Source organism: Alicyclobacillus pomorum DSM 14955 (genome assembly GCF_000472905.1).
Lineage (GTDB): Bacteria > Bacillota > Bacilli > Alicyclobacillales > Alicyclobacillaceae > Alicyclobacillus_A > Alicyclobacillus_A pomorum.
On sequence record NZ_AXAR01000020.1, the window covers coordinates 1 to 49,135 of the forward strand.

Here is a 49,135-nt window from a genome sequence, read left to right on the forward strand (position 1 = left end):
CCGCAATTGGCAGGTGTTGCGCTCATGGAGCAGTTAGTAGAGACGCCTGTGTCTAGCCAGTTGCTCTCTGCTTCGTCTGATTTTCAAATACATGAAGTCGTACTTCGTAACCGCGTTTGGAGTGGTCGGAGGATTCGTGACATCACGCTTCCAGAGAGCATACTTATACTCTCGATTGTTCGAGACGGTGTTCAACTGGTTGCACATGGCGACACGGTCATGAAACGGGGAGATACGCTCGTTGTAGTCGGCCCTCCAAAGGACATTCTAGAATTTCATGACCAAGCTTCAAGCAATTCCTTGTAAAGAGAAACCATACGTAAGAGTTTAGAAATAAATTGGGATCGTGGGTCTCCGGTCGTATAAATGCAACTATGCTTTCGCTGGTTGACCTTTGTGAACTGGTTCGGTACAGTGACTATCGAATGCGAAGGGGGCGGCGAGGGTGAACATTACTGTCATTACAGACGGATGTCCTTTTGATCGGGAGATTGAACGGCTTTGTGGGTTGTTCTACGAAGAAGCAGACATTCGCGTGGTGGACGTGACGAACGCGGATACGGCGCCAGCGTCAGACTTACGTATTGAACTTCGGTTGAAACGTGAGGACAATCGGGTGCTATCGTACGGTGAACTGGTGGCTCAGGATCATCGAGAGACAGCGTCTCATGCGAAGGACGTCGCACCAGACGCAGATGCAGTGACGGTGCGCAAGCGGGGGAAACAAACGGTTCTGCACGTCCTCCACCAATTGCTGGAGGTTGTCACGAACGAGCACCAGCCGTGGGGCATCCTGACAGGCGTTCGCCCTCTCAAATTGGTGCACAGGATGGTTGAGCGCGGGTTAACGGAAACGGAGATCCGCAAGCGATTGTCAGAAGAATACCTGATCTCACCAGAGCGGGTGGACTTGTTATTGGAGATTGTTGGTGTTCAACAGCAGGTGGTTCCCGACTTGTACCACTTGGACCGCGCGGTGAGCATTTACGTGGGGATTCCCTTCTGTCCGACACATTGTGCGTACTGTACGTTTCCTGCCTACTCGATGACGGATAAAGCGACCTATGTGGACGATTTTCTGCACGCCATGGAGCGGGAGTTTGTCCACCTCGGGCATTTGTTACGGGAGTATCAGATCCCGGTCACGAGTCTGTACATCGGGGGAGGCACTCCGACCAGTCTCCGCGCGCACGAATTGCAACGACTGTTTGAAATCATCTATCGCGAAGTGCCGAATCCCGGTTCCTGGCGGGAATTTACGGTAGAGGCAGGGCGCCCGGATACGATTACCCCAGACCGAGTCCGGGTGATGAAACAGTATGGCGTGGGGCGCATCAGCGTGAATCCGCAAACTTTCAAGGCAAGCACGCTGAAGGAAATTGGTCGCGGACACACGCCGGATATGGTGGACCATCGGTTTCAATACGTCCGTGACGCCGGATTTGACAATATTAACATGGACATGATTCTGGGTCTTCCAGGAGAAACGTTGGACGACGTGCGATACACTATGGAACGCATTGAGCGCTTGAACCCTGACTCTGTCACCGTACACACCATGTCCTTTAAGCGATCCGCAGTGGTGAACCAGGAACGGGAGCGATTCCGCATCCCACATACAGCGCTGGTCCGCCAAATGATGCAGGAAGCCGCCGCTTGGGCGAGGGGGCTTGGCCACCACCCGTACTACGTGTATCGTCAAAAGGACATTCTCGGCAACTTGGAAAACGTAGGATACGCCAAACCAGGCAAGGAGAGTGTCTACAACATCTGCATCATGGAGGAACGACAGACGATTGTTGGCATCGGCGGTGGGGCTGTGACGAAACTGATTGCGGCGGACGGGGTGCATATGGGGAGATTCGCCAACCCACGCGAGCCGAAGGCGTTTATCGATACCATTGACCAGGTCATGGACAAGAAGGATCAGCGACTGCGCGCCGTGTTTGACACCATTGCCAATCGTCGCAACATGTCTTCTGCGATGTTGTAAACAAAGGTACACCGCGGGGGCACCTTGCAACTGCCCCCATTCCCTCGGGCATGGCATGCCTGACAATGCAGAAAGCGCCCCAACCCCATCTTATCCATACAGAGTAAATCCCTGCCCCACGACATGATTCGCGAAAAAATTCAGCCAATTCTCCATAACTTCTCCACAAGTTTATCAAACCATTTCCACCAATCTGGGCGCCATTGTTTATACAATGGCCACAGAATCGCCATAGGACAATCAGCGTAGCAGAACAGTAGATACCACAGTCCAGGTTCGGCGAAGGGATTCAGTCTCGACTCGAACCATCATCTTGATGTGGTTGAACGGAGGAGCAAGTATGGAAGCACAGACGTCGTCTCTGACGACCGAACTTCGCCTTCGCAAAGGCAGCCGGTGGTGGAAACAACCTTTCACGTGGGCCGGCATTGTTGTAGTGGTTGGAGGAGGCATTGCCTACTTTGCCCTCCAGAACAATACTGGCAGCGGGGCTGCTGGTGCTATGCAGGTTCGGTGGGTGACCGTGCAACGCGGCAACGTGGCACAGACCGTGAATTTGTCTGGTACGCTGACTCCAGCGAACGAAGTCACCCTTTCAAATAGTGGGAAGTTAGTGTCCGTTTCAGTAAAAGTTGGACAAAAGGTGAGCAAAGGCCAAGTGATTGCACAGATGGACACGTCCAGTTTGGAACTTCAACTTCAGCAGGCGGAGGCCCAGTTGGCGCAGGCCAAAGCGAAACTTGCTCAGTCCGAGGAACCCGTTACCAGCAGTGCTGGCAACCATGGGCAAGTGACCACGCAGAGTCCGGATCCAAACGTGGTTGCACAGGCGCAAGCGGCAGTGGATGAGGCGCAGGCTCAGGTCAACGCCATTCAACAGCAGATTGCGGCCTGCACCATGACCAGCCCCATTTCGGGCACAGTTTTACAAGTCGCGAACCCAAATTCCACGAACGCCTCGACCTCGGCTGGTACAACGAGTGCAAATGGATCCAACAATTCCGGTTACACGAGCAACGCAGGTAACAGCAGCGGCGGTTCATCCAACGGGAACACCATCGCCGTCATCGCGGATCTGAGTCCGTCTGCATTCGAAGTGAATGCCACCGTAGATCAGGCAGATGCTGCAAACATTAAGCCTGGTCAATCGGCTGAAATCTCGTTGTCAACCACGGGAGGCGGTACACTCACAGGTAAGGTTGAAAGTATTGGATACATTCCCCAAACACAAGGGGGCGTGACGGTGTACCCGGTGACCATTCAAGTCAATCCACCGTCACAGCAGAATGTCCAGCTATTGCCGGGGCAAAGTGTGTCGGTCACGGTGACGGAACAACAGGCAAGCAATGTGTTAGAACTACCTACAGCAGCGTTGACGCAACGCCACGGCACTACCGGGGTTTACGTTAAGGCTGGGCAAAGCTCAGATGCCACGGATTCGCAAGGAACGGACGCCGCAGCCGGTGCCAAAGTTCCAAGTGGTTTACAGTTTGAACCGGTATCTGTCGGACTGTACGGAGGAAATTGGGTCCAGATCAAGAGCGGGTTGTCCGAGGGAGAACAAGTCGCCGTCCTAATACCTGCCTCAACCCCCAACTCCAGCACCCGTGGTTCAGGGTCGAACACTGGTGGTGTATTAAATAGCTTTGGCGGGTTCGGCGGTTTGGGTGGCATGCAAGGCGGACTCGGTGGCCGCGGCGAATACGGGGGAGGTTACGGCGGTGGTGGCCGGTCCGGAGGCTACGGTGGAGCCAGTGGAGGTAGCCGTACAGGCGGCCTCGGCAGTGCCGGTGGAGGTGGGAACTAATGTCCCTCCTGAAGCTGGAAGGTGTCAGCAAGTGCTATGACATGGCTGGTGAAGTGTTCTATGCGGTGAAAGATGTGCATGTCAGTGTTGAACCTGGTGACTTTGTCGCCATCATGGGCCCGTCTGGTTCCGGTAAATCGACGATGATGCATCTGATGGGACTCCTGGATACCCCGACGACAGGTGAAGTCTGGATTGAGGACATCCCGACGTCCAAACTTCTGGAACGCGAACTGGCCATGCTTCGCAATCAAAAAATCGGATTTGTTTTTCAGAGTTTCAACCTTCTGCCGAGAACTTCGGCTCTCGAGAACGTGGCACTTCCATTGTGGTATGCCAAAGTGAGTGACGGAGAAGCCCTGTCCAGGGCGGCTGCCGCGTTGCGCCGTGTCGGTCTGGATCCCGAGGCGAAAGGAGCCAATCACCCGAATCAACTGTCTGGTGGGCAGCAGCAGCGGGTTGCCATTGCTCGAGCGCTGGTCACTGCACCGAGTTTGATTTTAGCTGACGAACCGACGGGAAATCTCGACAGCAAAGCGACCGACGATATTTTGGCTCTGTTCCAGTCGCTGAACGACGAGGGCACAACCATTGTGATGGTGACGCACGAAGAGTACGTGGGGAAGCACGCAAAACGGATCATCCGATTCCGGGATGGCCGGATTGAATCCGATGAGCAGGTTGAGAATCGATTGCGGCGAATGGAGGTGGCGCAGTGAACTTCACAAAAGTCTTACGCACGGCCGTCAAGAGCCTCGCGCTGAATCCACTTCGCACCTTTCTCACCTTACTTGGTATCATTATCGGCGTTGCCGCTGTGATTGCACTGATGAGCGTGGGCAGTGCAACCACCAGCAGTGTTACGTCCCGTATTCAGGGACTGGGCACCAACTTGCTCGTGATTTCTCCAGGACAGTCCGTGCAAAACGGAGTGAGCCAAGGATTGGGGACGGCGCAAAGCCTCACGGACAAAGATGTGGCGGCGCTACAAAAGTTGTCCGTGTTGTCCGCGGTGGCGCCGGACCAGACGAGTCGAGCGCAGGTTGTGTACGGATCTACGAATTACCAAACCGTTCTCGAAGGAAGTACGCCGGACTTGTTCAGTGTCCGGAACCTATCGTTGGCTGCTGGACGACCGTTTAACCTGGTAGAGGAACAGCATGCCGCGAACGTGGCTGTGATTGGATCGACCGTTGCGCAAAACATCTTCGGAAACCAGAGTCCCGTAGGTAAAACCATTTGGATAAACGGATTGGCGTTCCAGGTGATTGGCGAGTTAACGACCCAAGGCTCCAGTGGAGCGACCAACAACGACGATAGAATTATCATTCCATTGACGACGTTGCAAAACCACTTTACCGGATCCACCAATCCAAACGTCATTTACGCGTCGGCTGCGAGCGGTCAAGATATGACGCGAGCGCAGCAGGAGGTGGAGCTCACCCTGCGGCAGAGCCATGGACTGTCATACACGCAGTCGGACGACTTCGTGATTACAAATCAATCTACACTATTAGATACACTGCAAGGTGTCACACAAACGCTGCAAAGTTTTCTCGGTGGTATCGCAGGCATCTCGTTGTTGGTCGGGGGCATTGGCATTATGAACATCATGCTCGTGTCTGTCACCGAACGCACGCGGGAAATCGGGTTACGCAAAGCGTTGGGAGCGACGCGTAGTGCAGTGCTGAAACAATTTCTTGTGGAGAGTGCATTGGTGGGCCTGCTCGGCGGCGTCATTGGCATCGCCGTTGGCGCTGTGACCGCCAGCGTCCTCGGTCGAGTGATGAACACGGCCGTACAAGTGAATGTGTCGGCCGTTTGGATTGCGTTCGTGGTGTCCTTGGTCGTGGGCATTGGCTTTGGAATCTATCCAGCGTTTCGGGCAGCTCGCTTGTCGCCCATCAACGCGCTGCGTTATGAATAGATGTGTCTCGTGATGCCTTTGGCTTTCGTAGGGTAGACAGGGATGCGAAACAATACCAGCGATTTGCAGGACAGCGACGAACGACTCGAGAGAAATTGTGTACATCGTATATTTCATGAAAGGTGTGAGGTTCGCAATGGGGTTCTATCAGTCATCCGGTGAACGCAAGCGTCGAATTCCGGGGTGGATTGGCGTCTCTGTCGTGTCCGCGTTGGTAGGATGCGGCGCGACGCTGGCACTGTATCCTGTTCTTCAAAATCACCAGGTCGCCGGCACCTCAGCCACGACTACGACTGGTGTCACCAGCACGAACCTGTCCGCTCCGGTGACGAATGTGAATGTGAGTGTGAACGATGCAATCACCCAGGTGGTCAAACAGGCGGTACCGTCTGTCGTCGCGGTCGTGAATTACCAGTCCACCTCAGATTTCTTCAACCAACAGTCGCAATTGGAGCAATCCGGTGTCGGTACTGGCGTCCTGTTTGCGAAAGACAATAACTACGGGTACGTGGTCACAAACAATCACGTTGTAGAAGGAGCCCAGAAACTTGAACTTGTCTTGAGTTCTGGGAAGCATATCCAGGCAGATGTGGTGGGCACGGACCCCTATACGGACCTTGCGGTTCTACGTACGCCGGTAAACAATGTCGCGAACTTACCCACGGCTGTCTTTGGCAACTCTGACGATATTCAAGTGGGTGAACCCGTGGTTGCTATCGGAACGCCGATGGGGTTGGACTTCCAGGATTCAGTCACCTCTGGGATTATCAGCGCGAAGCAGCGGGTCATGCCAGTGGAAGAACCAGAGACTCAGCAAGTGCTTGACTACGAGACAGTCGTTCAGACGGATGCGGCGATTAACCCCGGCAATAGCGGGGGACCGTTGTTGAACATGAAAGGGCAGGTCATTGCGATTAACAGCAGCAAGATTGTCGATACCAGCGTCCAAGGCATGGGGTTTGGTATTCCATCCAACACGGTGCGTACGATTGTTCAGGAAATCATGCAGACTGGGCATGCAACGCACCCGAGTCTCGGTGTGGAAGGGTACTCTTTGTCGACCCTCCCGGATTACATGCGTCCGGACGTGCCGGTCACGGATGGGGTGTACGTGCAGTCTGTGACGTCGCCGAACGCACAAGCTGCAGGGCTCAAGCCGCAGGATGTGATTGTGGCGGTGAATGGAAAAACTGTCACCAGCATTGCAGATCTTCGCACCGATCTGTTTCAATTGTCAGTAGGACAGAAGGTGTCGTTGAGAGTGTATCGAGGACAACAAGAACTCACCTTAACAGAGACCATTGGGGCGATGAGTACGCAGACGAGTTCCGATGGACCGAGCGCGCAAGATCAGAGTTCCGATGGGCAGGATATCCAAGGACAGTAATCCGTACGGTAAGATGTCCTTTTTGAAAGGCTGGGATTGTCATCGAAGCTGTGATTTTGGTTGTGGACGATGAACCGAAGGTTATCGAAGTCATTAAACCTTTCCTTGAAGGGGAAGGGTTTAAGGTGTACACCGCGATGACTGGAAAAGCCGCGATTGAGATGGTGGAGGTACACCACCCTGACCTTGTTTTGCTGGACTGGATGCTTCCAGAAATGAGCGGGCTTGACGTCTGTCGGGAGTTGCGCCAGACCCGCGACGTGGCCATCATCATGCTGACCGCGAAGACGGATGAGTTTGACCGTGTCATGGGCTTGGAGATGGGGGCGGACGACTATATCACCAAGCCGTTCAGCCTGCGCGAACTGCTGGCCCGCATCAAATCCGTTCTTCGTCGCGTCCAGCCGCAAACAGAGAAGCGCGATGTGTTGCGGCGGGGGGAACTTGTCATCGACGAGGAAAAGTTTCGCGTGTGGAAGCAAGATCAGGAGATTGCTTTGACCCCTGCCGAATTTCAGTTGCTCGTGACGTTAGCTCGGCGGCCCGGTGTGGTCTACAGTCGTTTGCAATTGCTGCAGGCCACCATGGGTGACGCCTATCTCAACTATGAGCGGACCATCGACAGCCACATCAGCCATCTGCGCAAGAAAATCGAATCAGATCCTTCCAATCCGCAGTACATTCAAACCGTGCACGGGGTTGGTTATCGGTTTGGCGACCAACTATGAAAGTTCGATATAAGCTTTGGATTGCCATGACTGCGCTCATCCTGTTCATGGGCGGCGCGTTTTTTGCCATCTCTCACGGTTACTTGGAGAATTTGTTTCGGCAGTATGCCACGGCTGCGCAGGAACAGTCCGCGGACCAGTTAGCCAGGCAGGTTGCTTACTACTACCAAGTGAACGGCGGATCGTGGTTGGGCGTTGACCAGTACATTGCAGGGTACCTGGAAAGCCCGGACTACCACGCACAATTCATCAGTTTTATACTCAGGGACGCGAATGGCCACGTGCTCGTGGCAGCTGGACCGAAGCCGCGAAGCGAGGCCTCTGACACAACTACGGTTACGATACAATTGGGCGGTCGTACCATCGGATTTCTCACGGTGAGCAACCGTGTGCTTCAGGGTTCACCCGTGCAACAAAACATCCTGCAGTCGATGACAGCGGCGACGGTGTGGGGGACCATTCTCACGTCGTTGGTGGCTTTGGTTGTAGGCGTGTGGCTGATGCGGATTATGACCAATCCACTGCAAGCATTGATGAAAGCCATGCAGCGGCTGCAGAATGGGGACTTGAATGCTCGTGTTGAGATTTCGTCCAAGGATGAGTTTGGAGAAGTCGCGCGGACGTTTAACGAAATGTCGTCCAGGCTGTCACGCATGGAGGAGGCCCGTCGGCACTTGGTTGCCGACGTCGCGCACGAGTTGAGGACGCCGCTGACCATCATGCAAGGACAATTGGAACTGATCCAGCAGGGCGTGAAACCGGCCGAACCTGCGACCCTGCTACCAATCCAGGACGAGGTTGTTCGGTTGACCCGCCTCGTTCAGGACCTGCATCAACTATCCCTGGCCGAAGTGGGGAAACTGCCTTTGGAGAAGGTGTCCACAGATATTGTAAAACTACTGGAGCGCATGGTTTCCAACTTTGAGGTGGAAGCGGACGACAAAGGGATTCGGTTGGAGTTCGAGGCACCATCACAGGGACCGATTGTCACGCTGGCGGATCCGAACCGTATCACGCAAGTGTTTGTCAATTTGCTTGGCAATGCGTTTCGCTATACGCCGCAGGGAGGGACCGTGCGCGTCACCGTAGGGCGAGAAGCGAATGCGGTTCGCGTGTCGGTGTCGGATACAGGCCCAGGCATTCCCGAAGAGCATTTGCCACACGTGTTTGACCGCTTCTATCGTGCAGAAGAAGACAGGTCCCGTGGAAGCGGCGGGACAGGCCTCGGGCTCGCGATTGCAAAGGAATTCGTAGAAGCGCACGGCGGCCGCATCGAGGTCGAGAGCACGGTGGGCAAAGGGACCACCTTTACGGTGTACCTGCCGGGAAACTCGGCAGATACAAATCCCTTACCATTACGACATGAAAAGCGCTGAGACGACGAATCGCGCCCCGGTTTACTCTTCTCGGGGCGCTTTGTTTTTGACGTGTTTCAATACCACATAGGCCACGGTACAGCCGGCTGCGAGCAATATCAATTCCGTGTTTTTCAGCAACCTGCTATTGGGCATGGTCATGAGAACAAACAGTGCGCCAAACCCGCAGACAATGGCTGATCTCATGTTGCGCTGGACAACGTGCCATACGGCAAATCCAACGGCGATGGCAAGATACAAAAGTTTCGGGATGAATTCATATTTTGGAACAAGAAAGAACATTATGACAGATACGACGATGGTAAGATAGAGACAGGTCCACCACAATTTTTTATAGTCCATATTCGCTCCTTTTGCCATGTGACGTTGTTTTCTATTTTTATCCACACAGAGGCATTTTAATCATGGCCCCGACCGAAGGCTACATAACTAACATTATGTAACCTAACGCAGGAGCTCGGATGCCATTTTCCGTGTGGACATGATGGAGAGGTGCGTAGCGCGTGTCAACCGCAGTCAACTGGACATGGCACATCGTCGCGGCCATTGTTGGGGTCGTATTCAGCCTATCAATTGTGTACAAAAAGTTGGAGCAAAGGTTGTCAGTGCACCAACCTTTGAAATCGGGCGATGTGAAGGTGGTTGTGGACGAACACGGACACGTGTTGTCGGAGGACAAAGCAGAGCAGTTTCTGCGACACTTCAACGAGTGGACGTTTCTTGGCCGAAACACCAAATACGTGCCGGATTTTTCGGAAGCGGTGAAGGTGGAACTGGTAACGGGGGCGAAAGTGTACTGTGCAAGAGGCACGAAGTTCATCGAGGTCAAGCGTGTGAATCCGAAGGGCAGAACTGTATACTACTGGTTGCTCGATAGGCGTTCGGAAGGTTCCAGGTCGCCTGTAATGGGTGACGTTCAGTGAGCCAGGACAGCGATGCTTTTCTCTTCCCATGGCCATGGAGCACTGTTTTGTCAATGCTCACCGAGCCCGTTGGCATGCCCCGCCTCTCCACTGCGGTTTTGGGTGTGCGGGCGGGCGCGTCAGTTTGGAGTCCTTGGCTGCATGGTGTGAGGCCTCGCTCCCATTCGTCCAATTTGTGCTACCCACAGTGCGTTGAGCAACATCAGTGCACTGGTCGAGAAGAACACATAATGGATGCCGAAATAAGCAGCCATTTGACCGCCAAGAACAGCTCCGCCAATGTTGCCTAGATACTGTGCCGATTGATTGTAACCGAACACGCGCCCGGCAATCGAAGTGGGGGCGCTTCGCCGGACCAGCGCGTTAATGGAGGGCAACAGACCCGCTGTCGCAATCCCGAGAAAGAACCGGAGAATCATCAATTGCCATGGGTTCGTGACAAACGCCTGCGGTATGAACAGGACGCCAGCAGCGACGAGCGCGACCAACAGTACTTTTCGCGGACCCACTTTGTCAGACAACTGGCCGAGCCAAGGCGCCGAGAGTACGTTCGCAAATCCGGCGGAGGCCATCACAACGCCGGCAATCAGGGCGACATGTGCGGAATGAGGGGTCAATTGTTCCACGTACACTGTGACAATCGGTTGGATGGACATGTTGGCCAACTGCAGAATAAACGTGGTCACAAACATGGCAGCGACCACCTGCGGATTCGGGATCAGTTTCCATACCTCGCGAAACGAGAGCGACGTGGCCTCCTTAGCCGGTGTGAACTGTTCTCGAACAAAGAGAATGGAGGCTGCAAAGGCCACCAGCAACAGGCCTCCGGTCACAAAGAACACATTCCGGAGACCCAGCGCTTCTGCCAAATATCCGCCAATCAGCGGCCCGAGCAGCGTGCCTCCCACGGTACCTGTCGAAAGCGTTCCAAGCGCCCATCCAGAGTGCTCTTTCGGTGTTTGCGTCGCAACCAGTGTGATGGCAGCCGCGATGTATCCCGATACGGCACCCATCAGCAAACGCAGTCCCACCAGCTCATAGACGTTTTGCACGAACCCCATCACGGTGACAACAACGGCCATTCCCAGGCTGGCCCGAATCAGCATCAGTTTCCGGCCGCGCTTGTCCGCGAGACGCCCCCAAATGGGTGACACAATGGCGGACAGTAGAAACGTAGCTCCGAAGGCGATCCCAGACCACTGTTCCACGGCCCCAGTTTCATGTACGCCGAGCTGCTCAATGTAGAGCGGAAGAAACGGGGTGATGAGACTCATGCCAGCCGTCGTAGCAAAGGAACCAAACCAACACACCCATAAGTTGCGCTTCCACAGTTGCATGCCATGACCTTCGTTCATCTAATATTTCATCCCTCGAATTAGTGTACGCTTGTGCCTGCTAGGTTACAACCCCAGATGTGCGTTGGCCAAGCCGATTTCACGCAAGAAACTGGATCCGCTTTCTTCTTCCCTCGTGACACCCCATTCATTCGTTCATCCTGTGCGGAGTTGTAATGGAGCACGTCTTTCACGCGGTGGAGATGAATCGCTCCTCGTTTGCTCACATACATTCAGTCATGTATACTTGTCTATGATGTCAAGAATTTTTTGGATTTTTGATTGTAAGCGATTGCAAATTATCAGGAGTGAATGTCATGAACAGACGGTATCGCTACGTCATTATGTCGCTCATTGTCTTGATGACCATGATCAACTACGTTGACCGGGGCGCGATTTCCTACGCTTCGGAACCCATCATCAAATTGTTTCACCTGAACAAGGCCTCTTGGGGAGCCGTATTAGGATATTTTGGCTATGGGTATATGGCAGGGGCCATCATTGGAGGCATGCTGTCAGACAAGAAGGGACCTAAATTCGTTTGGTTGTTAGCGGGGAGTCTATGGTCTCTATTTGAAATTTCAATGGCGTTCGCAGGGAACATTGGAATGGCTTTGTTTGGCGGATCGGCGTTAGCCGGGTTTGCTGTGTTCCGAGTTTTGTTTGGCTTTTCTGAAGGGCCTCTGTTTTCGACGATGAACAAGACCGTAGCCAACTGGGCGTCGCCGAAAGAAAAGGGATTTATGCAATCGTTCGGGTTATTCGGAGTTCCGTTCGGTTCTTTAATCACGGCCCCTGTGGCCGTCGGTCTGTTGTCTATCACAAACTGGCAAACGACGTTTATCATACTAGGTATCCTAGGGCTGATTTGGGTTGCTGTATGGTCTCGGGTATTCACGAACAAGCCTGAAGATCATCCGAAAGTAAGCGCTGAAGAACTTGCGGTCATCCGTTCCACCGAAAGCGTGCTCGCGGATGAGAGTACGTTGACCGAGTCTGAGCAGAAGCGAATCCGTTGGTACCATTTCTTCAAGAATCCTACACTGGTTTGCAATGCGATAGGGTACTTTGCGTTTCAATACGTCAACTTTCTGATTCTCACCTGGACCCCGAAGTACCTTCAGGACAATTTCCACTACTCACTGAGTAAGCTCTGGTACATGGGCATGATTCCGTGGATTGGTGCCTGTGTCACTGTGGTGCTCGGTGGGACGATTTCCGATGCACTGCGCAAAAAGACTGGAAGTTTGCGCATCGCAAGAGCCGGGTTGGCGGTTGTGTCTTTGATTTTCACCGCAGCATGCTTCCTTTTGATTCCGACGGTTCACAGTGTGGGTGCGGTGCTCTTGTTAATGGCAGTTGGCAACGCGTTTAACTTCTTGCCGAACTCAGTGTACTGGACGGTTGTCATTGATACCGAACCCTCAAAAGCGGGGAGTTTTGGCGGGGTTACGCACTTCATCACCAACATTGCTACCGTGGTAGCTCCGACATTGACGGGATTCCTGGTTTCTTCTCACGGATATACAGCGATGTTCGTCGCCTCGGCTGTGGCCTCCATCATCGGCATGTTGGCCATGTTGTTTGTGAAGCCTGGCAAACGAACGGTTGCATATCGTACAGCCTCAGGCAAGGAGTACCCACGCTGACGTATCATCCGCCTTTTTGTGCTTGCACCGAATAGGATGGACGCCGTTGTCGCGTCCAACCCATTCAGCGCAAACAAAAGTCTAAACAGTCTTACGTTTCTATTAACAAGGGAGGGATTGACCTGAAAGGAAAGGTCGCAATCATCACTGGTGGAAGCAGTGGCATGGGAAAAGCCATGGCCAAGAAATTCGCTAAGGAAGGCGCCTTGGTAGCTATTACCGGCAGGAATCAAGAGCGACTGGAACAGGCGAAAGCAGAAATTGAACAGTTTGATGGACAGGTTCTCTGTGTTCCAATGGATGTACGAGAACCCCAACAAGTTCAACAGATGGTCGTCACAACGAAGAATACCTTTGGAACCATCGACTATCTTGTCAACAATGCGGCTGGAAACTTTATTTGCCCTGCAGAAGACTTGTCTATTAACGGTTGGAATGCCGTTGTCAACACGGTGCTCAACGGTACTTGGTATTGCACGCAAGCAGTCGGAAAGGAGTGGATTGCGAGTCATACCAAAGGGAGTATTCTAAATATTATTGCAACGTATGCTTGGACAGCGGGCGCCGGAGTCATTCACTCTGCCAGCGCGAAAGCAGGGGTGCTGGCGATGACGAGGACACTGGCCGTTGAGTGGGGATCGAAATATGGGATTCGAGTCAACGCGATTGCGCCTGGACCGATTGCGAATACTGGGGGCGCGGAGCGGTTGTTTGCGTCAGAAGAGGCGTACCAACGAACCATCGAGAGCGTACCCGCTGGACGGGTAGGTCAACCGGAAGAGGTTGCAAACCTGGCATATTTTCTTTTGTCTCCAGAGGCGGATTATATCAATGGAGATTGCATCACCATAGACGGCGGGCAATGGCTCAATCGCAAGTCGTTTCGCTGAGGAAAGGGCAATATATGATGTTCACAAAGTGCGCCAAGAGTTCTCTGAGGCCACGTACGGGAAGGGGATGGACTGGGAATGGACGTATTTGACCTATTTCGATTGAACGGAAAAGTTGCCCTCATTACCGGAGGAGGGCGCGGGCTGGGAGAACAGATTGCGCGCGCGTATGTAGAGGCGGGCGCGAAAGTTGTGCTCTGTTCTCGCCGGGTCGAAAACTGTGAAAAGGTCAAGGAAGAGCTGATAGCCATGGGGGGAGAAGCTGTGGCGCTCCCGCTCGACCTAACAAAGCCTGATTCTGTGAATGAAGTGGTTGAGAAGATACTGAATCACTTTGGGCAAATCGATATTCTTGTGAACAATAGCGGTGCCTCGTGGGGAGCGCCTGCTTTTGAAATGCCGTACGAAGCATGGATGAAAGTGATTCAAACCAATTTGACAGGTACGTTTTTGATGTCCCAGGCCGTGGGCCGCCACATGAAAGAACACGGTGGCGGAAAAATCATCAACATTGCGTCCGTTGCTGGTCTGCGCGGCACGCCGCCGGAGGTGTTGGACGCCGTTGGATACAACGCCAGCAAGGGTGGGGTAATCACCTTAACCAGGGATTTAGCGGTGAAGTGGGCCCGATACAACATCTACGTGAATGCGATTGCCCCAGGGTTTTTCCCGACGAAGATGACCAAAGACGTTCTCGCGAAAGGCGGAGATCAGATCACTTCGAACACGCCGCTCCGACGGGTTGGCGGCGACCGAGACTTGCAAGGCGCTGCGTTGTACTTCGCGTCGGCTGCTTCCGACTTTGTCACTGGACAGATTCTTGCGGTCGATGGTGGGTCCGTAGCGAAATAACGATTGCGTCGTGACTTTCATGCTGACCGCTTCGAGGCGCCTCAAGGGGATTGGAATGGGAGGGCAAACAGATGGATTTTGAGCATTCGGAGAAAGTGAAACGCCTGCAGAAACAGCTCACCGAGTTTATGAATGAAGTGGTGTATCCCAATGAACGAGTGTATGAGGAACAACTGAAGGAAGCGCCGAGTCGCTGGCTGGTTCCGCCGGTTATGGAAGACATGAAGAAACAAGCGAAAGCTGCCGGCCTATGGAATCTGTTTCTGCCAGAAAGCGAGTGGGGTGCAGGACTTACCAATATGGAGTACGCGCCCTTGTGCGAAATCATGGGACGTTCGCCGATTGGACCAGAAGTGTTCAATTGCAGTGCTCCGGATACCGGCAACATGGAGGTACTCGTACGCTATGGCACGAAGGAACAGCAAGATCAGTGGCTTGTTCCACTCCTCAATGGAGACATTCGCTCTTGCTTCTCCATGACTGAGCCCGACGTTGCGTCATCGGACGCTACCAATATCCAGGCAAGCATCGTGAGAGACGGCGACGAGTACGTCATCAATGGGCGCAAGTGGTGGTCTTCTGGCGCCGGTGATCCCCGGTGCAAAGTGGCGATTTTCATGGGCAAAACGAACCCTGACGCTCCAAGGCATGAACAACAATCCATGATTCTTGTCCCGCTGGATACCCCCGGCGTGAGAATTGAGCGAACTCTGTCGGTATTCGGATATGATCACGCGCCGCACGGACATGCTGAAATCACCTATGACAATGTTCGGGTTCCTGTCAGCAACATCTTGTGGGGCGAAGGGAAGGGGTTTGCGATTGCCCAAGGGCGCCTGGGGCCTGGTCGCATTCACCACTGTATGCGCTTAATTGGGCAAGCGGAACGTGCACTGGAACTCATGGTGAAGCGTGCCAAAGAGCGCGTTGCGTTTGGTAAGACGCTGGCGGAGCAAGGGGTCATTCAGGAGTGGATTGCCGACTCCCGCATCGAGATTGAGCAAGCAAGACTCCTCACGCTGAAGGCTGCGTACATGATGGATACGGTGGGAAACAAAGTGGCCCAGAAGGAAATCGCCATGATTAAGGTGGTGGCTCCAAACATGGCCCTTCGGGTCATAGACCGCGCCATTCAGCTACATGGAGCAGCTGGTGTCAGCAGTGATTTCCCGCTCGCTGAGATGTGGGCCAACACCCGGACGTTGCGGCTCGCCGACGGTCCCGACGAGGTGCACCGTCGTCACATTGCAAGACTTGAATTGCGGTAACTCCAGTGTGATTGTCGAATCTGCGGTGACTCGGCTGTCAAGCCGAACCGTTCCGCAGACGGTAGGGAGATGGCGCAGCCTTGAAGAAGATACGGGTCTGGGCGACAAAAGAGGAAATTGATGCTGCCGTCTTGACCGAGGCAACGGTTGTTGTGATGGATGTCCTGTTAGCAACGACCACCATGGTCACGATGGTGGAAAACGGAGCCAAGTGCGTGTTTCCAGTTGCGGACGTACAGGAGGCGCGATGGCTCAAACAGTTCTTGGCGCCCGAGTCATCGCTGTTCGGCGGAGAAGAAGAGGGAACCCCTATTCCGGACTTTGATTGCGGTCCTTTTCCCCATGAGTTCTCGCCGGACCGGGTAACTGGGAAGGATGTTGTGTTTGTTACGACAAACGGGACACGTGCAGTGCGCCGCGCAGAATCCGCACGAGAACTGCTCATCGCCAATTTACGCAACGCACCGTCCGTTGCTCAATATCTCGAGAATACGGCGTCGGAAGAGGTGTACTTGATCTGTGCGGGCTCACACGGGCATCTGTCCCTCGAAGACATGCTTTGCGCAGGGGTCATCTTGTCTCACTTGGATTTGGAAGGCGTTTCGTTGAACGATGCAGCGCGAGTCGCGAGGTATGGCCTCGCTCACGCCGAAACGGACATGCTTCAGTGGATTCAGCAAGGTCGAGTGGGACGTTGGTTCATGAAAAACGGAAAGGAACACGTTCTGCGCTTTGTGGCTGATGTCGGTGCAAGCCAGACCCTTGTCAGCGTCGTAAACAGACAACTGCGGAGGATGGAAAGAAGGTAACCGCGCCGGGGAATGGTGGCGCCGGGTCTGTTGTGCGGTGCAGCGGATGGAGGGAGGCGACCCTGCCCGCCTTGTGGTATGGTGTAAGTGCGGCTGGTAGATCATAGAATAGGAGTGGTTGTAGTGAATCGGTTTCGTGCCTTAGTTGTCAATCAGACGGAAGATGATTTTTTCTTAGGTGTGCAAGAGTTGTCGCTGGGCCAACTCCCCGCGGGAGATGTCACCATTCGCGTGTTTTATTCCAGCGTGAACTACAAGGACGGGATGGCGTCTGTTCCGAACAGTCGGATTGTTCGCTCGTACCCGTTTGTACCGGGCATCGATTTGGCGGGACAAGTCATCCATTCGGACAGTCCCCGATTCAAGGAAGGGGACGAAGTTTTAATTACGGGCTATGAGCTCGGAGTATCCCATTACGGTGGATTTAGCCAAGTGGCTCGTGTTCCAGCCGAATGGGTTGTTCCCATTCCGAAGGGATTGTCCATGAAAGAGGCCATGGCCATTGGGACGGCCGGATTTACTGCGGCGCTTTCCGTTCATCGCTTGGAGGAAAACCACTTAACGCCCGATAAAGGACCGGTACTGGTCACGGGTGCCAGTGGCGGAGTGGGAAGTACCGCAGTGGCCATGTTGAGTCGGTTAGGGTACGACGTAACGGCGAGCAGTCGCAAAGTGGAAGAACATCCTTATTTGCGGCAGTTGGGAGCAAAAGCCATCATCGCTCCAGAAGCACTAATTCCGGAAAAAAATCGTCCACTCCAGTCGGAAAAATGGGCGGGCGTTGTCGATCCCGTCGGTGGGAAGTACCTGCCGCACATCTTGAGTGCTGTGAAGTACGGCGGTTCCGTGGCGTTAAGCGGCTTGACGGCGGGCGTTGACTTCGCAACGACCGTGTATCCGTTTATCTTGCGAGGTGTGAACCTGCTGGGTATCGACTCTGTGTACTGTCCTATGGAAGTACGTACACGACTGTGGGATCGCATCGCCAATGAACTCAAACCAAACCAGCTCCTCGAGTCCATCAGTGGTGAAATCAGCCTAGATGACCTCCCGGATACACTAGGGAAGATCCTTAGAGGCGAGGTCCGCGGACGGATGATTGTCTCGTTGTGAGGTATCTCTCGCGACCTGAGTCCGACAGCGGTCATTCGCACGCATCTCAAAATCGGGTAAATTCCCTTCCTGTCCCTGCTGATGCTACCCATAGATTTGCAAGAGCCTGAAGAGTCGCCGGTGTCTCCGCTTTCTGAATGAGACTCGTTCACCTTGAGACGTCGTCTGGCGCAGACAACGGTTTAAGCATGCTCGATAGGAGGAACGAACGTGGCACGCGAAGAGACGGTTCGTGGATTGGTCAACGGAACCATTCCTGTGCGCAAAGGAGAAGAATTTGACGTCGACAGGGTTCGGCAATATCTTCAGGCTCAAATGGAGGGGCTGCCGGACGAACCATTGGAAGTTCTTCAATTTGCTTCAGGAGCATCCAACCTCACGTACTTGCTCCGCATCGGGAGTTGGCAAGGTGTACTTCGGCGAGCGCCATTCGGACCGCTCCCGCCGAAGGCACACGACATGCAACGGGAAGCCAGGATTCTGAGTAAATTGAATCCTGTGTTCCCGTTGGCTCCGAAGCCCTATCTGTTTTGCGAAGACACATCGGTGATTGGAAGCGCGTTTTACGTCATGGAGCGCAAGGTTGGCGTCGTCTTGGATAATGCGTTTCCTCCAGGCTATTTGCCCACGCCCGAGCTAGGCAGAAAGATCTCCAACACGGTTGTCGATACGCTGGCCATGCTGCACAGCGTGGACTATGAAAGCGCCGGGCTTGAGGCGTTTGGTCATCCGGAGGGTTTTTTGGCGCGCCAGGTCAACGGATGGATAGAACGGTATCGGAGGGCACGGACTGACGACGTACCGAACGTCGACAGGGTTATGGAATGGCTTGTGAACCACCTTCCAGAGTCCCCCGAACCTACCGTCATCCACAACGATTACAAGCTCAACAACATGCTCTTTGACGCGTCTGACCTGAGCAAGGTGGTCGCGGTCGTTGACTGGGAAATGGCCACCATTGGAGATCCTCTCATGGACCTTGCTGTCACTTTGTGTTACTGGGTAGAGTCGGAAGACCCACAGGCCCTGAAAGACATCATGCCGACGGTTACCAGTTGCGGAATTTTCATCACCAGGGACGAGTTCTTGCAGAGGTACTCTGTAAAGAGTGGTCGAGACGTTTCCAACATGGATTTCTACATGGTCTTGGCTTACTTCAAGCTCGCTGTGATTTTGCAGCAAATTTATATCCGTTGGAAGCGCGGACAGACCCAGGATGCCCGCTTCGCGGCATTCGGCACACGCGTGAACCAACTCGTGCAGCACGCTGCAGAAATCATAGATAGGCACGAAAGCGAAGGGCTGGTGTGAATGATGAGGCTGGCCAACAAGGTGGCCGTTGTCACAGGTGCCGGTAGTGGGATTGGTCGCGCCACTGCAGTCAAATTTGGCAGGGAGGGCGCGAAGGTGGTTGTGGCAGATATTGATCAGGAGTCTGGCGAACACACGGCGGCGACCATTCGCCATCTCGGGGGCGATTCTGTCTTCATCCAAGTTGACGTGTCGTCCTACGAAAGTGTGGAATCACTCGTACAAGAGGCTGTGCACCGCTACGGACAACTCGATGTGATGTTTAACAATGCTGGCATAGCCAATTCGCAAGTGAGCGTGTTGGAGATGCCTATCGAAGAGTATCATCGAACCGTGTCCGTGAACCAACACGGGGTCTTTTATGGCATTCGGGCGGCTGGACGCGTGATGAAAGACCGCGGTGGCGTTATCATCAACACGGCGTCCATTTACGCATTCGTGGCGGATCGGCGGCAGTTTCCGTACCACGCGAGTAAAGGCGCGGTGGTGTCCATGACGAAGGCTGCAGCGCTGGAACTGGCACGGTACAACATCCGGGTGGTGGCCATCGCCCCGGGGTTGATTGACACGAACATCGTCACGGTGTGGAAGGACGTTCCGGACGTCTGGAAGACGATTGAACGGGCGCAGATGAGAGGCAGAGCGGGTCAGCCGGACGAGGTCGCGAACGTCGTCGCGTTCTTGGCCAGCGACGAAGCGTCCTTTGTCAATGGGCAGGTGTTCTTCGTGGATGATGGTGCAGCAGCTTTTAAACGATGAGTGATTTGCAGATCGGTGAAGACAACCGCAACGGTACGTGGGACGCGGCCCGTTTTTCTGATGACCCACCCTTTTGGCGTCGGCTCAGTGACGGCTGCAGGCTTGGCTCCTAAGGAACATGAGCCGGCGTCATTTACCATGTTGACAACTTGCGGTAGGTTTGAGAAACGTGCAATCCGTACCACCCACGAGAGGGGGGGAGGGGGTGAAAAAGTGGACCACTGAGTTGTTGCTTCTGAGTGTGGTCATCATTTGGGGCATCAATTACACGGCGAACAAGTACGGGGTGAGTCAGCTATCGCCGACTGTCTTCAATGCCGTCCGATTCACCGTGACAGCCCCCATATTGCTTGTCCTAACATGGTTGGTTGAACACAGTGTTCGTATTCGGAAGAGGGACCTTTGGCTGCTGAGTCTTGTCAGCATTGTCGGAATTGCACTGTATCAAACCTTGTTCTCCGCTTCTGTAGAATACACTTCAGCGACCAATGCGTCCCTGCTGATTGCGATGTCCCCGATATTCTCCTGTATATTTTCCCCCCTCGCCAAGCAAGAAAAGTTTCTGTGGAAGCAGCAAGCGGGTTCCCTCATCGCTTTCCTGGGTGCCGCGATTGTACTCCTTTCCGGACATCATACCGAAGACATGTATCCCCATGCCATGGTTGGTGACATATTTGGCTTTCTGGCCTCTGTCTCGTGGGGCTGGTATCCAGTGCTTACCACACCTTTGCTTCGGCAGTATTCTTCCTTGCGGATCATCGCCTGGACCTCCTTGATGGGGGCTGTTTTTCTGCTTGTTCTGATCTGGGTGACGGGTCAACCCATCACGTTTCAGCTGCCTGCACTTACATACGTCTCATTGCTCTATTCAATTCTTTTTGTCACCATGTACGGCCTCGTCATTTGGTATCAGGGTGTAGGAAAGGTCGGTACGACCAAAGCGATGTTGTACATGTATCTCGTCCCAGTTGTGGCGGCGGTCTTCGCTGCTTCAGTAAATCACGAGCCCATCCATTTTGGCCAAGTTTTGGGGGGGATTCTCATTGTGCTCGGTATCACTTATGTGAAGGGCGGTCATGACGCTATCATGCGGGGAATACGCCACCGACGACGTTCTTCGGCCATTGAACGGGACCCCAGGCACGAGGAGATGTGAGATGCGACGGCAACCGCGTAGCGGGGATTTGTCATGGACAGAGACCTGTCACGGTTCCCGCATCGCAGGCGCCGCCACAATGCACACATGATTCCTTTGACGGGTTATCGAGAGGTTACCACTTCTCGAGTGTCCTTTACCATCTCTGCCTGCAATTCCATGGCGTGCATTAAGTTTGCGAACAGCTGGATGGTCGTAACTGGACCCACACCCCCGGGCGTTGGTGACATGGCTGCTACACAGGATACGACTTGCGGTGCAACATCGCCAACAATCTTGTGTTCGGACGTCTCATTAATGCCGGCGTCCACCAGCACAAGGTTCGGATGCACCATCTCGGGTGTGATTAATCCTGCACGTCCAACAGCCACGAACGCGATGTCAGCGCGTGCAATGTGAGTGGATAGGTTCAACGTACCGGCATGGCAGACGGTCACCGTCGCATTTTCACGAATCAGAAGATGAAGCAAGGGCATGCCAACCGTTTTACCACAACCCACGAGCACCACGTGTTTACCGGACAGAGTATATCCATAGTGTTTGAGCAGACGAACACAAGCCATTGGAGTGGCTGGATAGATGCCTGGTTCACCGGATATGTTCGCTTGTCGATTATAACGAGTGAGACCATCTACGTCTTTTACAGGTGATATCGTGTTGATGACGTGCTCCGCTGACATGTGATGTGGTAAAGGTAGTTCTAGCATGATGCCATGGACTGTGGGATCATCATTTAAGCGTTGAATGGTTTGAATGAGTTGACGTTCACTGACATGACTTGGGAAGGTAAGCAATTCAAACTCGATGCCAAGTTTGGCTGCGCTTCGCTTCTTTGCTCGCGCGTAAAACGAAGAGGCGGGATCACCCTCTATGAGTAAGGTTACAATTTTTGGAACTCTACCGCGTGCCCTGTGGCTTGACACTCGCGGAATCACTTCTTTTTGTAGCAGTTCTGCAACGGGCTGCCCCTGTAACATCACTGTCATTTGGCCGTGACTCCTTTCGACATGCAATGAAAATCGTTCGAATTTTCGAGCAACAACAAACTAGGCCGCCTGGGTTCCTCAAAGGGTGCCCAGGCGGCCGGCAAATTGACAATCGCATTCCCTTGTGGTTTAGGCCCACTTGTGTCCGCCAGTCATGCGATTGGAGTATCTGTATTTGGACAGAAACAGCATACCAATTGTCACGCGAACTATCAAGTCAGTCGTCACGTCAAAAAGCCTCACAGACCGCCGCATACTGAAATTGCTCAAGTCGAGGAAATGCTGTGACCTGCGCAGTTTCCCGTCCAAGACAGCGATGAAGAAGATGCGTGCAAAGGCATAGGAAGTACCCCCTCTATGTTGCCTTGATGAGGATAAAAGGCGATTTGTCTAAGCCATGTGTCCTTCTTGGTGGACAACCTATTTCGCATAACCTACATGAGTTGGAAAATCCTCAAATGGCGTCTTTTCATCAATCATTAGGGGGGTGAGACTGTGATTACACCTGGACATTGCATGCAGTTTATTGGACGGCCCGTCATCATTCACACGAGGGATGGTGTAACTCACCGCGGAGTTCTTCATTCCGTAACAGGTGATGGAATTTACATGCGTCCGATAGGGGGCGGAGCTCGTCTAGCGAATGAAGCAGGCGACAGTACTGCAAACATTGATTTACTGCAGAACATGCCTCAGCCAAAAGACGACGTTGAAGAGGCATTTTTTCCATTTTTCTTCTTACCCTTTCTTGCTCTCGCAGCAGTCGGTCCGTGGGGCTGGTGGTAAGCGTTCCGCAAATTCATATGCATCTTGTGAGGGCATCGGCTATCGCTGATGCTCTTTTTTTGAAATTGGAGCAGTGCCGTCCCTGCACCGTAAACGGATTCGTACACGAAGTGTTGGGTATGCGGCCAGTGGTTGTCATCTAGCCTTAATTGTTAACTTGGTATACACTTTAAGTTAACAATTGCAGCAAGGAGGGTGGTAACAGATAGAAACAGTAGTTGCGAGAGGCTGGTTGGCGATAGCGAAACAGGAAGGATACGAACATTCTTGAGCGAAAGCCACGAAGCTGTGGCGCGAGCAGGATGACCAAGTTCACAGCTCCGTCAGGCGGGTACATAGGAATGCAGACACAGTGCGTTTCGATTGTGATATTTCCGAATTGGGAGTGACTTTTGTGACATACGAAGAGTTGTACGAAAAGAATCGTCTATATCTCTGGAATCCCTTCACACAGATGAAAGAATATTTGGCGGATGAACCCGTCATTATTGAAAGCGGTAGTGGATGCCGATTGCGGGATGTCAAAGGGCATGAATACTGGGATGGCGTGTCCTCCGTTTGGTTAAATGTGCACGGGCATCGGGTTCCTGAGCTCGACGCGGCGATTCGCCGACAGTTGGACTACATTGCTCACTCAACGTTGCTCGGCATGGCAAACGTACCTGCCATATTGCTTGCCGAAAAACTGATACAAATCGCGCCACCTGGCCTAGCAAAAGTATTTTATTCAGACTCTGGTGCAGAAGCTGTTGAGATTGCACTCAAAATGGCATTTCAGTACTGGAAGAACCGCGGCGTTGACGGGAAGACGACATTTGTCACGATGCGGGAGGCGTACCATGGGGACACTGTCGGCGCTGTATCTGTAGGTTCCATCGACCTATTCCATCAGGTATATTCGCCACTACTGTTCCCGTCCATAAAAATTCCGTTCCCCAATGTTTACCGTAGCCCGTTCGGGGATACGGCAGAGGAAGTGAAGAACGGTTCCCTGAAGATGGTGGAAGAGGTGTTTCAACAACGCGGAGATGAAATTGCCGCGATGATTGTCGAACCGGTTCAGGGAGCAGGGGGCATGATTCCAATGCCCGCCGGCTACTTGCGTGAGCTAAGGCGTTTGTGCTCTGCGTACGACATCCTCTTGATTGTTGATGAAGTGGCGACCGGGTTTGGGCGCACTGGGAAGATGTTCGCTTGTGAACACGACGGTGTGACTCCAGACATCATGACGGTGGCCAAGGGCATCACAGGCGGTTACTTACCGATTGCAGCCACCCTTACCACGGACACGGTATACGATGCCTTTTACGCAGATTACGATGAGCTCAAAACGTTGTATCACGGGCACTCGTACACAGGGAATCAGTTGGGTTGCGCCGTGGCATTAGCCAACCTCGAACTGTTTGAACAGAAGAAACTTGTGTCAGAGGTTGAACAGAAGGCCAAGGAACTCGCCGTGTATCTTGAGCCGATTCGTTCCCTCTCCCACGTGGGGGACGTGCGGCAGGCCGGATTCATGGTGGGCATTGAGTTGGTGGAGGACAAGGCGACCAAAAAGCCATTTCCGTGGCAGCAACGACTGGGCGTCCGAGTCTGTCGAAGGTGTCGTGAACTAGGGATGTTGTTGCGGCCGCTCACGGATGTCGTGGTGTTCATGCCACCTCTTTCCGCCACGCTCCAGGAGCTGAAGGAGATGACCAACATTCTTTATCAGGCCATCGCCGAAGTGACTGAGGATACGAGTGTGGTGTGAAGACAATGCAAAGATTCCAGAGCGCACTCCATCATTTGAAAGAGGCCGGATTGTATCGTCGGATGCGTTCTATGGGAAGCGCTTCCGCGCCACGTGTGAACGTCGATGGGCGGTCCTTGGTGATGTGTGCCGCGAACAACTACCTCGGCTTGGTGGACGATGACAGATTACGAGAAGGCGCCATCGACGCGATTCATCGATATGGAACAGGGGCGTCCGGCGCACGGCTGATTACAGGGACGACAGATTTGCACCTGCACTTGGAGCAAGCACTTGCAGAATTGAAGCAGACCGAAGCCGCCATTGTGCTGAATACAGGATACATGGCAAATCTAGCAGCACTTTCTACGCTCGTGGGAGCAGGCGATGTCATTTTCTCTGATGAGTTAAACCATGCGAGTATCATTGACGGATGTCGCTTGTCGAAAGCGGCGGTTGTCGTCTATCGCCACAATGATATGGACGACTTGCGTCACAAGTTGGAGAACTACGCGACAACGGGCCAGCGGCTTATCGTCACCGATGGTGTGTTTTCAATGGATGGAGACGTTGCAGACCTGCCGGCTATCACCGATCTTGCTCAAGCGTACGATGCTTGGGTGATGGTTGACGACGCGCACGCGACAGGGGTATTCGGAGAACACGGAGGAGGCACGGCGGATCATTATGGTTTGCCGGCGGATTCCATTCATATCCAAGTCGGGACTTTGTCAAAGGCGCTCGCGTGCGAAGGAGGATTCATTGCAGGTTCGACCGTCCTCATTGATTACCTGCGAAACCGTGCGCGGCCATTCATATTCTCAACCGCGCTGTCTCCGCCTGTCATCGGTGCCGCGTTGCGTGCGGTGGAAATCGTCAGCGCGGAACCCCAGCGGCGGAAGCGCCTTCACGCCTTGGCGCAACGGCTTCGCAAAGGCCTCTCCGAGGTTGGGCTTCAAGTCATACCGGGAGAAGCCCCGATTGTTCCGATTGTGATTGGCGATCCGGAACGGACATTGGAATACAGCCGCCGCCTGGAGCACCACGGTGTTTTTGCGACGGCAATCCGACCGCCTACGGTGCCGCCGGGGACGTCTCGAATTCGATTGACGCTGATGGCGACGCACGCGGACGAAGATATCGAGCAAATCATTGATGCCTGTACCAAAGCGGGGAAGGAACTAGGGGTGATATCGTGAAAGGATTTTTCATCACAGCGACGGACACGGAAATAGGGAAGACGCTCGTTGCCGGGGGGATTTGCGGTGCACTGCGAGCGAGAGGGATGGACGTAGGCGTTTTTAAACCTGTGCAAAGTGGACACTTGGCGTCCGACGCAGCGGGTGATGCGGCTCGATTGAAGCGTCTGAGTGGCATCGACGATGACCTTGACGTGATTTGCCCGTTCTCTTTTGAAGAGCCATTAGCTCCGCGACTCGCGATGGAACGTGCGAAGCAGACGGTTACACTGAACCACCTCATGGACAAGTACCGTGCTGTCCAAAAGCGACATCGTCACGTTGTGGTCGAAGGGGCAGGGGGGCTCGTGGTACCCTACACGTGTGATGCATTGGTTGTTGATTGCGCTGTAGCCATGGACCTGCCGATGATCATTGTTGCCAGGCCAGATCTGGGTACGGTGAACCACACGGCGTTGACGGTGGCTTACGCGCAGTCTCGGGGGCTGCGCGTAGGTGGGATCATCATCAATGGGTATGGCCGCAACCAGCCCGTGGGTGTAGCGGAACAACACAATCCCGCGATGATTCGCGAGGTGTCCGGCGTTGACGTGCTCGGCGTGATTCCATGGTTGGGGCCCAATCCCTCGGAGACGGCCGTTGTGAAGGCGGTGGAGGAGCACGTGGATATGGAGAAACTCGAGCGTATGTTGCAGACAAACGTTTAAACTAGAGTCATAGAACATGGTTTAGTTTGAAAAATCGCGAATCCGCCCGACGGGCGGATTTTTCTTTGTATTGGACCACCAGCCGATGAGTCCCCTGATCAACATGCTGTACGTGACAGTTCAATTCACAGCTTTGTCACGGTCATTGTGATCCACGTCACAGTGGAGGAACACAGTGGAAGCGCAAAATGGCTGTGTGAACACCATCTGAAAAGAACCATCTGGTTATCACATTCGGTGATAAACAACAGAAACAAAGGACGTGAGACAAATGACAACCATCGTTACGCCTGAAATGAAACATCGTTTGCAAGATATTGTGAACAACGTCAGGAAACTAGACTCCAAAAAGTTGGAAATCGTCAAAGCGACCATCCCTGTTGTGCAACAACATGGTGAAACCATTACTAAGAAATTTTATCAGCGCCTGTTGACGAACCACCCCGAACTGAACAACATCTTTAACCAAACGCATCAACGATTCGGGCATCAACCGAAAGCGCTGGCGGATGCGATATACGCAGCGGCAGCGAACATTGAAGACATGAGCGCCATTCTGCCTGCAGTGGAGCGGATTGCTCAAAAGCACAGAAGCCTGCAGATTAAGCCCGAACACTATCCGCTTGTGGGAGAAAACTTGTTAGCAGCCATCAAGGAAGTCTTAGGAGACGCCGCAACGGATGAGATCCTTGATGCTTGGGCCGACGCATACGGTGCCATTGCGGATGTGTTCATTCGCGTGGAATCTGAGTTGTACAAAGCGGCTGAAACGCAGCCGGGAGGGTGGGCTGGATTTAGGGACTTTGTTGTTGATAGGAAAGTGAAAGAGAGCGAAGTCATCACATCCATTTATCTGAAGCCGAAGGACGGTCAGCCGATTGCTGATTTCATTCCGGGACAATATATCACGGTTAAAATGCAGATTGACGGGGAACCGTATACACACCTTCGGCAGTACAGCCTGTCTGACCGGCCAGGTACAGGGTATTATCGCATCAGTGTAAAACGGGAAGATCCAAGACAAGAAGGCGTTCCAGCTGGCATTGTATCGACCTTCCTGCACAATCAAGTGCAAGAAGGGGACGTGATTCCAATCACGGCTCCGGCGGGAGACTTCTATTTGAACATGCAGAGTGATTCGCCTGTGGTGCTCATTAGTGGAGGTGTAGGTTTAACGCCTCTGTTGTCCATGTTCAACACGCTCGTTTATGAACAACCGGATCGAAAGGTGTATTTCGTTCATGCTGCAATCAATGGAACGGTTCATGCGTTCAAAGAGCATATCCGCGATGTGACGGCGAAACATCCGAATGTGCAATCCTTTGTTATTTACGAAAGACCCACAGAGGAAGATAGAAAAGCAAATCTTTTCGATAAAGAGGGCTTTATCACGCTGGAATGGATGCAACAGGTTTTACCTTCACAGGACGCAGATGTCTATTTTTGCGGACCGACCCCGTTCATGCAAGCTGTAAACAAAGCATTGAAACAGTGGGGCATTCCAACGGATAAAATCCATTACGAGTTCTTCGGTTCATTCGGCAACCTTGATGCCCACCAGTAATATAAACCTCCGGACCGGACATCCATCGTTTGGGTGTCCGTTTTTTTCAGAGTGACTCGTTCTGGTAATTTGCGAACGGATACCACGGATATCATAAGGCATATTAGTGGATATGCACCTTATATATCCATATATACCAGTTCCATTGTCCGTTTAAAGAGGCTTTTGTATGCGCTCTCATCGTATAAATACCTGGCCACCTCATGTGAGATGTCTTTTTTCATTGCGACGAATGAACGGTGACTATAGGGATAGGATGGAAAGTATGGATGGCCACGAAAGGGGATAATCAATGAAATTCAAGTTCGGATATATAACCGCTGAGGAATGGGCGATCATCAGTAATACTGAATTTAAGTGTAGGTTATGTGGTACAGACAAGATGAGCGACGGTCGTGCTGTCTACGCCGCGACAGACCCATATGAAGCATGGATCCCGAGGTTCGTTGTGTGCGACCTCTGTTTTGTGGATGCATCAGACTCGCCTGACGAAATGTATTACGAATGACACACGCATGAAAACGCTCTTGGCCAGCCACGCGTCTAGAGGTTTTTAATTTTTGGCACCGCGTGAGATATGGGAGGGTAAGCCGCAAAAGTGCATGTGGAGCTGTACTGTTCAACTATATTCTAGCAAAAGAGGCACATCCCTGTTTGAGTGCACCCTTGTGGTCCATAACCTTTGCTATTGTCAGTGCGACCCAAATTGTCTACTGATTGAACTGCGAAATACTCCGAATGAGCTAGAATGGGCGAGAAAACGGAAGATCATAGTGGAGAATCGCTGAATCATGATACCGTGAACCATACTACAAGTAACGACAAAATTAGTGGGTGCCTATTCACCGGTAACGGCAAACGAAATCCTCAATGCTTGCAAGAAGCGGAGTTAAGACCTTGGTTTTTGTGTGTTCCTAGGGCGTGGACCGACTTCACACTTTTTTACCAGATGTAATAGACTATGATATGGTTATAATTGAGACAGAACAGGTGTGTTCCTTGGTGGCGCCTTGCTTCTTGTATCACCTAAGCACGAGCGCCTACTTTGTTTTGCAAATATATGGGATAAGGAAGGTTATGGTGAGCAACATGATGAGCAACATACGGAAAAAGACAGACGTTATCTTAATTGGTGCCGGAATCATGAGCGCGACTTTGGGAGCATTACTGACAGAGTTAGCACCGGAATGGGGAATCAAAGTCTTTGAGAAACTCGGAAACGCAGGAGAAGAAAGCTCTAACGAGTGGAATAATGCGGGTACGGGCCATTCTGCACTGTGCGAACTCAACTATACACCCGAAAAACCGGACGGATCTATAGATATTAGCAAGGCTATAAAAATTAATGAACAGTTTCAGCTTTCAAGACAGTTTTGGTCTTATCTGGTAAACAACAATCTGATTCGTAATCCGCAGGACTTTATCATGCCAATACCTCATATGAGTTTCGTACAAGGGGAAAAAAATGTAGCGTTTTTAAAAAAACGTTTTGAAGCGCTTTCAAACATTCCCCTATTTCAAGGGATGGAATTTTCCGATGACCCCGAAAAACTGAAGGAATGGATTCCGCTTATCATGGAAGGCCGTACATCGAATGAACCGATAGCGGCAACAAAAATCGACTCTGGAACGGATGTCAACTTTGGTGCTTTAACACGCATGTTGTTTGACCACTTAAAGAGCAAAAACGTCGAGATAAACTACAAGCATCGTGTTGAGGATATTAAACGTACTAGTGACGGGTCGTGGGAAGTCAAAGTGTATGATATCGATAGCGGTACAATCGAATACCATACTGCAAAATTCGTCTTTATCGGCGNTGGGGGCGGAAGTCTGCCTTTACTACAAAAAACCGGTATTCCTGAGTCAAAACATATTGGAGGCTTCCCGGTAAGCGGACTATTTATGGTATGTCACAATCCGGAAGTTGTAGCGCGGCATCATGCAAAAGTATACGGTAAAGCTAAGGTTGGTGCTCCTCCAATGTCTGTTCCGCATCTTGATACAAGATATATCGACAACAAAAAAACATTGCTGTTTGGACCGTTTGCCGGCTTCTCACCAAAGTTCTTAAAAACTGGTTCAAATTTTGATTTAATACATTCCGTAAAACCGCATAATATCTTCACTATGTTGGCGGCAGGCGTAAAAGAGATGAAATTGACAAAATACCTGATCCAGCAAGTTATGTTATCGAATGAAAAGCGCATGGAAGAATTACGCGCGTTTGTTCCGACCGCTAAGAGTGAAGATTGGGAGATAGTGGTAGCTGGCCAACGTGTGCAAGTTATCAAAGATACTGAGGCAGGCGGTAAAGGAACACTTCAATTTGGTACGGAAGTTGTCAGTGCCGCTGATGGCTCGATAGCTGCATTGCTCGGCGCTTCTCCGGGTGCTTCTACTGTCGTTCACGTAATGCTTGAGGTATTAGAAAAATGCTTCCCGCAAAATATGAAAGAGTGGGAGCCCAAAATAAAAGAAATGATTCCTTCTTATGGCGTGTCACTTGTGGAAAACCCAGATCTTTTCCAAGAAATTCATACTTCGACAGCACAGACGCTTGGTCTAAGCGAAAAAGTACCGGTCTATAGTTAATTCAATTCTTTTTAAAGAGAATATTGAAACTGATCCATTAAGAAATCACTCTGTGGTACCTGCAGACAAGACAAAAGACGACCCAAACTCTTAAAACTGGAGAATGGGTCGTCTTTTGTTAGGTTCTTTTACTAACTCTTTCGGTGAACCCACAACTTTTTTAATGGCTTCCATCAAAATTCGATTGTAGCTTCTGTTGATAAGGCTCGAGAGATTGGTTTAGATTGGTGGGAAAGGGATCCATATTTGTCGTCAAAGGCGATACAAACGGAAAACGCAAAATTGGCTGATGGCGTTTATCGCGGAATCGTCACCGGATAAGCGGATAAGCAACGTGGTAGGCTGGCGAGCGGACTGGAAGTCGGGGCACTCGAGAGAGACAAGGGGCAGCCAAGTGTCGAAAATATGCATGTAGGGCCACAAAAAATTTAAACGTCCGATAATATATATTATGTTAACTAAAAGAACATTATAAGGTTCGTCGATTAATGATTTGGTTCGATCTTTGTATTCCTTTAAAGCCTCTTAATGCTTTGGATATCCCTATAGGAAACGTACAAATACCTGTAATTCATGAATTGACAATGGACTTCATCCAATCGATATAATCGACGATGTTCGTTTCGATTTGGTTTGTCATACATACTGAGTTCCTTGCATTTTCAACCAAACGATGGCGAAGCGATTGATCCACTAGCAGCCGTTGTACACACTTATCTGCAAGAGACTCTTGTTTAAGTGAAAACACCAAACCCGTTTCGTTATCCTGTACGATTTCCTTACTCCCCCGTATCGCTGAACAAATGACTGGACAATAGCACGCCTGAGATTCCAATACATGATATGGATAGCCCTCGCGAAGAGAGGTCGATATCATCGCTCCACCGGATTTGGCAATAACATTATAAAAAAACGGCATTTCTTGGTGTGGCATATTAGATAAAATTAAATAATCCTTCCCCCACTTGAAATGGTTCTTCACCATTGTCTTATTGAAGAGGTCAACATCAGGGCTGACTGTGACATCGCTACAAAGCAATAGTTTTACACGCGGATGCTTTCTGCGTACTCTACGAAAAACACGAACAAGCGCTCTTGTTGGGTTCAATCCGCCCTACCCACCCTATGATGGGATTGGTCATCCACCGTATGGGGATATGGTATTTGTCGAGAAAGTCGCCAACCGAGCGTGCCGAAAATAGAGTCGTATCCAATGTGTTTCTTGCAACAAAGACGGACAAGTCCGGACGATTTCGCAGGTTTTCATAGGCGATCTCTGCCACATAACGACTAGGGACGACGATACCCTGAATCATCCCACCATCCTTAAGCTCGTTGATGAAACGAAGGCTATTGACGATGCCCTCGGTTTTCCCGTGAAACTCAAACAACACTTTCCCGCTGTACTCCATGCTTTTCAGAACATCAAAATTATGTAGTGTATTAATAAAGGTAATGACATGAAATCTATGCTCGTCAATATATCTAACGAGATGGCCGGGTGCTTTAGATACTTTATGGGGAATCGAGGAAAAATTGTTTAAACCTTGGCCCTTGTGATAGAAGTACGCATGCGTTGGATAGCCTCTTGTGTTTAAGGCCGTCAATCGATGAAACAGAGCTGTTTCAACTCCTCCGAGATAGCAACCCCAGGAGATGACCAGTGAGCGTATAAGTAAAGATTCTTCGGTATTTTTTGCCGCAAGAACCGGGGAGTCTTCAACGTCAAGGTTCGATCTAACGTCCATGCTCTTATCCTTATCTATAAGCACTTTTCTCACCACCTGAGGCTGTTAATTGTGTCAACCATGCAGCATATTGCTTTACATTTGCATCCATTCGATTTACAGCGCAAACTTTTTCCCGTGCTTCGCGTACTAATCGATTGCGCATGGCCTGATCTTTGATAACTTTCTCTACCAACTTGACCGCATCCTCAATATCATGAATATAAGTCAAGCCAGTGTTCCCATGAGTTACAGCTTCCACGGCTCCCCCCGCATTTGTACAGACCACTGGACATTCACACGCCTGGGCTTCTAATAGGTGGTACGGATATCCCTCGGCTAACGATGTAGATAGAAGTGCCCCCCCTGTGTTTCCAAGCAGTGAGTAGAAAAACGGCATCAGTGAGTGGGGCAAATTTGGAAGAAATCTTACATGGTCGGTCAAATTCTGCACCTGAACTTGACGAATGAATTCATTAAGTTCATTGCTATTCAATGTGTCGCCAGCCACCAAGAGCCCCATCTCGTGATTCCTTTTCCTAAGCACAGTGAAAATCTGAAGCAACGATCTCCAATTTTTGTTATTTTCAAGTCTACCAACCCATCCTAACAACAATCTATGGCTCCAATCATCTGGAACGCCGAGTTGATATAACATATCTTTGGACACAGAATGATTCCGAAAGGAATGAGTATCTACCGTATTCCTCGCTACGAAAATTTCAATGTCTGAGCGCTTCCATACGGCCGACTTGGCGATGGACGCGACGTAATGTCCCGGAACAACGATACCTTTTATTTGACCGTGATCTTCACGCCGGTTGATACGATTGAGGACTTCCAATATGGGTTGTGCGAAACCGTGAAATTCGAACAGGCATATTCCGTTAAACTCGGATTCGGCCACCTGGTCTAAATTATGAAGTGTATTAACGAATGTAATAACCTGAAAATTGTTTCTTCGAATGTATTGAACTAAGTCGTCAGAGTGTTTGCTGATATGATGAGGAATGTCTTCAAACAGGCTTATTCCCGTTCCACCATAGTAAAAGTACGTATGATGCGATTGTGAATTGAACGTGTTCAATTCGCGGAGGCGATTTGCCACGGCTGTCTCCACCCCGCCTTGAAAAGACGCCCAGATGATTGTGAGTGAAGAAGGAGTGTCTCTCCCGTGACTGGATCTTTCACGAATCCACGTTCGTGCTGGATTTTGCAGTGAACGTTTTACGGGGTGAACAAAGATAGCCCACGGATCCCGTAAGGAGTCTGATACTTCGTCTTTGGTGTAGTCGTCTCCAATTCGTATATATTTAGCTACTTCATGCGGATAGGCTCTGTAGCGTGCTCCTGCCCGAACCGCAAGAGTAGGAGACAAAATCTCCTCCAAAGCAAACACTTTTGTTGACGAGAAGAGTCGTTCCAAAGCCTCGCGGTCCACTTTTTGGATCATATCGTGCACGATTCTCTTCCTGTATACCTGCATGCAGTTTAGGCAACCTGCAAAGAAGTCGGTACCGAAGAATGGCTGCCAATTTTGCCACTCAGCCCACATTGTCTGGCCGGGATACCAATGTGGAACTTGTTCTCTCGAAAACTGGACACCCATATTGATTCCCATGCAGTCGTATCCGTTAAGAGCGTACTCGAGGAGTGTTTCGTATCCTTCCCGAACAAACATAACGTCGGAATCTAAGCACACTAGATAGTCATAGTGCAAATCAATTTCCTCTAGCCATACCATGACGTCAAACAGAAATGGCCCTAACCGTCCTTTGGACAGCGGACGGCTGTATGGGCAAATATCTACATCAATGGATTTAGCGAACTCTGGGTTTGTTCCCCCGTTGTATACAACCACATGCGAATTTGGATTATATGTCCGCACATTGGTAATCTGGTCCCTCAGGACGTTTTCGTCTTCGTGAGCAAGAATGGCAAAACATATCATGCAATTCGCGCCTTTCCTTATGTTTTTTCTACAGAGGTTAAGGAAATGGTCTCGTGTCCACAGAAGTTGTAGTGGATTCCTCACGGAAGAAAATAAACGTTAGTGACCGAAGTCGTTTTATGTTATGCCTAAGATCAGGCCATAGACTGGGCGTCTGTAATGCGAAGGGAATTTCGTTCACGTACGATAAGGAAACGATATTGATGGAATTCAGCGTCGTGTGAATTGGAGAGCTAACAGAAATCTGGGTTATACAAGGCTGGAGTTTTGAAAAGAATGGGGAGTTCTATAGTGCTTAAAAGCGAACCGCAGAGGAGATGAAATCACGCATCGGCGGCAAGGTCGTCGAACTACGTAACGCGAATGACGAGGTCATCCGGCAGATCCCCACTCGCTGCGGTATCCGAGAACTACAACATTCGCTCCATAGTTTGCCCGCACGGCCCCTGAGGGGACCCGCGTGAGCATCCGCAGGCCGAGGCATGCACGATGTGTTTCTTGCCCTTACAATCACGGAACTGGAGATATCCTCATCATGACAACCTCCTACACCGAACAAGACGACGTCCTTTGGTGCGACAAACGCCGTCTTTGTTGGACGGAGCATCCGTCACAGCATGCGCAACACCGAGGCATTAGTGATGGCAATTTTGCTCCCCATCATGCTCATGTTGCTGTTCACTTGCGTATTTGGTGGCGCAATCGATCCGAGCGGGCACTACGTTAACTACGCTGTACAGGGTATCATCCTGCTGTGTGCCGGATTCGGATCGTCAAGTATGCTGGACGTGGCTACAGACATGACGAACGGCATCATTGACCGGTTCCGAACCGTGCCAATCAGAAGCAGTCACGCCGTCACGGGGCATGTTGTGGCGAGCCTAGCCCGAAACCAAGTGGCAACCGGTGTCGTCATTGGCGTTGCACCAGTCGTTAGATTTCGGCCCTCCGCCAATGTAATGGAGTGGCTCGCGGCAGCAGGCGTCACACCCTATTCATTCTTACATTCACCTGGCTCTGCGCTGCCATCGGCCTAGTTGAATGCCCGCTAGCGCCTCAACACCCTAGTCACCTACCACATCCGGTTGGATGATCTAGGTCATGAGTTTGGCTCTAAGCACTACCTATCTACATTTCTACATTACATTGTATCTTTACGCCTATCGCGATGACCCCCTATGGGAAACCGACAATTGCCGCTCATCTTAATTCTGTGACCTGTTCTTTAGTAACTTAAGATATCTGCAATCATCCGAACGAGATCCTTTGCACGCTTAATTGTGGAGTGCTCAGAATGAACAAACTCATAACCTCGCTTCGTTATTATTTCTCTTTCACGTTCGTGACTGAGGTAGTATTCAGCCTTCTCTTCAAGGTCATCCTCTGTTACCGATACAAAGTTTTCACCAGGAATAAAACCCAAGTCTTCTAATTCGGGAAAAGTCGGGGCTAAGAGCAAACTCATACTTCCGGGTACTTCAAAGTATTTTCCAACTGGATAATTATAACAACTCGAATCGGTCAAAAACATTTTTGCCCGATTGATTTCTTGTGCATATTTTTTCCCCACGTAGTAGTGCTCCCGCTCATGATCTTCAAAGTTGCGGTACCCCGGATGTCCGTGGTAGACGAATCCAGTTTTATTTCGCATGGTGTCCAGCATCTTCTGCCGAAGGGGATAGACGTATTCATGTACAGCGCCCATCAGCAAGAAGTCTATATCTTTTCGAAGGCTGTAGTTCTTAAAGATATTTGTATTTACATGTTGAGGCAGCCATCTCATCTTATCAGAAAACTCTCCATACCAATCATAGAATTTATCCCGATAATGCGTAAAGATGATTTGAACGTTTTCCCGCCGCAAAGCCTCATTCCGTTCTTCAATTTGAAAATGAAGGTCGTACAAATAGACACCGTACGGAATATCCAGGGATTTTAGACCAGTGATGGACGGTGAGTTCAACTCTCCAAACTCATTGATGAAAATGAAATCCGGACGGTTATCTAGCCTACTCACAATGTCATGAATGTCGCCCGATTCATGCCAAACCGTTAAATCTACTAAATTCGAAAGTTCTATTAGTAGGTAATGAAATTCAGACACAATAAATTTGCTGAAATCCCCTGTCGTGACCAACAACTTTACACGGGCCATCCAAGACAATCCTTCCCATCAAAGTCTTTGTAGATTTATCAATATACACGTACGACGAAATCTGTGAGGGTGAATGCCAAGGTGATTCGTCCAGGGAGCCCTTTCAAACTCGTGTCCCGTACATAAGTGTCATGATACGCATACGTTTGATTATCTGAGCTCAGTGGATCGAGCATCAAGTATTCCATCAAACGGAGATTCGACAGCAAGCGATAAAGGTCATAATGGACGGTGATGAAGGTGATAAATTCACGAAAGTTAAACTCTGCGGAATTGATGGATCTCATTATTCAAGCTTTGGACGAGAAACGGCAACTTTCCGTAATCAGTGCAGGTGCAACGGAGGCATACGTTATGGCGCAATACACTGTATTGTCGGAAGAAGAATTCATGAGTCACCCGGAAGCATTCGTTGCAAATCAGGGAGTAAAATCAGGATTTCACCACCGAGGGGTGCGATTCCCAAATGTTCAATTACGGGATGATGCCGTAGAGGCAGTGAGAAAAGCAGATGTCGTAGGATACAATACACTAGTTGAAGATGCTCGCTGCATCACCGAACGAGTATTCCAAGCATACGGAATCGAACCGACGTACATTTACGATTCGTACCTTCGTCGAGTTTTCATGATTTCCCAACGAAAAAAATATGAGCAAATGCTTGCAGGGCGTAGAATTTTACTTGTGGGGTCAACAGCGGATGACGCCAAAGATGCGTTGAACCGAGACTTGCAGGCCAGACTCGGGTTTGACATTGTCGGTGCAATTCAGATTTACGAATACGAAGACATTCCTGAGGTAAAGAGACAGATTGACGCCCACGAATTCGATTTATGTTTGATATCGGCAGGAACAAACGCCATGATTTTGGCTTCCTACATTTCCACTGCTCATGGGAAGGTCGCCTTTGACATCGGATTCGGAATGACTACTCTATATACCGGGGCAATCTTTGGTGATGCCTGGTTGAATGAGTACATCGGACTGGATAACTTGATGAAAATGTAATGAAGAACGTTTGAGTGAAACTGTCGTTCGCGTGATGAATCACTGCGTTTTTACGGTGGAAAGGCATTTTGACGCCGTGGGACACGGCGAGCGCGGCTGCTACCAATAGCAAATCGTTAGCCCAAAAACCGTTGCAGCCGCTTCATAAAGAATTACGCTCGATTTCCCTTCAGCGGATTCACAGGTCAACCTGCGGCAACTTTTGGTCATAGTACCCCCGCACGCACACCACTTCATTTGTGGAAATTTCCTCGTACACCTTATGTATACTCCACCCTCTGGTACATTAATCCAATTTCTATCGTGGAGATGCTTTCTCGTCTCCCTTTTTGTCGTGGTTACGCGCAAAAAAAACATACCGAAGAGCGGAAATCAGGCGGTTGAAAAGATAGACATCTGTCTGTGATCCTGCTTCCCCAATGAAACATAGGATGACCACGACACAAACAATGAGCGCATCATAGAGGTGATACTATGAAGGCGATTGTGACCGGGGGCGCCGGGTTTATCGGCTCTCACCTTGTAGACACATTGATTTCACTCGGCCACGACGTGTATGTCGTTGATAATTTGACGACCGGCCAGCGAAGGTTTGTCAATCCTGCAGCCACGTTACACGTGTTGGATGTGAGAAGTCCCGACCTGAAAGATTTGATAATCAGTGAAAAACCAGACGTTGTGTTTCACCAGGCTGCCCAGGTCGATGTACTTCAATCCATTCGCGATCCCATGCATGATACAAGCGTGAATGTTCTCGGAACTGTCAACTTGCTTCAAGCGTGTTGCGAAGCCTCTGTCGGAAAGTTCATCTACGCCTCCTCGTGTGCAGTCTACGGGGATCTTCAGGAAGAACTAATCAAGGAAGACAGTGTGACATCCCCCATTTCCTATTACGGCATTTCCAAATTGACACCAGAGTCGTATATCCGTGTGTTCCATCAGCTGTATGGACTCCCCTATACGATTTTGCGCTATGCCAATGTGTATGGGCCACGGCAAACCGCTAAAGGCGAAGGTGGCGTTGTGGCTATATTCCTGAATCGGTTAAAAGACACCCTTCCTCTTCTGATCCACGGAGACGGCGAACAAACTCGCGACTTTGTCTATGTGAAAGACGTGGTCAAGGCCAACATTGCAGCCATTCACAGGGGTGACAACGAAACCGTGCAAGTTGGCACAGCCATCAGAACATCTGTGAATACGTTAGTTGCTACCATGGAAGGTATCCACGGCTCAGCCATTCCGACCGTTTACGGACCAAAGCGACCTGGGGATATCCAGCACAGTTGTCTCGACAACAGCAAGGCACGAGCGGTATTGGGATGGGTCCCTGCATACGACGTGAAACAAGGCATTCGCGAAACCTATACTGTCGTCTTCACCAGATGAACACAGCGTTGGGTGGGCCAACTCCTCTGAACCACGGATTTGGCCTCGCTCGTATTTCTCATCCATTTCCTATGTAAAGCGGCCGCAAACGGCCGTTGCAAAGCCTCCCCTTTTCAGCTTCCGAGTCTGATTTATGCATTCCTCTGCTGTTGTTCGTGCCACGCAATCGTCTCCTTGAGCCCATCTATCAGTGAAACGCGCGGTGTGTGGTGAAGAATGGTTTGTAGCTTTGTTGTAACAGGAACCCTTTTCGGAGTGTCCTCATACCCGGGGCCGTATGCCTCTTCATACGGGACATATTCAATCGACGATGTGCTATTACTTAGTCGAAGCACGGTTTCTGCCAGTTGTTTGATGGCGGTTTCCTCGGTAGTCCCGATATTGATGACTTCACCATCCGCCGCGGCTGACAGTGCGGCGATGGTCGCCTCGACGCAGTCGTATACATACGTAAAGCACCTGGTCTGCAAACCATTTCCGAAGACCCGCAAAGTCTCGTGGGACAACGCCGCATCAATAAAGCGCGGTATGACCCCTGCGTACGGAGTAGCCACGGACCGTGGACCGTAGATGTTAAAGTAGCGCAAAACCGTTACGCGGAGTCCTTCTTTTCCGTACGCTAGGCAGAGATGCTCATCAATCGCTTTGGCAGTAGCGTAGGACCACCGATGAACCGTTGTAGCGCCCAATACCCGGTCAGCATCCTCACTGAATGGAATGTTGGGATTCTTCCCATACACCTCCGATGTGGAGGAAAAGACCAGTTTCTTGTTCCACTTCATGCAGGATGCAGCGATATTTCGCGTGCCAATGATGTTCCCATCAATCACTTTACGTGGATTTTCAACACAATTCTTCACACCCAGAACAGCCGCCAAATGAAACACACAATCGTGGTTGTCGACAAGTTCATCCACGAGTTCATCATTAAGCACGGTGTCGTGAATAAAGGTGTGGTTCGGATGGTCACTGACAGCGTTGATAAATTCCTCATTCCCGTTCGACATATCATCCAGGCTCGTCACCTGGTGTCCTCGTCTCAGTAATTCTTCGACTACATGAGAGCCGACGAATCCTGCCCCGCCTGTTATCAGAACCTTCATGTCTCATCCGCTCCCGTCGGTTAAAGGTGTACCACCTTGGTGTGACACGTTTCATATACCTGGCGAGTGTCAAAAATAACGGGGGCATGTGCCAGAATCAAGTCATAGTCCACTGTAGAATGATTCGTCAGAACCGCAACCACATCAAATGCCTGCAGAGTGTCTGCGTCCAGCGAGACGGACTGGTACGTCACATCCTTTATCTGCAGCTGTGAAACCAACGGGTCGTGATAAGAGACCTCGGCTCCCTGTTCCGTCAGCAGTTCGAGAATTTCAAGCGAGGAGGACTCCCGTAAGTCATTCACATCGCGTTTGTATGTCATGCCGATTAAGAGGACGTTTGGTACCTGTTTGTCAGTCAATTTCAGAATTCTCGACACCACGTAACCTGGCATCGCCGTGTTCACAGTGTGAGCCGCCGCAATGAGGGTCGAGTGTAACCCGTGTCGCTCAGCCGTCCATTTCAAATACAGTGGATCCACAGGAATACAGTGGCCACCAATTCCGGGACCTGGGTAGAACGGGGTGAATCCATACGGTTTAGTGCTTGCTGCCTGAATCACTTCCCAAATGTTGATTCTTAACTTTTCTGCCAGATGTGTCAGTTCGTTCATCAGTGAGATGTTGATGAGTCTCTGCGTATTTTCCAGTAGTTTTGTCAGCTCTGCTGCCTTCGTCGAGGAAACCACAACCACTTCTCTGAAGACCTGACGGTAGATGCCTTCTGCGACTTTCCTCGAAAAGTCATTGATGCCGCCCAAGACTTTCGGGATTTTTCGCGTATCATACGCAGACCCGGGGTCAATTCTCTCTGGAGAATAAGCAATATAAATGTCTGACCCTGCCCTCAATCCCGATTCTTCAAGGATGGGTGCCAGCACTTCTTCAGTGGTGCCCGGAAATGTCGAACTCTCCAAAACCACGAGTTGTCCTTCTCGAAGGTACGGGGTAATGGAACGTGCAGCGGATTCAATGTAATTCAGGTCGGGTTCATTTGTGCTATCATTCCAGGGAGTCGGTACGCAAATGATGACAACATCAGCCGACTTTACAATCGAAAAGTCGGTCGTGCAGGAAAAGCGTCCACTATCGCTTAATTCGGCAATCTCGTCGTTTGACAAGTCGGTCAGGTAACTACTGCCGTTGCGAATCGATTCGATTTTGTGTTCGTCTCTGTCAATGCCCATCACAACGAAACCACTGTCCACAAATAATTTCGCAAGCGGTAGCCCGACGTATCCTAATCCTATGACGCAAACACATGTCATCCTGAAACTTGTTGTCAAACCGTCCACTCCTCGTCGCTTGTCTTTTTTGGACTGGATATCTTATTCGCTGCGATACCGAGGGAGTGTACACCTCTAAAAATGCAAGCTTATACGTTTACCTAGTACTTCCCATCACGATTTTCTCCGATAGCTGTCCTTGTGGTGCAGGGCTGTTTATGTCCATAGCAACACATTATGTTGTTCTACAAAAACTGAATCTGTTTCAGGAGCGTAATCGGTGGACATCCCTGACGAGCAGGATGACTCATTCTATGAAGCCATGAATCGATGCGCAGCGGCAGTTGTCCAATTGTAAACATTGGTGTCCACTGTTATCGCACAACGGACGAAGCGAACTTCTCGGAGACTCCTGTTCCACACAAGAAGGTACCTGCCGTTTGAGGTGAAGGGACGGCATCGGTCTAACTTTACAAAAAAGAACACCGGCTGCAGCCGATGCCTTGGGTCATCTATAGTGAGCGCTGTTTTAAGGAACAACGCCCTAAGCCTATGCAACAAATCGAACGCACCTGTGCTTGGGTCAATCATATCACCGTTCTCGCATGGGAAACGCACCCATTCGCACACCAAAAACGCACGTAAGTTCAAAGTTAGAGATTCAACTATATCCCAACATCTTTTGCTGAACTTTCTACATCCTCGTGTCTAACTGAGGTCGTTCTCGCTGATCCAGTTCCACATTTCTTGCCACTTAGATAAAAATGTTGCTGCTCGATTCCACGACTCAATAATATCGAAGTAATTCGATTCCTCACTCGCTTTCAATGAAAAGCTCCAACTGCCGGACTCCAATGATATAAGGTCTGAGCAATTTCCTTTATATACTACTGGTAGTCCACGATCGCCGGAGCGGGATCCAAACTCACGACCTCTTTGGGCGAGAGAAGCGGTCGGTCCTCGGAATAGAATAGTTTAAAGCCTCCATACTGGATAGGTTCGTTTCTCACTAGGGTATGGTAATTGGCTAGCTTGTCGAAAGGCGTTCCGAACCCATCAGCGTTTAGGACCACTTCGACGTGATTAGTGGGCTTTATGAGAGATTTGTGGGTTACAATACCCTTCTGGAATTCGTGAATCATCACTACCTTGTCAGGAATGTTTTCTTCCTTAACCAGTTTGTTCAAGAACTCAATGGCGTGCTGAATATCCGATCCGTCGACTTGCCCCAGGTTCTCGCCTGGCACCTCTCCCGGCCCCATGTGGAATTCGGTGTCTATCGCCAACTCGACGTAGGGGAGCTTGAGGAAAGGGCTTAGCGCCTTTACCTCGTCCATGACCGAGTCGCGCCCGAGCTGAACATCTAGTATCAGAAGTGCCTTGTTATTCTTAGCAAGCTCAGCGTAGCGTTCGATTACGCTTTTCGGGGTCCAAGAGACGTAGAGTCCATTGGACCCCGGATCCCGCTGCGCAACTGAAGCGACAAGCTCGATTGTCGGAACTGCCGGACGTGAGGGATCAACGATGGAGTAGGCTTCGGTCTGTTTCTTAAGCTGCTGCATCATCTCATCAGGNGTGCTTTCTCCAAGGACGCCCATTTGGCTAGAAAGGGGTGTACCGTAGAAAGTCACAAGCCGATATTTCTTGAGCGGCCCGTCCGAAAGGTCCTTTTCACCTGCCATGAGCGTCTGTCCCAAAGGAACACTCCTTAGGTTGTCTCCCGATTTGTGCTCGGTGTCGAACGCTTCCGCCTCCAGCAAGGGCATATCCTGTTTTAGCGAGGAGGAGACAGTCTCGCTAAGTGGCCTCACTGATTTTGGTGGGAAAATGGCGGCGTAGGTTATTGAGGTGGCATGGGTACTAGGTGATGCATCTGTATTCAAGAGTTTTCTTGGAGCATCATTTATTCCGTAACCGCCTTCCACCGCTTTTCCACCCCCTACCAATAACAAAGCCCCGAGAGCGAGCGGTACCATTACAACGCGTTTTTTCATGACTCTCACTTCCTCGTAGGTTTCATCAATCAACAAATGGCATCTCTAAAAGCCTAGTACTCTTTCAATCAACTTTAGTCTTCTTTTGATCTCTGAAAACGCAAACGTGCTAACAGATTGGTTGCGCGTGTGATGTTCTATTCTGTACGGAGTTTCGCTGGCTACCCGCAAGAAACTTATAGAGTTTTTTTATTTTTCGAAGGACAATCCTTTGATATTTCGACGAGGTTCTTGACATCCGAGGTATAAGCCGTTTCCAGATGGTTTGTCCAGGGTAAATCAGGGTGGTCTGTTATCCTGTTCCAGAGAGACATCTTGCACAATATGTGATAGATTCCATATAAGTGTCACAAGAATGTATCTTGAATCGAGCTGCTAAGCGAATTTTCTTGCCTAGATACTCAGAGTTCCAATCCGAGGAATTGATATTCTTGAGTACCATGGAAGGCTGATGTAACTTATGTCGGATGTTGTAATGAGTGTGAACAGGATTTGTTGTGTTCGAAGAGGGTTGCGTATTTGCAAGAGCTGTGAAAGGGGGTGCGGACAACATAGATACGCCTGCCAAAAAGCCTATAAAACGTTTCATTTTATGTCTCATATCCCTTCGTCAGTCCTACGAGGTTAGTTGTCGGGTTCGGGCGAAGGCTTCCCTACGCAGCCGATCGACGATGACTACGATTCACCCCAAAAAGATGTCCCCCGTTCTTTCGATTCGGACCTCTACTTGTGATGACGATTTCTGACTTAAAACGACACGTACAAAATTGTACTATAAGGTAGAAATGGCCACAATGTAATCTGCGGAATAAGTGTAAATATAAATAAAATATATCGAGATATACTACATGTGTTTCCTTTACCCTCTAAGGTGATGACGGCGTCCACCCCGACCTCATCTGTAACCGATACCCTCTCGAAGATTGGTAGATTCTCCGCGATATCCGGTCATCGACCGCGAAGGCCATAATACGTACTAAGAAATACCAAGAAGTTGGATTATTACGAGACTGTATGTCCTTCCTCGCTAAGAACTTCCCTTATCGTGACCAATCCCCAAGGGAATTGCTCTGTTCATAATGCTTTCACAACTTTTCCCTATATGGTGAGAATTACCTCAAATGAAAATGGGAACTAAATAACCTGCAAGGTACTTCCGGGGAGTGAAGTGTAAATTGCATCTGGTTAAATGCTCATATCCAAACTGCAATTACATAGCGGAAATTATTACTCAAAACCATTGTCGGTCTGCACATGAACTTTCAAGGTCTCAGATGACCAGTCAATACGGGGAACCAGGGACGGTTTTTATGACCCAATAAAACTACGGCTGAACCTTCAAAATTCGTATGACCTGGTTGTGGTGGACTTCAAATATGTAGTTATAGACGTCCCCCCACGGGACGTTGCAGCTAAGTGTCCACGTCTCCTTACTTCTGGATGCCAATAGCCTTTGAAAGCGAAGAATTCCTGGGTAACCTGTCGCAAATCCTCCAAGTTGTCAATGAGACCATCGATGTCGCACGTGTGGATGGTGTCATTCAATGCAGTTGGATTACGTCGACGGATTCTAAGCAAGTCCGTGTTCCAATTCTTATGTATCACGAATGAAATTACCTCCCTCGTAATAGCCTGGGAATGGCTCCAGGGTAGTTCGAATCTGAGATGGAATTCCTGCATCAAAATCATTTTCATACGATTTCGACGGAAAATTATATGCTGCATTATATCATCAACGTCCGCTGCCACACAGGCCTATTCTCCTGGGAAAAAAGACAAGATTGCCTTTACGCTGTGCCTTTTGAAAGCTTCTACTCACCTCGGTAGTCGGGACGTAATGTGTATGAGCGTCATCACATACCCCGGTCAATTTCCCCAGAAAACAAGGAATTTCCCTTTACGATGCCCATTGAGCGCATCACGCCTGTACCCTTGTTTTATCGACGCAATCACATGCTGTATCCAAAAGTGAAACTTCAAATGTGCTAGAAACAAGCGAGCCTTATGGGGCCCAAAAACACAAGGAGAGCAGTTTGCGTTGGGGGCATTCATCAATGCCATGTGGACCGGAGTCCCTCTACATACTGTTTTAGATGTAGGCGGTGTGAAAATGGAGGCCATGGAATTGGATGTAGGATTTAGGACTGACATGTTAGACGTATTGTCATACTCCCGCAGTCATTTGCCAAGGCGATGCATCCAGATACACTGCTCGCCCTGTGCATGAATTGTGAACCTTTGTCAGTTGAACACGGTTGCCCGCTCCGACTTATTGTTCCTGGATGGACTGATAGGACATTATTCACTCCAAATTCTTCACCTACCAATATGAAGGTGGTTGCCACGTTGTTTGTACACGTCGACGAAATTTCCCAAGTGCCATCAGGGGCCAGATTCGTGGATAACTATGATACCGGATGTATACCTCATCAACCACGCCAGCGCCAGTAGGGTATTTCTCACTCCATCCATTAAACTCATAGTTACTTACAAGCCACTGCGCCGCTCGAAAAATCGCCGATGTCACTCCTTTTGTCGTTGACAATAGTCCAAGAAGTCCCCACGCCGTCTGAGATGGCAAACTGCGGTTCAGCGATATAAATCGCCTCTCCCCGTCGCTTGCACAGGACTCCCCAAATCCGCCGTCGTCATTTTGTACACTCTCCAACCATTTTCGTGCTCGGACAATCGCTGAATGATCAGGCTCATACCCTGCCGCGCGAAGTCCTTTTACAGCGTGATACGTTCCATAAATAAATGATATGCCCCACCGCCCTTGCCAAGCGCCATCTTCCTGCTGCGTACTTAATAGCCAAGCAACTGCTCTTTGCCGAATTTCATTTGTTGCTATACTGGTATGTGCAATTGCATCTAGCACCCGTCCAGTTACATCGGGAGATGATGGATCCCTCATTACGCCTGGTAGGTCGGCCCCACTGATGAAGTGAAGGAGGGGGTTATTTACATTTTTTTCAAAGCCCCCCCCAACCTCCGTCATTATTTTGCATAGCCAAAGCCCACCTAGCCCCCCTCAGCCATGGGTGTCGATACATAGTATTCTTTTGAAACGGACGTAAAGCTTTGAGTACCGCCGCTGTGTCATCCAAGTCAGGATAGTGCGTATTGTCACCAGAAAATGCCCACCCACCCGGCTTGGCCTTGGGTGCATGGTGAACCCAATCGGAGATGCCCTGGTGTTGTTTAGAAACGAGATACGTTGCCGCTCTAATCATTCGCTGGTTCTGTGGATTAACCCCTGCCGCTACCAATGCTTGAAGTCCCAGCGCAGTGTCCCAAATGTCTGACGTAAACATCTGCTGCTGAAGTGTTCGACGGCTTGGATAGACAAGGGAGTAAATACCGGATAGGGCACTTACCACCGGTCCATCACTTGTCTTAAATCCAAGTGCCAAACATGCAAATGCAAAAAGCGATGTCGCCGACAAGTACCCTGCAATGGTTCCATCCAATTCCAATCGTTCGAAAAGAAACTTCTTACAAGCAAATAGAGCCTCATCATTTCGCACAGAGAAGCGTTCTTTTGGGAAGGTCTGTCCCGGCAGAATCAAATGACGAAGTGTACACGACTCCGGTACAGCAACTTTAAAATTTAAATGCGATAGAATCATGATTGAAGGCATGTGTACTCGCATTGGCACGGAGAAATCATAGATACTAAGCAAACTTTCCGGCGATTCGAAGATGAGTTCAATATGTGTATCTGGCAGTGTGCTCCATGGCACCTGTCCCGCCACAGCCAAAAACGCTCGAGCAAGAGAAGAAGTCTTATTTAAGCCACCATGCTCAAGAATCATCGACTCCGCTTGTTGCATATTGGTGGAATTTCGAGGGTGACCGGCGAGCAAAAGGGCAAAGTAAGATAAAACACTCGCGGACAAATGAAATGGCTGATCTGGATACAAGCTCCAACCGCCGTTTGAATTCTGCTGTCGGAGGAGATTTCGTTTTAGTTCTGTTATTAACGCGTACTGCTCTTGATGACATAAATAAGCAACGATAATCGCTATTGCATTGGCCCACGGAGAGACCTCACAATAAAACGAAAATCGGCCATCTTCTTGTTGATGCCGAAAAATACGTTCGACAGACTGTTGGATGATAGCATTCCATTCGGAATTCTGATTTGTCCAGCTTTGTATACGTTCCATACTTCCCCCCCTCTCACCCCTCTTCATTTTATGAACGACGTATGTTTTGGTGCCTAGACACTGCTTCATTTTTTCTGATTGATTGGTATCATGCCACCATTGCCGTGGATGGGGGTTGTCCTCCATTGCCCTAAAACGCACAGACGTCACAGGGGCATTCGTGGATTCAATCTAACGACTTTTGGCATTTTTATTAAGTGACCGATGGAGTAGGACATTTGTGACCCGTTCACCCTTGGCTTGCTAGTTATCGTACATGCATGGTGATGGGTACAGACACATGCAAAGCTGAACACCTCATCATGCTGAAACTAGCTGAGGAAGGTAGGTAGATTTCCCTTACAGGATTTTGGGAATCATTAGTAGACAGTCCTTTTCTTCTTTATCTGTTATGCCGCCTTATATACAGCTCGACGACGAAAAACGAGGGGTAAAATTAATCATTGATTTTCTTTCGCCCGCTTTGCTTGCTGTCTGTGTCAACGGCCAATCGCTTGGTGATTAACTCAGCGATCTGGCGATGGCCAACGTTATTTGGATGGATTGGACGACGGAATGGTGACGCAAGGTCTTCATATCGACCAGTTCGATACCCCGCGATGTAGGAGGCTTCGTTTTTCTGAAACCCTTTGTAAACGTCAACAAGTTCGAGCTTGTAATGAGCGGCAATGTCATGGATTATACCGTTCAATGATTCCATCGCATGCACAGCCAAAGGGAAATTTGGAGCCGGATTGTAGACAGTGGCTACAATGACGCGCGGGATGCCTCGTTGCTGGATTGACCGACACAACAAATTCATATAATATCTAAATTCATCTAACCTTTTGTATACGAGTTGCGGAGAGATCGGTGAAGCAGACACAGGCAGATACTGACGACGCAATAACCTTCGTAAGTCGTTGCCCCCTGTCATTAGGGTCAATACGTTCGCCTGTTCCCATACGGATTTGTTGATCATATTGGAAGCACTCCATACGTCTTTGGCTGTCCATCCGTTTCGGGCAACTACTACGGTTTGTTCAGCTACAGATTTTTTACGTGTATACTCACTGACGTAGTGAACAAACGCCATACTTGGATGCGTGGCGCCATGGCCAGCCGTCACTGAATCACCCAATGCAAGATAAATGTTGCGTGGCATAAGACCTCCCCCGTATTCAATACATTCGGTTTATACATCGGTCGGAACGGACAACAGCGGAGGTCCATGATTGACGTTCAGATTAGAGCCGCTAACCGCTGCATACGTTGGACATACAGTTCATTTCCTAACTACATATGGACAGCATAATAATCCAGTTGCAGTAGTGCAGTCCGAGATGGCTTACACAGAGATGGAGCAGAACGGGACTAGACCAACCGAATCTGTGTAAGAAAAAGGTGCCCTTTTATGAGAGCACTGCAAAAGGGGTTATTTAAAGAGCAACGTAGTTGCTAATCCCACACAGATCCCTTTATTGGATGAAAGATCAGTAAAAATGCAGCTTTCCTCGCTCAAGAGGAAGGCTGCATTTTATTTATCAGCTGTACCATTCGTTTTGCATTTACAACGAAAGCCG

At 50.3% G+C, this 49,135-nt stretch carries 38 protein-coding genes, 2 pseudogenes and 2 riboswitches; of the genes and pseudogenes, 28 read left to right on the forward strand and 12 right to left on the reverse strand.

The window, feature by feature from the left end:
* The 8 genes from YWK_RS20265 to YWK_RS20280 all read left to right on the forward strand — a co-directional run.
* A partial coding sequence (locus tag YWK_RS20265; RefSeq protein WP_035467288.1) for a TrkA C-terminal domain-containing protein occupies positions 1-306 on the forward strand: 306 nt, incomplete at its 5' end.
* Positions 307-445: 139 nt separating this feature from the next.
* The gene (hemZ, locus tag YWK_RS0115690; RefSeq protein ID WP_026965548.1) at positions 446-1,993 is read left to right on the forward strand and encodes a coproporphyrinogen dehydrogenase HemZ; all 1,548 of its coding nucleotides are present in this window, start codon (positions 446-448) and stop codon (positions 1,991-1,993) included.
* Positions 1,994-2,333: 340 nt separating this feature from the next.
* Positions 2,334-3,800, forward strand: coding sequence for an efflux RND transporter periplasmic adaptor subunit (locus YWK_RS22725; RefSeq protein ID WP_026965549.1), 1,467 nt, complete (start codon positions 2,334-2,336; stop codon positions 3,798-3,800).
* Complete coding sequence (locus YWK_RS0115700) at positions 3,800-4,519, forward strand: ABC transporter ATP-binding protein (RefSeq protein WP_026965550.1); 720 nt, start codon at positions 3,800-3,802, stop codon at positions 4,517-4,519. The genes YWK_RS22725 and YWK_RS0115700 overlap by 1 nt, the downstream gene beginning before the upstream one ends.
* On the forward strand, positions 4,516-5,727 hold the full coding sequence (locus tag YWK_RS0115705) for an ABC transporter permease (RefSeq protein ID WP_026965551.1): 1,212 nt from the start codon (positions 4,516-4,518) through the stop codon (positions 5,725-5,727). The genes YWK_RS0115700 and YWK_RS0115705 overlap by 4 nt, the downstream gene beginning before the upstream one ends.
* Before the next feature lie 136 nt (positions 5,728-5,863).
* On the forward strand, positions 5,864-7,114 hold the full coding sequence (locus YWK_RS20275) for a S1C family serine protease (RefSeq protein ID WP_051375668.1): 1,251 nt from the start codon (positions 5,864-5,866) through the stop codon (positions 7,112-7,114).
* A 41-nt stretch (positions 7,115-7,155) separates the two neighbouring features.
* Positions 7,156-7,842 (forward strand): response regulator transcription factor, encoded by a 687-nt coding sequence (locus tag YWK_RS0115715; protein WP_026965552.1) that lies wholly within the window; start codon positions 7,156-7,158, stop codon positions 7,840-7,842.
* A complete protein-coding gene (locus tag YWK_RS20280; RefSeq protein ID WP_051375669.1) occupies positions 7,839-9,218 on the forward strand; it encodes a HAMP domain-containing sensor histidine kinase in 1,380 nt (459 codons plus the stop codon). The genes YWK_RS0115715 and YWK_RS20280 overlap by 4 nt, the downstream gene beginning before the upstream one ends.
* Positions 9,219-9,239: 21 nt before the next feature.
* Here the strand turns inward: YWK_RS20280 and YWK_RS0115725 are convergent, their stop codons facing one another.
* Positions 9,240-9,605, reverse strand: coding sequence for a hypothetical protein (locus YWK_RS0115725; RefSeq protein WP_156909177.1), 366 nt, complete (start codon positions 9,603-9,605; stop codon positions 9,240-9,242).
* A 116-nt stretch (positions 9,606-9,721) separates the two neighbouring features.
* On the opposite strand from YWK_RS0115725, the gene YWK_RS0115730 reads away from it, so the two are divergent.
* Positions 9,722-10,141: a hypothetical protein gene (locus YWK_RS0115730; RefSeq protein WP_026965554.1), complete on the forward strand. Its 420-nt coding sequence runs from the start codon at positions 9,722-9,724 to the stop codon at positions 10,139-10,141.
* A gap of 119 nt (positions 10,142-10,260) precedes the next feature.
* Here the strand turns inward: YWK_RS0115730 and YWK_RS0115735 are convergent, their stop codons facing one another.
* The gene (locus YWK_RS0115735) at positions 10,261-11,478 is read right to left on the reverse strand and encodes a multidrug efflux MFS transporter (protein WP_026965555.1); all 1,218 of its coding nucleotides are present in this window, start codon (positions 11,476-11,478) and stop codon (positions 10,261-10,263) included.
* 314 nt (positions 11,479-11,792) lie between these two features.
* On the opposite strand from YWK_RS0115735, the gene YWK_RS20285 reads away from it, so the two are divergent.
* From YWK_RS20285 to YWK_RS20300, 9 genes are all read left to right on the forward strand, one after another.
* Positions 11,793-13,124 carry an MFS transporter gene (locus YWK_RS20285; RefSeq protein ID WP_035467290.1) on the forward strand — a complete coding sequence of 444 codons (1,332 nt, stop codon included), beginning with the start codon at positions 11,793-11,795 and terminating at the stop codon, positions 13,122-13,124.
* 122 nt (positions 13,125-13,246) lie between these two features.
* On the forward strand, positions 13,247-14,014 hold the full coding sequence (fadH, locus tag YWK_RS0115745; protein ID WP_026965556.1) for a 2,4-dienoyl-CoA reductase: 768 nt from the start codon (positions 13,247-13,249) through the stop codon (positions 14,012-14,014).
* A gap of 78 nt (positions 14,015-14,092) precedes the next feature.
* On the forward strand, positions 14,093-14,866 hold the full coding sequence (locus YWK_RS0115750) for an SDR family oxidoreductase (RefSeq protein ID WP_026965557.1): 774 nt from the start codon (positions 14,093-14,095) through the stop codon (positions 14,864-14,866).
* A 71-nt stretch (positions 14,867-14,937) separates the two neighbouring features.
* On the forward strand, positions 14,938-16,134 hold the full coding sequence (locus tag YWK_RS0115755) for an acyl-CoA dehydrogenase (protein WP_026965558.1): 1,197 nt from the start codon (positions 14,938-14,940) through the stop codon (positions 16,132-16,134).
* Between the two features lie 80 nt (positions 16,135-16,214).
* Positions 16,215-16,943: a 2-phosphosulfolactate phosphatase gene (locus tag YWK_RS20290; protein ID WP_051375670.1), complete on the forward strand. Its 729-nt coding sequence runs from the start codon at positions 16,215-16,217 to the stop codon at positions 16,941-16,943.
* Positions 16,944-17,066: 123 nt separating this feature from the next.
* Positions 17,067-18,056 carry an NADPH:quinone oxidoreductase family protein gene (locus YWK_RS0115765; RefSeq protein WP_026965559.1) on the forward strand — a complete coding sequence of 330 codons (990 nt, stop codon included), beginning with the start codon at positions 17,067-17,069 and terminating at the stop codon, positions 18,054-18,056.
* A 210-nt stretch (positions 18,057-18,266) separates the two neighbouring features.
* Entirely contained in the window at positions 18,267-19,367 is a 1,101-nt protein-coding gene (locus YWK_RS20295) for a phosphotransferase family protein (protein ID WP_051375671.1), read from the forward strand.
* Positions 19,368-19,370: 3 nt separating this feature from the next.
* Positions 19,371-20,126, forward strand: a complete 756-nt coding sequence (locus YWK_RS0115775) for an SDR family NAD(P)-dependent oxidoreductase (RefSeq protein ID WP_026965560.1) — start codon at positions 19,371-19,373, stop codon at positions 20,124-20,126.
* A gap of 205 nt (positions 20,127-20,331) precedes the next feature.
* Positions 20,332-21,282: a DMT family transporter gene (locus YWK_RS20300; RefSeq protein ID WP_084453777.1), complete on the forward strand. Its 951-nt coding sequence runs from the start codon at positions 20,332-20,334 to the stop codon at positions 21,280-21,282.
* Positions 21,283-21,386: 104 nt separating this feature from the next.
* Here YWK_RS20300 and YWK_RS0115785 read toward each other — a convergent pair whose 3' ends face one another.
* On the reverse strand, positions 21,387-22,268 hold the full coding sequence (locus tag YWK_RS0115785) for a bifunctional 5,10-methylenetetrahydrofolate dehydrogenase/5,10-methenyltetrahydrofolate cyclohydrolase (RefSeq protein WP_026965561.1): 882 nt from the start codon (positions 22,266-22,268) through the stop codon (positions 21,387-21,389).
* Positions 22,269-22,348: 80 nt separating this feature from the next.
* Positions 22,349-22,434, reverse strand: a riboswitch (ZMP/ZTP riboswitch).
* Positions 22,435-23,508: 1,074 nt separating this feature from the next.
* Between YWK_RS0115785 and bioA the strand changes: the two genes are divergently transcribed.
* The 5 genes from bioA to YWK_RS0115820 all read left to right on the forward strand — a co-directional run bounded on the left by bioA (position 23,509) and on the right by YWK_RS0115820 (position 30,851).
* Positions 23,509-24,807 (forward strand): adenosylmethionine--8-amino-7-oxononanoate transaminase, encoded by a 1,299-nt coding sequence (bioA, locus tag YWK_RS0115795; RefSeq protein WP_415782823.1) that lies wholly within the window; start codon positions 23,509-23,511, stop codon positions 24,805-24,807.
* A gap of 5 nt (positions 24,808-24,812) precedes the next feature.
* A complete protein-coding gene (gene bioF / locus YWK_RS0115800; RefSeq protein WP_026965563.1) occupies positions 24,813-25,985 on the forward strand; it encodes an 8-amino-7-oxononanoate synthase in 1,173 nt (390 codons plus the stop codon).
* Positions 25,982-26,692, forward strand: coding sequence for a dethiobiotin synthase (gene bioD, locus YWK_RS0115805; protein ID WP_026965564.1), 711 nt, complete (start codon positions 25,982-25,984; stop codon positions 26,690-26,692). The genes bioF and bioD overlap by 4 nt, the downstream gene beginning before the upstream one ends.
* Positions 26,693-26,987: 295 nt before the next feature.
* The gene (gene hmpA, locus YWK_RS0115810; protein WP_051375675.1) at positions 26,988-28,256 is read left to right on the forward strand and encodes an NO-inducible flavohemoprotein; all 1,269 of its coding nucleotides are present in this window, start codon (positions 26,988-26,990) and stop codon (positions 28,254-28,256) included.
* Between the two features lie 1,077 nt (positions 28,257-29,333).
* A complete protein-coding gene (locus YWK_RS0115820; protein ID WP_084453785.1) occupies positions 29,334-30,851 on the forward strand; it encodes a malate:quinone oxidoreductase in 1,518 nt (505 codons plus the stop codon).
* 571 nt (positions 30,852-31,422) lie between these two features.
* Here the strand turns inward: YWK_RS0115820 and YWK_RS22915 are convergent.
* Genes YWK_RS22915 through YWK_RS0115830 form a run of 3 tightly spaced genes read right to left on the reverse strand, consistent with a single transcriptional unit; the run spans position 31,423 to position 34,529 of the window.
* On the reverse strand, positions 31,423-31,959 hold the full coding sequence (locus tag YWK_RS22915; protein WP_084453779.1) for a glycosyltransferase: 537 nt from the start codon (positions 31,957-31,959) through the stop codon (positions 31,423-31,425).
* Positions 31,922-32,623: a glycosyltransferase family protein gene (locus YWK_RS0115825; RefSeq protein WP_026965568.1), complete on the reverse strand. Its 702-nt coding sequence runs from the start codon at positions 32,621-32,623 to the stop codon at positions 31,922-31,924. Before YWK_RS0115825 ends, YWK_RS22915 begins: the two co-directional genes overlap by 38 nt.
* On the reverse strand, positions 32,610-34,529 hold the full coding sequence (locus YWK_RS0115830) for a glycosyltransferase family 4 protein (RefSeq protein WP_026965569.1): 1,920 nt from the start codon (positions 34,527-34,529) through the stop codon (positions 32,610-32,612). The genes YWK_RS0115825 and YWK_RS0115830 overlap by 14 nt, the downstream gene beginning before the upstream one ends.
* Before the next feature lie 641 nt (positions 34,530-35,170).
* Here YWK_RS0115830 and YWK_RS20310 point away from each other — a divergent pair.
* Positions 35,171-35,566 carry a hypothetical protein gene (locus YWK_RS20310; RefSeq protein WP_342664255.1) on the forward strand — a complete coding sequence of 132 codons (396 nt, stop codon included), beginning with the start codon at positions 35,171-35,173 and terminating at the stop codon, positions 35,564-35,566.
* A 188-nt stretch (positions 35,567-35,754) separates the two neighbouring features.
* Here YWK_RS20310 and YWK_RS0115840 read toward each other — a convergent pair whose 3' ends face one another.
* Positions 35,755-36,684, reverse strand: a complete 930-nt coding sequence (locus tag YWK_RS0115840; protein WP_026965570.1) for a glycosyltransferase family protein — start codon at positions 36,682-36,684, stop codon at positions 35,755-35,757.
* 234 nt (positions 36,685-36,918) lie between these two features.
* On the opposite strand from YWK_RS0115840, the gene YWK_RS0115845 reads away from it, so the two are divergent.
* Both YWK_RS0115845 and YWK_RS0115855 read left to right on the forward strand, forming a co-directional pair.
* On the forward strand, positions 36,919-37,692 hold the full coding sequence (locus tag YWK_RS0115845; protein WP_281172264.1) for a GT-D fold domain-containing glycosyltransferase: 774 nt from the start codon (positions 36,919-36,921) through the stop codon (positions 37,690-37,692).
* Positions 37,693-38,166: 474 nt separating this feature from the next.
* Entirely contained in the window at positions 38,167-39,081 is a 915-nt protein-coding gene (locus tag YWK_RS0115855; protein ID WP_026965572.1) for an NAD-dependent epimerase/dehydratase family protein, read from the forward strand.
* Positions 39,082-39,212: 131 nt separating this feature from the next.
* Here the strand turns inward: YWK_RS0115855 and YWK_RS0115860 are convergent, their stop codons facing one another.
* Both YWK_RS0115860 and YWK_RS0115865 read right to left on the reverse strand, forming a co-directional pair.
* Positions 39,213-40,184 (reverse strand): NAD-dependent epimerase/dehydratase family protein, encoded by a 972-nt coding sequence (locus YWK_RS0115860; protein WP_035467292.1) that lies wholly within the window; start codon positions 40,182-40,184, stop codon positions 39,213-39,215.
* A 20-nt stretch (positions 40,185-40,204) separates the two neighbouring features.
* On the reverse strand, positions 40,205-41,470 hold the full coding sequence (locus tag YWK_RS0115865; protein ID WP_245578642.1) for a nucleotide sugar dehydrogenase: 1,266 nt from the start codon (positions 41,468-41,470) through the stop codon (positions 40,205-40,207).
* A gap of 2,533 nt (positions 41,471-44,003) precedes the next feature.
* Positions 44,004-44,135, reverse strand: a riboswitch (cyclic di-AMP (ydaO/yuaA leader).
* Between the two features lie 1,256 nt (positions 44,136-45,391).
* On the opposite strand from YWK_RS0115865, the pseudogene YWK_RS22920 reads away from it, so the two are divergent.
* Positions 45,392-45,631, forward strand: a pseudogene (locus tag YWK_RS22920) (molybdopterin-dependent oxidoreductase); the annotation flags it as partial.
* Complete coding sequence (locus YWK_RS22925) at positions 45,598-45,855, forward strand: molybdopterin-dependent oxidoreductase (RefSeq protein ID WP_084453781.1); 258 nt, start codon at positions 45,598-45,600, stop codon at positions 45,853-45,855. The pseudogene YWK_RS22920 and the gene YWK_RS22925, both read left to right, overlap by 34 nt.
* Here the strand turns inward: YWK_RS22925 and YWK_RS22930 are convergent.
* The 3 genes and pseudogenes from YWK_RS22930 to YWK_RS21185 all read right to left on the reverse strand — a co-directional run.
* A pseudogene (locus tag YWK_RS22930) lies at positions 45,776-46,402 on the reverse strand (squalene--hopene cyclase); the annotation flags it as partial. The gene YWK_RS22925 and the pseudogene YWK_RS22930 overlap by 80 nt on opposite strands.
* Positions 46,377-47,573 carry a prenyltransferase/squalene oxidase repeat-containing protein gene (locus tag YWK_RS21180; RefSeq protein WP_051375673.1) on the reverse strand — a complete coding sequence of 399 codons (1,197 nt, stop codon included), beginning with the start codon at positions 47,571-47,573 and terminating at the stop codon, positions 46,377-46,379. The pseudogene YWK_RS22930 and the gene YWK_RS21180, both read right to left, overlap by 26 nt.
* A 436-nt stretch (positions 47,574-48,009) precedes the next feature.
* Positions 48,010-48,717 carry an SGNH/GDSL hydrolase family protein gene (locus YWK_RS21185; protein WP_026965577.1) on the reverse strand — a complete coding sequence of 236 codons (708 nt, stop codon included), beginning with the start codon at positions 48,715-48,717 and terminating at the stop codon, positions 48,010-48,012.
* Positions 48,718-49,135 lie beyond the last annotated feature (418 nt).

Excerpts from the sequence above, each read along its gene's own strand:
- YWK_RS22725 (WP_026965549.1), top strand. The coding sequence starts at position 2,334 with ATGGAAGCACAGACGTCGTCTCTGACGACCGAACTTCGCCTTCGCAAA.
- YWK_RS0115700 (WP_026965550.1), top strand. The coding sequence starts at position 3,800 with ATGTCCCTCCTGAAGCTGGAAGGTGTCAGCAAGTGCTATGACATGGCT.
- YWK_RS20275 (WP_051375668.1), top strand. The coding sequence starts at position 5,864 with ATGGGGTTCTATCAGTCATCCGGTGAACGCAAGCGTCGAATTCCGGGG.
- YWK_RS20280 (WP_051375669.1), top strand. The coding sequence starts at position 7,839 with ATGAAAGTTCGATATAAGCTTTGGATTGCCATGACTGCGCTCATCCTG.
- YWK_RS0115735 (WP_026965555.1), bottom strand. The coding sequence starts at position 11,478 with ATGCAACTGTGGAAGCGCAACTTATGGGTGTGTTGGTTTGGTTCCTTT.
- YWK_RS20285 (WP_035467290.1), top strand. The coding sequence starts at position 11,793 with ATGAACAGACGGTATCGCTACGTCATTATGTCGCTCATTGTCTTGATG.
- YWK_RS0115750 (WP_026965557.1), top strand. The coding sequence starts at position 14,093 with ATGGACGTATTTGACCTATTTCGATTGAACGGAAAAGTTGCCCTCATT.
- YWK_RS0115755 (WP_026965558.1), top strand. The coding sequence starts at position 14,938 with ATGGATTTTGAGCATTCGGAGAAAGTGAAACGCCTGCAGAAACAGCTC.
- YWK_RS0115775 (WP_026965560.1), top strand. The coding sequence starts at position 19,371 with ATGAGGCTGGCCAACAAGGTGGCCGTTGTCACAGGTGCCGGTAGTGGG.
- YWK_RS0115785 (WP_026965561.1), bottom strand. The coding sequence starts at position 22,268 with ATGACAGTGATGTTACAGGGGCAGCCCGTTGCAGAACTGCTACAAAAA.
- bioA (WP_415782823.1), top strand. The coding sequence starts at position 23,509 with ATGAAAGAATATTTGGCGGATGAACCCGTCATTATTGAAAGCGGTAGT.
- bioF (WP_026965563.1), top strand. The coding sequence starts at position 24,813 with ATGCAAAGATTCCAGAGCGCACTCCATCATTTGAAAGAGGCCGGATTG.
- hmpA (WP_051375675.1), top strand. The coding sequence starts at position 26,988 with ATGAAACATCGTTTGCAAGATATTGTGAACAACGTCAGGAAACTAGAC.
- YWK_RS0115830 (WP_026965569.1), bottom strand. The coding sequence starts at position 34,529 with ATGATATGTTTTGCCATTCTTGCTCACGAAGACGAAAACGTCCTGAGG.
- YWK_RS20310 (WP_342664255.1), top strand. The coding sequence starts at position 35,171 with ATGGCAATTTTGCTCCCCATCATGCTCATGTTGCTGTTCACTTGCGTA.
- YWK_RS0115840 (WP_026965570.1), bottom strand. The coding sequence starts at position 36,684 with ATGGCCCGTGTAAAGTTGTTGGTCACGACAGGGGATTTCAGCAAATTT.
- YWK_RS0115845 (WP_281172264.1), top strand. The coding sequence starts at position 36,919 with ATGAAGGTGATAAATTCACGAAAGTTAAACTCTGCGGAATTGATGGAT.
- YWK_RS0115855 (WP_026965572.1), top strand. The coding sequence starts at position 38,167 with ATGAAGGCGATTGTGACCGGGGGCGCCGGGTTTATCGGCTCTCACCTT.
- YWK_RS0115860 (WP_035467292.1), bottom strand. The coding sequence starts at position 40,184 with ATGAAGGTTCTGATAACAGGCGGGGCAGGATTCGTCGGCTCTCATGTA.
- YWK_RS22925 (WP_084453781.1), top strand. The coding sequence starts at position 45,598 with ATGCATCCAGATACACTGCTCGCCCTGTGCATGAATTGTGAACCTTTG.
- YWK_RS21180 (WP_051375673.1), bottom strand. The coding sequence starts at position 47,573 with ATGGAACGTATACAAAGCTGGACAAATCAGAATTCCGAATGGAATGCT.
- YWK_RS21185 (WP_026965577.1), bottom strand. The coding sequence starts at position 48,717 with ATGCCACGCAACATTTATCTTGCATTGGGTGATTCAGTGACGGCTGGC.